Genomic DNA, 55,277 nt, shown 5'->3' with positions numbered 1-55,277 from the left:
CGAGGTTCCAGTTCTGGCCCTGGAGCATGCCCATCTCGACGAGGTCGAGCGCGTGCACCGGCAGCCACAGGTCCTCGATCTCGGGCGGGAAGATCTCGAACGTCAGGGTGTCGTTGGCGACCGCGGCCACATCGCGGGCGTGGAACCACTCGGGCGTCCGCACCGAGAGGCCGGGTGACGGGTAGCCGTAGGCGTGTCTGTCGCCCGCCAGGAAGACCTGCACCTGCCCGGTCCGTACGAGCACGATGTCCCCGGCCCGGACCCGCAGGCCCGCGAACTCCTCCGCCGCGTCCAGGTCCTCGGGAGTGACGGCGTGGCCGCCGGGCAGCCGGTCGACCCCCCGGGCGCGGGCCACGTCCAGCAGGACCCCGCGTGAGACGAGGTGCGGAACGGCGGCGATCGAGCTGAACTCCGCGCCGCCGTGGGCGGTGATGGAGGCGGCGGGGCGGCCGTTGTAGATCTTTCCGCCGTGCGAGACATGGGTGAGCGCGTCCCAGTGGGTGGCCGCCTGGAGCCCCATGGTGACGGCGTCGTCGCTGGTGGCGACGGTGCCGGGGCCGAAGAGCTCCTGGTTGATCTGGACCATCGTGTGCAGCGGATTCACCCGCCCCGGGATCAGCCCGCTCTGGACGCCGTCCTGCTGGAGCGGCAGCGCGAGGGCGACGCGGCGGCCGGTACGTACGGTGGCGGCGGCCTCCCGTACGACCTCGTCGGTGATCAGGTTCAGGGTGCCGATCTCGTCGTCCGCGCCCCAGCGGCCCCAGTTGCTGACGCGCTCGGCGATCTCGTGGAACTCGGCCGGCAGGGACATGGGGACCTCCTGGGGCTTGTGCCGGAGTATCTGACTACCCGTAAAATCTAACGGTCCGTCAGAAACCGCGGGAAGGGGCCGGGCATGGGGAACTTCTTGGCAGGCAGGGTGGTGGCCGTCACCGGGGCCGGCCGGGGCATCGGGCGGGCGGTCGCACTCGCCGCCGCCGCCGAGGGCGCGAAGGTCGTCGTCAACGACTACGGCGTCTCCATCGAGGGCGGCGAGCCCAGCAGCGAGGTCGCGCGGGCCGTCGTCAAGGAGATCGAGGCGGCGGGCGGGGAGGCGGTGGCGGTCGCCGACGACATCTCCACGATGGAGGGCGGCCGGCGGATCGTGGATACGGCCCTCGCACGGTTCGGGAGGATCGACGGGGTGGTGTGCGTCGCCGGGATCCTGCGTGAGCGGATGCTTTTCAACATGTCCGAGGAGGAGTGGGACCCGGTCCTCGCCACCCATCTCAAGGGCACCTTCACGGTGTTCCGCGCCGCGTCGGCGGTGATGCGCAAGCAGGAGGGCGGCGGCACGCTGATCGGCTTCACCAGCGGCAACCACCAGGGCAGCGTGGCCCAGGCCAACTACAGCGCCGCCAAGGGCGGGATCATCTCGCTGGTCCGCAGCGCGGCGCTCGGTCTGCACAAGTACGGCGTCACGGCGAACGCGGTCGCCCCGGTGGCCCGCACCCGGATGTCCGCCAATGTGCCGATGGAACTGGCCGAGATCGGTGAGCCGGAGGATGTGGCGGCCCTCGTCGTGTACCTGCTGAGCGAACGCGCGCGGGCGGAGAGGATCACCGGCCAGGTGTACACGATCGCGGGACCGAAGATCGCGGTCTGGGCCCAGCCGAGGGAGCTGCGGGCGGGGTACGCGGAGGGCGCCTGGACCCCCGAGAGGATCGCCGACTTCCTGCCCGGGACGGTGGGGGTGGACCCGATGCCGATGCTGGCCCGGCTGGAGGAGATGGCGGCGGCGGCCAAGGCGGGCGCCCGCCCGAACGGCTGACCACGCCACTGCCCGCGCACCGGCCGGCCGCCCGTCACCCCGCTCGGACCGGGCCGGACCGGTCCGGCCGACCCGGTCCGGCAGACCCGGTCCGGCCGACCCGCCCGTCGGCCGGCCCGCCCGGCGCACCCGGGCCACCCGGCGCACCCGGGCCACCCCCGTACAGAAACAGGAGGCACGCATGGACTTCGGTTTCGGACCCGAGGACGAGGCGTTCCGCACGCGGGCCCGCGCCTGGCTGGAGGCGGGTCTCCCGGCCGACAGCCCCCGCGCCTGGGAACGCGCGCTCGGCCGGGACGGCTGGATCGGCCTCGGCTGGGACACCCCGGAGCCGGGCTACGGCAACCGCCGCGCGAGCCTGGTCCAGCAGGTCGTCTGGGCCGAGGAGTACGCCGCGGCCGGAGCCCCGGCCCGTGTCGGCCACATCGGCGAGAACCTCCTCGCCCCGACCCTGATCGCGTACGGCACCGAGGAGCAGCGGCGGCGCTTCCTGCCCGGCATCGCCCTGGGCGAGACGCTGTGGTGCCAGGGGTACAGCGAACCGGACGCCGGTTCCGACCTCGCCGGGGTGCGGACCGCCGCCGTACGGGACGGGGCGGGCGGCCATGCCGTCACCGGGCAGAAGATCTGGACCTCGCTGGCCCGGGACGCCGACTGGTGCTTCGTCCTGGCCCGCACCGAGCCCGGGTCCACCCGCCACCGGGGGCTGTCGTTCCTGCTGGTCGAGATGGACCAGCCGGGCCGTATCGAGGTGCGGCCGATCCGCCAGATGTCGGGGACCAGCGAGTTCAACGAGGTCTTCTTCGACGGGGCGCGCGCCGCGGAGGTGGTGGGCGGCGAGGGCAACGGCTGGGCCGTCGCCATGGGGCTGCTGGCCCTGGAGCGCGGGGTGTCCACGCTGGTCCAGCAGATCGGGTTCGCCGCCGAGCTGGACCGGGTGGTGCGCGCCGCCGTGGAGAGCGGCGCCGTCACCGACCCCGTACTGCGGGAGCGGCTGGTACGCCAGTGGGCCGAGCTGCGGACGATGCGCTGGAACGCCCTGCGCACCCTCGGCGCCACCGACGACCCCGGTGCACCCAGTGTGGCCAAGCTGCTGTGGGGCGGCTGGCATCAGCGGCTCGGCGAGCTGGCCGTGCTGATCAAGGGACCGGCGGGGGCCGTCGGCCCGGCCGCGTGGTCCGAGCACCACCCGTACGAACTCGACGAAGCGCAGCGCCTGTTCCTCTTCACCAGGTCCGACACCATCTACGGCGGTTCGGACGAGATCCAGCGGAACATCATCGCCGAGCGGGTGCTCGGCCTACCGAGGGAGCCGAGATGAGAGGCGTCGTTTTCGACGGCACGCGGACCGAGGTCGTCGACGACCTGGAGATACGCGACCCGGCTCCCGGCGAGGTGCTGGTCGCGGTGGTCGCGGCGGGTCTGTGCCACAGCGATCTGTCCGTGATCGACGGCACGATTCCCTTTCCCGCGCCGGTGGTCCTCGGCCACGAGGGCGCCGGGGTGGTGGAGGCCGTCGGTGCCGGGGTGACGCATGTGGCTCCCGGGGACCATGTGGCGCTGTCCACGCTGGCGAACTGCGGGGCCTGCGCGCAGTGCGACCGGGGCCGCCCCACGATGTGCCGCAAGGCGATCGGCCGGCCGGGGCGGCCGTTCTCGCGGGGCGGGAAGCCGCTGTTCCAGTTCGCCTCCAACTCGGCCTTCGCCGAACGGACCCTGGTCAAGGCCGTACAGGCGGTGAAGATCCCGGCCGGTCTGCCGCTGACCTCCGCAGCCCTGATCGGCTGCGGGGTCCTCACGGGAGTCGGCGCCGTACTCAACCGGGCGAAGGTCGACCGCGGTGAGACCGTCGTCGTCATCGGCACGGGCGGCATCGGCCTCAACGTGATCCAGGGGGCCCGGATCGCGGGTGCCCTGACCATCGTCGCCGTCGACGCGAACCCGGAGAAGGAGGCGGTGGCCCGGCAGTTCGGCGCCACGCACTTCCTGACCTCGGCCGAGGGCGTGCGGGACATCCTGCCGAACGGCGCGGACCACGCCTTCGAGTGCGTGGGCCGCACCGAACTGATCCGGCAGGCGATCGACCTGCTGGACCGGCACGGCCAGGCGATCCTGCTGGGTGTTCCGGCGGCGACGGCCGAGGCGTCGTTCCTGGTCTCGTCGATGTATCTGGACAAGTCGATCCTGGGCTGCCGGTACGGATCGTCGCGCCCGCAGCGCGATATCGCGCTCTACGCCGAGCTGTACCGGGAGGGCCGGCTGCTCCTGGACGAGCTGGTGACCAGGACGTACCCGGTGGAGGACTTCGCCAAGGCGGCCGACGACGCGCACCACGGGCGGGTGGCGCGGGGAGTGCTGGTGTTCTGAGGCCCGGGGGCCGCGTGTGCGCCGCGTACGCCGGGCCGCGTGCACGCCGGGGCGGGGCGGGCCGCGTATGTGCCGCGTACGCCGGGGGTGGGTGCGGGCCGCGTACGGCGGGGTGGGGCGGGCAGGGCTCCCGATGCCCCGCCGTACGCGGGGTCAGTGCTCCAGCCCGGCCGTCGTCCGGAAGGTGCGCCGGTACACGGTCGGCGGCACGCCCAGCGCCGCCTGGATGTGCTGGCGCAGCGAGGTCGCCGTGCCGAAACCCGCGTCCCGCGCCACCTGGTCGATCGACAGGTCCGTGGACTCCAGCAGGTGCCGGGCCCGTTCCACCCGCTGCTGGGACAGCCACTGGCCGGGGCTGACCCCGACCTCCTCGCGGAAGCGGCGGGTGAACGTCCGTACGCTCATCGCCTCCTGCTGCGCCATGTCCCGCAGCAGGATCGGCCGGTCCAGCCGCCCCAGTGCCCAGGCGCGGGCGGAGGTGGTCGTCGCGAACTGCGGTTCGGGTACGGGCCGGTGGATGTACTGCGCCTGTCCGCCGTCCCGGTGCGGGGGTACGACGGTGAGGCGGGCGATCTCGTTGGCGACGGCGGTGCCGTGGTCGCGGCGGACGATGTGCAGGCAGAGGTCGATCCCGGCGGCGACCCCGGCGGAGGTGAGGACGTCGCCGTCGTCGATGAACAGGACGTCCGGGTCGACGCGGACGTTCGGGAAGGTCCGCTGGAAGTGGTCGGCGGAGGACCAGTGCGTGGTGGCGGGCCGTCCGTCCAGATACCCGGCGGCGGCGATGACGTAACTGCCGGTGCAGATGGACACCATCCGGGTGCCCGGCCGGACGAACGCGAAGGCGGCCGCCAGCTCCTCGGTGAGCCTGCCCTCCGTGTGGACCGGGCCCAGCTCGTAGGAGGTGGGGACCACGACGGTGTCGGCGGTGGCCAGTGCCTCCGGTCCGTGTTCGACGGTGATCGTGAAGTCCGCGTCGGTGCGGACGGGGCCCGGCGGGCGTACGGAGCAGGTCATGACCTCGTACAGCTTCCGGCCCCTGTTGTGGGGCTCCACGCCCAGGGAGCGGCCGAAGATCCTTTGGGGGATGCCCAGTTCGAAGGGGAGCAGCCCATCAAGGGCCAGGACGACGACACGGTGCGGCAAGGCGGACCTCCTTATCCCACTAGCTGGTATAGACCAAAAGCTGGTACATGTCACTGCTGTGATCGAGAAGCCGAGAGACGACGCGTCCATTCCCGGTGCGGGACGCGACCTGGTTCCGCCCCCGCCGCCACCCTCGCCGCGGCTGCCCGGGGCGGTGCCGGGGACGGTGCTGGGGGCGGTGCCGGGGGCGGCGGGCGGAACCGGTTCCGGTGAGCTCTGGAACCGCAACTTCCGGTACTTCTTCGTCGCCCGCACCGTCGCCCTCTTCGGTGACGGGATGATCCCCGTGGCGCTCACGGCGGGTCTGCTCGGCGCGGGCCGTCCCACCTCGTCCGTGGGGTTCGCGCTGGCGGCCTCCCGCTCACCGCGGTCCAGGTCACCGAGGCGCACGGCTCGGGGACGTACGGCGTGATGATGGCGGTGAACGGCGCGGGCAGCGTGGTCGGTGGCCTGCTCGCCCTGCGGCTGAGACCGCGCAGACCGCTCGCGGCGGGGGCCGCGGCGCTGTCGGCCACGGTGGTGAACCTGGTGGTGCTGGGGCTCGCGATGCCGGTGTTCGCGCTGGGCGTGGGCCAGTTCGTGGCCGGCGCGGCGTTCGCGTTCTGGCTGGTGATGTGGTCGACCACGGTCCAGACCCACGTTCCGCCCCAGGCCCTGAACCGGCTGCACGCCTATGACGTGGCGGGTTCGCTCCTGATGGTGGCGGCGGGCCGCGCGCTGGCCGGACCGGTGGCGGAGGCGGTGGGCGCGCCGGAAGTGCTGCTGGCCGGGGCGGTGATCAGTGTGCTGGCGGTGGCCGTGCTGCTGATGGCCCGGCCGATCCGTAGGTTGGAGCGGAAGGGATGACGGCGGGCGTGGCCGGGGGCGCGCGGGCGGCCGTACGTACCCGGATGTGGGCGGCGGGCGCGGCGGTGCTGACCGTGACCGCCGGGCTCGGCATCCGCTCGGTGGCGGGCGGGGACGTCGCCAAGTACGCGGGGGACGCGCTGTACACGGTGCTGATCCATGCCCTGGTGGTGCTGGTCGCGCCGAGGGTGCGGCCGGGGGGCGCTGCGGGGGCGGCGCTGGCGTTCAGCTGGGCGGTGGAGTTCGCCCAGCTGACCGGCGTTCCGGCGGAACTGTCCGCGCGCAGCGCGGCGGCCCGGCTGGTGCTCGGCTCGACGTTCAACGCCCCTGACCTGTTTTGGTACGCGGTGGGGGCGGGGGCGGCGTACGGCGCGCACACGGTGTGGGCGGCGGGGGCCGCGTGGGTCCGGGGGCGGGGTGGTGCGGCCGCCGGATAGGCGGGTGATGGGGCGTGGCCGTCGTACGGCCCGATCCGTCCGGGGCGTGGGACGTGGCCGTCGTATGGCCCGATCCCTGCGAACCGTGTCCCTCCGGCCACTCGTACGCGTCCGCCCCTCGGCCGGATGCTGAACGACGTGAATCAGACAACCGAAAGCGCCGCCAGGGAAGACAGCCGGTGGACCGGCACCGGCGGCGCGGGGCCCGGCACCGGGGATGCGACGCCAGGACGCCGTTCCCGCCCGCGTGTCCACCGGGCCTGGATCGTCGCCGCCGTCACCTTCGTGACGATCATCGGCGGTGCGGCGTTCAACTCGCTTCCCGGCCTGCTCATCGACCCGCTGCACACGGAGTTCGGCTGGTCGCGAGGGGAGATCGGGCTGGCCGTCTCGATCGACATGGCGCTGTACGGGCTGACGGCGCCCTTCGCCGCGGCGCTGATGGACCGGTTCGGCATCCGTCGGGTGGTCGTCATCGCGCTGAGCATGGTGGCCGCCGGGGCGCTGGCCGGCGTCTGGATGACGGCGGCGTGGCAGCTGATGATCTATTGGGGGCTGCTCGTCGGGCTCGGTACCGGTTCGATGGCGATGGCGTTCTCCGCGACGGTCACCAACCGCTGGTTCGTCGCCCGGCGCGGGCTGGTCACCGGTGTCCTCACGGCGGCCGGCGCCTCCGGCCAGCTGGTGTTCCTGCCGCTCTGCGCCTGGATCGTCGACGAACACGGCTGGCGCCCGGCCTCGGTGACCGTGGCGCTGGCGGCCCTCGTGGTCGTCCCGTTCGTCTGGCTCCTGATGCGCGACCACCCGGCCGATGTGGGCCTCGCTCCGTACGGCGGCACGTACGTGGCGAAGCCCGCGCCGGGCAGGGGCGCGGCGGGGCGAGCGGTGCGCGTCCTGTGCGACGCGGCCCGGACGGGCCCGTTCTGGCTGCTCGCGGGCACCTTCGCGATCTGCGGGGCCTCGACCAACGGCCTGATCCGCACCCACTTCGTCCCGTCGGCCCACGACCACGGCATGCCGATCACGGCCGCGGCCTCGCTGCTCGCGGTCGTCGGGGTCTTCGACGTCATCGGCACGGTCTTCTCCGGCTGGTTCACCGACCGCTTCGACGCCCGCCGCCTGCTCGCCGTCTACTACGCGCTGCGCGGCGTCTCGCTGCTCTTCCTGCCGATGCTGATGGCGCCCTCCGTCCATCCGCCGATGATCTTCTTCATCGTCTTCTACGGCCTGGACTGGGTCGCGACGGTCCCGCCGACCATGGCGCTGTGCCGCGAACAGTACGGCGAGGACAGCACGATCGTCTTCGGCTGGGTCCTGGCCTCGCACCAGGTCGGCGCGGCGGCGGTGGCGTTCCTCGGCGGCGTGGCACGGGACACGTTCGGTTCGTACGACATGGTCTGGTACGCGGCGGGCGCGCTGTGCGCGACGGCGGCCCTGATGGCCCTGGTGATCCGGCGGAAGACGCCGTCACCTGCCTGAGACCCGCGGGCGGTTCAGCCGCTGAACCGCCCGAACGGATCAGCTCGCCCGGTCGAGCGGCTCCAGGCCGACGTTCAGGCGCATGCCGAGCGCGGCCGCGAGCCGTTCCAGCAGGGGGAGTGTCGGCATGGTCCCGCCGGCCTCGAATCGCGCGACCGCGGACTGTCGCAGTCCGGCTGCCTGCCCGAGCTGTGTCTGGGTCAGGCCGAGGGATTCCCGCCGCGCGCGCACGGCGCTGCCCAGCTCGAAGCGGATGCGGGTGGCTTCGTAGGATTCCCTGGCCTCCGGCGACGCCAGGGCCTCGTCCCGCAGGTCGCTCCAGCTTCTGCCCTCGGTCATGGCGTCACTCCTCGCTCGCCGTGTGCTGTTGGGCGACGCAGCGCACCATGGCCCGCCGGGCGCGCTCCACCTCTCCGGTCTCCCGCATGCGTTGCTTTCGGAACACGGTCAGCAGGATGATCCGACGCTCCGAAGTGATCCAGTACGTGACGCGGAGCGACCGGGAATCCAGATGGAACCGGAGTTCCCTGAGCTTGCCGTCCAGCTGCCGGGTGTACGGATCTCCGAGCAGTGCGCCGCGGGAGGCCAACAGGTCCACGTAGAAGGCGACCGTACCGCGATGGGCGTCGTTCAACCCGAGGAACCATTGTTCCACCTCCGGCTCCAGCTCTACCGTGCCCCACGTCATAACAGCAACGTTATGTACAGCGTAGCCGTCTCTTGGGGATACCGCCCAGGTGTACTCGATCGGGTGGGGGTGGCGGTGCCGTCCGTCAGCCGCTGAACCGCCCGAACGCTCCCCGGTGGAACAGCAGTGGATCCGGCCCCGCCCCGTCCCCCTCCTCCGCCGTCCCCAGCGCCTCCACCCGGCCGACCACGATCAGGTGGTCGCCGCCCGTGTGGACGGTCCGGATGCGGCAGTCGACCCAGGCCGGTACGGAGCGCAGGAGCGGTGACCCGGTCGCGGGGGCGTCCTCGTACGCCACCCCGGCGAACTTGTCGGCGCCGCTCACCGCGAACCCCCGGCACAGCGCGCCCTGGTCCGCGCCGAGGATGTTGACGCAGAAGACCCCGGCGCGGGCTATGCGCGGCCAGGTCGTCGATGTCCGGGCGACCAGGAAGACGACCAGCGGCGGATCGAGGGAGAGCGAGGCGAACGACTGGCAGGCGAAACCGGCCGGGCCGTCCGCGTCCCGTGCGGTGACGATGGTGACGCCCGTCGCGAAGTGCCCCAGCACGCGCCGGAATTCGCCCGGGTCCACCGGCGGACGCTCGTCCTCCCGGACCGCTCTGAGCTCGGGCCGCGGCAGCGGGTCCAGGGGGGCCGGGGCGGTGGTTCCGGCACCGGCGGACCTGAGGTAACGGACGGCGGTTGCGGCCATGCCTGCGTGTCCCATCACACCTCCATTAGAACTGACGAGCCGTCAGACAGGAAGGGGCGCGACCCCTACAGTCCCCGGTACTTCGGCGCACGCCGCGCCACGAAGCTCGCGACCCCCTCGTTCGCGTCCCGCGTCGTCATATTGATCTCCTGGGCCATCGCCTCGGCGGCCAGCGCCGTCGCCCGGTCGCTGTCCAGCGAGGCGTTCACCAGCTCCTTCGTCAGCGCGATGGCCCGCGTGGGCCCTTCGGCCAGCCGCCGCGCCCACTCCCCGGCGGTCTTCGCCAGCTCCGCGTCCGGCACGGTCCTGTTGACCAGCCCCATACGCTCCGCCTCCGCCGCCGGGAGCGCGTCCCCGAAGAACATCAGCTCCTTCGCGCGCTGCGGCCCGATCAGCCGCGGCAGCAGATACGCGCCCCCGCCGTCCGGCACGAGACCCCGGCGTACGAACACCTCGATGAACTTCGCCGATTCGGCGGCCAGCACCAGATCGCAGGCGAACGCGAGGTGCGCGCCGAGGCCGGCCGCGGTCCCGTTGACGGCGGCGATCACCGGCTTCTCACAGTCCAGGACGGCGGCGATCAGCCGCTGCGCGCCGAGCCGGATCGTACGGGCGACATCTCCGGGTACACGTTCGCCGCCGGTGGCCGGGGCGCCGCGCAGGTCCGCTCCCGCGCAGAAGCCGCGGCCGGTGGCGGTGAGGACGACAGCCCGCACGGTGGGGTCGGCGGAGGCTCCGGCGAGCAGGGCGATGACGCGTTCGCGCTGGTCCCAGGTGACGGCGTTCATGGCGTCGGGCCGGTTGAGAGTGATCCAGGAGACGCCGTTGTCAGTGGTGTGGAGTACCCATGACTCAACGGGTTCGACGGACTCGGTGGTGTCTTCGGGGGAGGACGGCATGGGGCAGCTCCATGGCAGGGGAGTCGCGGGCAGGGGCAGGGGCACGGGCTTCCGGGGGAGACGGGCGAGGCGTACGGGGTCAGCGGCAGACGGCCAGCGCGTCCAGGGCCACCGCGCCCTGCCCCCGCCCCAGTACCACCAGGGGGTTGATGTCCAGTTCGTCGAGGTCACCGCCCAGCTCCAGAGCCATGCGCTGTACCCGGAGCACGACCTCCACGAGTGCGTCGACATCGGCCGGCGCTCCGCCGCGTACACCCTCCAGGAGCGCCCGGCCCCGCAGCTCGCCGAGCATGTCCCGGACCTGGTCCTCGCCGAACGGCGGCACGCGGACCGCCGCGTCGTGCAGCACCTCGACCAGGACGCCGCCGAGCCCCACGGTGACGGTCGGCCCGAACAGGGCGTCCTGGGTGACGCCGACCATCATCTCGACGCCCCGCTCGATCATCTGGCAGACCAGGACCCCGTCCAGGTCGATGGACTCGAAGCGGGCGATGTCCGTGAGCTCCCGGTACGCGTCGCGGACCTGGCTGGCGGAGGTGAGCCGGACCTTCACCAGGCCCAGCTCGGTCTTGTGGGCGAGCTGGGCGCCGGACGCCTTCATGACGACGGGGTAGCCGACCAGCCCGGCCGCGCGTACGGCCGCCGCCGCGCTGGTCACCAGCTGCTCGCGCGGTACGCGAATGCCGTACGCGCGCAGCAGCTGCTTCGCCGCGTGCTCGCTCAGCTGGCGTCCCGGGCGCATCAGGGCCTGCGCCTTGCGGAACGACGGCGACGGGGTGCGCGGCGCCTCGTCGAAGGGCGAGCGGTAGCCGGAGGCGAAGCGGTGGTGGTCCAGATAGGCCTTCACGGCGGTGATGCAGTTGCCGAAGGTACGGAAGGTGGCGACCCGGGACGAGCCGAGCAGCGTCCTGCGGTAGGCGTCCTCCGTGCCGACGGGCGAGCCCCAGACCACGCACACCAGCTTGTCCGTGGTCTCCGCCGCGTCCACCAGGTCCTGCGCGAGCCGGTCGCTCATCGGGGGGAAGGGGCCGGTGATCGGACAGATCAGCACCCCGACGGCCGGGTCCGCGAGGATCGCGTCGATGATCTTGCGGCCGCGCCAGTCACCGACCGGGTGACCGCCGTTGTCGATCGGGTTGGCGACGTTCAGATAGCCGGGTATCCAGGCGTGCAGCTCGTTCTGCTTCTCCTCGGACAGGGTGGGCAGGCTGAGCCCCGCCCCGGTGGCCAGGTCGGAGAAGTGCGCGCCCGTGCCGCCCGAGATCGAATACACCGCGACCCCGTCGGCCTTCGGCGGCCTGGCTCGGGCCAGCAGCGCGGCGGTGTCCTGGAGTTCGTCGAGTCCGTTCACCCGGATCACCCCGAACTGCCGCATCGCGGCGTCCACCACCTGGTCGGCGCCGGTCAGTTTGCCGGTGTGTGACGCGGCCATCCGGGCGCCCGCCTCCGTACGCCCCACCTTGACCGCCACGACGGGGACCCCGGCACGGGCCGCCCGGTCCGCGGCGAGGAGGAAGGCGCGGCCGTCCTTGAGGCCCTCGACGTAACAGGCGATGGCCCCGACCTCGGGGCGCTCGGCGAAGTACGAGATGAAGTCGGCGGTCTCCAGATCGGCCTCGTTGCCCGTGGGTGCCCAGTGGGAGAGCCGGATGCCCAGCTCCTGGAGCGTGTAGACGGGGCGGCCCTGGTGACCGGACTGGGTGATGAGGGCGATCGCCGGTCCGTCCAGGTCCTCCCGGAATTCCTCGAAGGCGTTGAGGTTGGTGTTCGGCCCGAGCAGCCGCAGCCCGGACCGCTCCACGGCGGCCGTCAGCCGGGCCTGCGCGGCGGCGCCCGCCTCCCCGGTCTCGGCGAATCCGGAGGCGAAGGCCACGGCGAACCTCACCTTGGCCTCGGCGAGTTCCTCGATGACCGGAAGGGGGTCGCCGACCAGCAGTACCGCCAGGTCGACCTGTTCCGGCAGATCGGCCACGGAGGGGGAGCAGGCCCGCCCGAACACGGCCTCCCGCGTGGGGTGCACCGGGTACAGCCGCGCCCCCACCCGCTCGGCCCAGGCGATGAGCTGCCGGGTGATCCCGGTATTGGGCCGTCCCTCGGTGTCGGATGCCCCGACGACGGCCACGGAGCGTGGCCGGAAGAACCGGTCGAGGTCGGGCACGGCCGCGTGCAGTGGCCGTCCGCTGACGTCGAGGCCGCCCTCCGCCGAGGTGGTGGTCATGCTGACGACGGCGGCGTGCGGCTCCTCGCCGCAGGCCACCACCCGGGCGCGGAAGTCGGTGGTGAGGGTGCCGTGAGTCGATCCAAGCATCGTTCCGCCCACTTCTGCTCGATGGAGTCCGACCGGGCCCCGCGGAGTCGGCCGGGGCCCCGTTCCATAGCTGACACCTTGTCAGGTTACTGAACTGACGGCCCGTCAGGAATGGTTGGGACGTAACGCGTACGCACTGTCGCCCCGGAACCGCGGGGCCCGGGGCCGGTGCGGCCCGCTGCCGGGGCCCGGAACACGGGCGGCCGGGAGCGCACACCGCCCGGTGGCCCGGGGGCCCGGAGTGCGGACGGCCGGGGTCCGGACGCGCGGACATTCATCCCGGATTCCGGGACATGGCCGTGAGGCGTCCGCCGGGACAGGCTTCAGTCATGACAAACGAAACTGTTCTCGTGATCGGCGGCACCGGCAAGACCGGCCGCCGGGTGGCCGCACAGCTCCGTGAGCGGGGCGTGGAGCCCCGCATCGCCTCCCGGTCCGCGGAGATCCCGTTCGACTGGGCGGACCCCGGCACCTGGGCGGCGGCCCTCGACGGGGTCGCGGCCGCCTACATCGTTCCGTACGACATCTCGCCCTCGCCGACCCCCGCCCTGGTGAAGCAGGCGGTGGCGAGCGGAGTGCGGCGGCTGGTGCTGCTGTCGGCCCGGGGCGCGAACGTGCCGGGGTACTTCGGGGCCTCGTACGACGGTGAGGGGCCGCACGCCCAGGGGGAGGCCGCGGTGCGGGCCTCCGGAGTCGAGTGGACGATCCTGCGGCCGGGCTGGTTCGCCCAGAACTTCAGCGAGGGCGTCTTCGCCGACGGCGTGACCGGCGGTGAACTCATGCTGCCCACCGGGGACGGCAAGGCCGCGTTCGTCGACGCCGAGGACATCGCGGCGGTGGCCGTCGCCGCGCTCACCGAGGACGGCCACGCGGGGCAGGTGTACGAGCTGTCCGGCACCCGGGCGCTCGGTATCGACGACGTACTCGCCGAGATCGCCGTGGCCACCGGGCAGCGGGCCCGCTATGTCCCCGTCGACGAGGCGGATTTCCGGGCCGGGCTCGTCGCCCAGGGGGTCCCGGACGTCGAGGCCGCGCTCTGGACCGACGCGCTGAAGCCGGTCCGGACCAGCCAGGAGGCCCCGGTCGTCGACGGGGTACGGCGCGCGCTCGGCCGGGAGCCGCGCGACTTCGCCGAGTTCGTACGGGACGCGGCCGCGGGGGGCGCCTGGCAGGCGTGAGCGTGCGGGGAGAGGCTGGAGTGCGGCGCGCGGGGAGAGGCGGGCGCGCGGGGAGGGGCGGGCGCGCGGGTGGGGCATGGGGCCGGTGGGGCATGGGGGCGGTGGCTACCGTGTCCACCGGCCCGGCCCACCGGCCCGGCCCGGCTTCTCCCCCCGATCCGGAGCCCCCGGTCCGAAGCCGCCCGATCCCGACCTCCCACGATCCCGACCTCCCACGATCCGGATGTCCCCCGATCCGGAGCCCGCGATTCAGCCCGCCGGGGCTTCCCGTTCTTGCCGTTCTCTCCGCTCCGGGCGCGGGAGGGACCCGGCCGCCCGGCGGTACGCGCTCGGGCTCTCGCCCCGGAGCCGCTTGAATGCCGCGCTGAAGCCGAAGGCGTCCGCGTACCCCACCCGGCGGGCCACGGCCGCCACCGTCAGTTCCGGGCGGGTGAGCAGGTCGGCCGCCAGGGTCATGCGCCACTCGGTCAGATACGCCACCGGCGCCTCCCCGACGATTTCCGTGAAGCGCTTCGCCAGCGTCGTCCGCGACACCCCGGCCCGGGTCGCCAGCCCGGCCGTCGTCCACGGGTGGGCCGGGTCCTCGTGCATCGCGCGCAGGGCGGGCCCCGCCACGTCGTCGCCCAGGGCGCGGTACCACTTGGGCGGATCCGCCTCGGGGCGGTCGAACCAGTCCCGCAGCGTGCACACCAGCAGCCAGTCCAGCAGTCGGTCGAGCACGATCTGCCGACCGGGCCGTACCCCGGCGATCTGGGCCTCCAGGTAGTCGCGCATCGCCGTGCAGTCATGGTCGTCCGGCACGACGAGTACCGGGGGCAGTACCCGGAGCAGCCGCTGCGGCACCTCCGCCTGTACGTCGTAGGTGGCGGCCAGCAGGACGGTGGGGCCGGTGAGCTCGTCGTCGTCGGCCGGGCCCTCGCCCGGCCGGCCGTCGGGCCAGCGCACCTCCCGTACCGGGGTCCCCGTCCCCGGCCTCGTCCCCGCGGCCGGTTCGTCGGTGAAGAGGAACGGCGCCGGACCCCGTACGATCGCGGCCTCGCCGAGCCCCACCCGGTGCGGCGCGCCGCCGCCCTCCGGGACGATCCACCCGGCCCCCCTCAGCGGCACGCACAGGGTCAGGTACGCCCCGTCCGTGAACCGCAGGGACCACGGCGGATACAGCACCGAACGGCCGAACACCGCCCCCTTGCCCCGCACGCCCCGCAACAGTTCGTCGAACACGTCCATGGTCCAACCGTACGCAGTTCCGGTGCCGCTCCGGACGATCGCCCATGGGCCGCGGACGGGCGGCCATGGTTCCGGCCCCGGGCGGGCGCGCGGGGCCGAGGTCCCGGCGCCGGTACTGTCCCGGCCGCCCGTACGGTTCGCGCGCCCGTACGGTTCAGGCCGCGCGTGCCGTGCGCTTCGCGATGCTGTGGGCGATCTTCCCGGCGTCCCGGGCCATTTCGCGGAACATGCCGCTGATCGGGTTGGTGAATCCGGTGAAGTACAGGCCGGGTGCCTGCTTGGGCGCACGGCCGCCGTGCGTCACCGGCCTGCCCCGCGCGTCCAGTACGTCCAGGTGGCCGACCAGGTTCTCCAGGGCCCGCCGGTAGCCGGTCGCCGCGATCACCGCGTCCGGGGTGATCCGGGTGCCGTCGGCCAGCACCACCGTGTCCCCGTCGAAGGACTCCACGGTGGCCACCGGGACCACCCGGCCGCTCTTCACCGCGTCGATCAGCCCCACGTCCTGGACCGGGATCGCCCCGTCCTTGACCCGTGAGTAGAGGCCCGTGTCCGGGCGGGGGAGGCCCTGTCCGGCGAGGTCGGGCACGGCGATCCGGGACAGCAGCCGCCCGGCCCGGTCGACGAGCCGTACGGGCAGCCGGCGCACGAGGATGCCGGTCGCCTGCGCGGGCCAGCCGGCGGTGGACCGGCGCACGATGTGCGGGACGGTGCGTACCGCGATCCGTACCCGGGAAGCGCCGCCCTCCACCAGGTCCACGGCGATCTCCGCCCCGGTGTTGCCGATGCCGACGACCAGGACGTCCTTGTCCGCGTACGGGGCGGGGGCGCGGTACTCCGAGGCGTGCACCAGCTCCCCGGTGAACGTGTCGAGGCCCGGCCACGCGGGTGTGCGCGGAGTGTGGTTGTGGCCCGTGGCCACCACGACCGCCTGCCCGGTCAGCACCCGGCCGCCGCTGGCGGCGAGCTGCCAGCCGGTGCCGTCGGCGGTCCGGTCGACGCGGGACACCTCGACGCCCGTCACCACTTCCAGCTCGTGGTGATCGGTGTACTTCTCCAGGTACCGCACGACATCGTCCCGGGACACCCACCGGCCGAACCGGCGCGGCATCGCCAGCCCCGGCAGGGCCGACCAGCGGCGGGTCGTGTGCAGGCGCAGCCGGTCGTAGTGGCGGCGCCAGGACGCGCCGACGGCGTCCGACTTCTCCAGGACCACCGCCCGCAGTCCCCGCGCGCGCAGTTCGGCGGCGACGGCGAGTCCGCCCGGACCGCCGCCGATGACATAGACGGGTCTGGTGGACGGGCCGGTGAGGGACGCGCGCTCGGACATGCTTCGGAGCGTAATGGCGTGCGGTGTTGATGGGTCTCGGTCAAGGCGGAAATCGATTGCGAATTGATCACGAGTGCCTGCGCGAGGGCCTCCTCGCTCACTCCGGTCGAGCGCGCCCCTTGCGGACTCCGGTCGCCATCAGGTGAACTGACGTGCCGTCAGATTCGCGACCGGGAGGGGCCCTGATGCAGACCATCTGGCTGGGCGGAGCGGAATGGCTGGCCGTCCTCCGTATAGGACTCGGCCTGTGGTGGCTGGAGAGCTGGCGGCACAAGGACAAGAAGGGCTGGTTCGAGCGGGGCACGGGCATCGCCTGGGCGGCCGACGTGGCGGGCAAGCACCGATGGGCGGTGGTGCGCACCGGCTTCGAACGCGTCGTCGCGCCACGCCCCAAGGTCATGGCCCACCTCGTCGTGTACGCCGAACTCGCCCTGGGACTCGGCCTGGTCGCCGGATTCCTCACCCCGGTCGCCCTGGTCGCCGGGCTGCTGCTCAACCTGCTCTATCTGGTCCTGATGATCCACGACTGGGCCGAGCAGGGGCAGAACGCGATGATGGCGCTGATCTCCCTCGTCGCCCTGTTCGCCATGTCCTGGCAGACCTGGTCCCTCGACGAAGCGATCGGACTCTTCCTGTGACGGCCGCCCCCCGCTACGACCTGCCGGAGCCCGACGCCTTCACCCGCCCCTACTGGGACGCGGCCGCCGAGGGCCACCTGCTCCTGCGCCGCTGCGCGGCCTGCGGGCGCGCCCACCACTACCCCCGCGAGTTCTGCCCGCACTGCTGGAGCGAGGACGTGACCTGGGAACGGGCGTCCGGCCTCGCCACGCTCTACACCTGGTCCGTCGTCCACCGCAACGACCTGCCGCCCTTCGGCACCCGCACCCCGTACGCCGCCGCCGTCGTCGACCTGGCAGAGGGGCCCCGGATGATGACGGAGATCGTGGACTGCGCGGAGGCGGACCTGGCCATCGGGATGCCGCTCCGGGTCACGTTCCGGCAGGAGGAGGGGCGGGAGGCCGTCGCGGTCTTCCGGCCGCGAGGCTGAACCCCGGCGGCCCGTGGGCCACTCGATGGGAGGCCGGCGACCGGCCCGGCCGCGTTCCGAAGCCGTCGTGCCGAGTCGTTCCCAAGTCGTCGTTCCGAGTCGTTCCCAAGTCGTCGTTCCGAGTCGTCCCCAGGCCGTCGTGCCGAGTCGTCCCCAGGCCATGAGCGCTGAACCCGCGGCCGTGAATTCCTCCCCGGGGTCGCCGTCTCACAGCCCCGTCTCACAGCCCCGGCGCGCCCCAGACCGGGAACCAGCGGGCGAGGTCCTTCTCCACTCGCAGGTCGTCGCCGAGTGTGGCCCTGACCTGCAACTCCAGCTGGTTGTCACGCTTCTCGGTACTGCCCGGCACCGGGGCGAAGGGATAGAACGTGCCGCGCTTGTAGAGGTACACCAGCGCGAGTGGGCGCCCCTCCCGGTCCCGGAAGCCGATCAGGGAGCAGAGCAGGTGCGGGCCGAAACCGCCGTCCTGGAGCAGGGTGTTCACCGCGTGGAGGTCGTTCACCAGCGCGGCCGTGTCCTCGGGCGGCCGGCGGGTGAGCAGCCAGGTGTAGCCGTACGTGTCACGGCTGAACTCCACCGGGACGCCGCCCCGGCCCGTGTCCGCGTCCAGCAGTTCCCGTACGTCCTCCTGGACCCGGGCGAAGCCGCCGCCCTCCACCCCCGCGAAGCACACCGACCCCAGGCCCGTCGGTGCGAAGCCCGCGCCGGCCTGGAGGGTGAGCGCGGCCGAGGGGACGGCGAAGAGCTGGTCGAGGTCGGGGCGGACCGGTTTGCTCCGGCCGAGGATCGAGTCGAGCAGGCCCACGGGGCTTCTCCTTCGGGAATCGGGCGGGGCCCTGGGGCGGGTCGCCGGAAGCGGTGTTCCTACGGGCGGGACAGGTCCGCCGAGATGCGGGCCAGCTGGTCGAGGCGCTGTTCGAGGGTGGGGTGCGAGGAGAGCAGCCTGCCCAGGCTCTCCTTGGAGGAGAAGGCCGGGACGAAGTAGAAGGCGTTGTACGGCTCCGCCTTGCGCAGGTCCTCGGTGGGGATGCGGGCCATCTGGCCGCTGACCTTGGTCAGGGCCGAGGCGAGGGCCGAGGGACGGCCGGTGAGCAGGGCGGCCGTGCGGTCGGCGGACAGCTCGCGGTAGCGGGAGAGCAGCCGGGTCAGCAGGAAGCTGAGCGCGTACACGACGGCGCTGATCAGCGGGATCAGCATCACGATGATGCCCGCCGGGTCATTGCCCCGGCTGCGGGCGAAGCCGCCCCACAGGGCCACCCGGGTGATGACGCCCGCCAGCACTCCGAGGAACGACGCGATCGTCATGACGGCGACATCGCGGTGCGCGACGTGCGACATCTCGTGCGCGAGGACACCCTCCAGCTCCTCGGGTTCCAGTCTGCGGAGCAGTCCGGTGGTGGCGCAGACGAGGGCGGTCCGCTCGCTGCGGCCGGTGGCGAAGGCGTTCGGTACGTCGCTCCGCGCGATCGCCACCCGCGGTTTGGGCATGTCCGCCAGGGCGCAGATCCGGTCGATCGCACCGTGCAGCTCAGGGGCCTGCTCGGGGGTGACCTCGCGGGCCCCCATGCCGTACGCGGCGATGCGGTCGCTGAACCAGAACTGGGCGACGAAGAGGCCGCCCGTGATGATCAGGATGATCGGCCAGGACCCACGCAGCACCGCCAGGAGTACGCCGACGAGAACGACGTACAGCAGACCGATGAAGAACATGGTGCTCACCATGCGGGTGGTCAGACCGCGGTCCGGGGCGTACCGCGAACGGGCTCGTGGCATCGGTGCCTCCCAACAGCTCACCTGTCTCCCATAGTGCCCCTTTTTTGTTGAAATCGAATAAGACCGACCGGCAAATGGGGGGCGGGAGAAGGAGCGGGGCTGGGTGCGTGCGGCTGCAAGGCGGAGGATTGAGGCAGATGGGGTCTCCCCTGCTCGAGCGCAGCCGAGAGCTTGGGGAAGGAGCCATGGTGATTGACGACAACGCCGCAGATGTGCGTACCCAGCCCCGCGACGCCGCCCTCCATTTGCCGGTCGGTCTAAATGGGTGCCGTCTCAGGGCCAGAGCAGTTCCCGCACCCACGCCCCGTCCTCCAGGCGGTAGCGCAGCCGGATGTGCCGTCGCCGGGCGTCGCCCTGGAAGAACTCGGCCTCGTGCGGCTCGACCGTGTAGCGCGTCCAGGTCGGCACCTCGGCGTCCGGCTCCGCCCGTGCCCGCTCCCAGGCCGCGTCGGCGGCGCGGGCCAGCTCCTCGCCGGAGCCGAGGACGTCGCTCTGCGACCCGGTCAGGGCCGCGGCCAGTGCCCCGGTGGACCGGGCGTGCAGATCGGCGCTGCTCTCGGCCGGGGCGCACACGGTGACCGGGCCGCGGACGCGTACCTGCCGCCCCTGGGCCGGCCAGTAGAAGCCGAGCGCGGCGTACGGGCGGGCGGCGAGCTGGCGGCCCTTCGCGCTGGTGGCGTGCGTGGCGAAGTGCCAGCCCCGGTCGTCCACGTCGTGCAGCATCAGCGTCCGTACGTCGGGGTGGCCCCCCGCGTCGACGGTGGCCAGCGTCATCGTGTGCGGCTCGGGCTGCCCGGCGGCCACGGCCTCGGCGAACCAGGCGTGAAAGAGGGGTACGGGGGAGTGCGGTGCGGTGGCCGGGTCGAAGCCGGGAAGGTCGGTGTCCCAGACGCGCTGGGCGTGCAGAAGGTCGCGGAAAGCGCGCTGGGTGTCGGAGGTCGCGTCGTTCATGCGGCCTCATCATTCACGCAGCCCGTGAGTCACGGCTCACGCGGCCCGGTGAGTCGCGCGGGACCGCGCCGGTCGTGGCTGTGCGAGCGGGCCGCCCGCCCCCTCGGCCCCGACCTTCTCGACCCCGTCCCCCCGGCCCCGCCCCTCGGCCCCGTCCTCTCTCGACCCCGCCCCCCGGCCCCGCCCCCTCGGCCCGTCCTCTCTCGGTCCGCCCCCAGCTCGCTCCCCCGTTGGCCCTCAGTCCCGTTCCCCTCAGTCCCGTTCCCCTCAGCCCCGCCCCAGGACCACCGTCCCCGACGAGCAGAACCAACCGCCCGTCCCCGAGGCCACCGCCAGCTCCGGCAGCCGCCCGCCCGCGCGTCTCACCTGGCGCTCGCCCGCCTCGCCGCGCAGTTGCCGTACTGCCTCCACCAGCAGGAACAGCCCGCGCATCCCGGGGTGACAGGCGGAGAGGCCGCCGCCGTCCGTGTTCACCGGCAGCTCGCCCGTCAGGCCCGTCCGGCCCTTCTCCACGAACGCGCCGCCCTCGCCCTTGGCGCAGAACCCCAGGTCCTCCAGCGTCACCAGCGTCATATAGGTGAACGCGTCGTAGATCTCGGCGAGGTCGATGTCGGCGGGCCGCACCCCGGCCCGTTCGAAGGCCAGCCGGCCCGATACGGCGGCGGGGGAGACGGTGAAGTCCTCCCACTCGGACATGGTGGAGTGCGAGACGTGCTCCCCGGTGCCGAGGACCCACACCGGGGCCTTCGCCGTGTCCGGTACGTACTCCGCCGCCGCCAGCAGCACCGCGCAGCCACCGTCGCTGCGGACGCAGCAGTGCAGTTTGGTGAACGGGTCCGCGATCATCGGGCCGGACAGCACGTCGTCCACCGTGATGGGGTCCCGGAACATCGCGTCCGGGTTGGCCGCCGCGTTCGCCCGCGCCCGCACCGCCACCTCGGCGAGCTGTTCCAGCGTCGTGCCGTACTCGTGCATGTGGCGGCGGGCGGCCATCGCGTACTTGGCGATCAGCGAGTGCCCGTACGGCACCTCGAACTGGAGCGGGCCGCGCGCCCCGAACGACAGGTTCGACGTGCGGCGGCCCGCCTTGATGTCGGCCCTGGCCGTGGACCCGTAGACCAGGAGTACGGCGTTGGCGCGACCGGCGGCGATGGCGTCCGCCGCGTGCGCCGCCATCACCTCCCAGGTCGCGCCGCCGACCGCCGTGGAGTCCACCCAGGTGGGCTTGAGGCCCAGGTACTCGGCGACCTCGACCGGGGCGAGCGTGCCCAGACCGGCCGAGGCGAAGCCGTCGACGACCGAGCGGTCCAGGCCCGAGTCGGCCAGTGCCCGGCGGGCGGCCTGGGCGTGCAGGGCGTACGGGGTGGGCCCGTCGACGCGTCCGCAGTCCGCGAGGGATATGCCGACGACAGCGACCTTGCGCGGGGGGGAGGAGGGTGAGGAAGGCATGAATCTGACGGTACATCAGATGCGGTCGGGTGCGGCCTCCGTGGAGGCCGCGTTCTCGCGGCGTGGGTGCGCGGGGGCGGAGGTGGGCGCGGGGGTGCGGGGGTGCGCGTGGTGCGGCAGTCTGGGATTCTCGCCACTTCCCGCCTAACATGACGGACCGTCAGATCGGGGGCCGCCGGCTCCCGAGGGGAAGGAGCCCGAGATGGACGCCGCCTTCACCGCGGAGCAGCACGAGATCCGCCGCACCCTGCGCGCACTCCTGGTCACCCACTGCGGACCCGGCGAGGTCCGCGCCGCCGCGGACACCGCACCCGGCTACGACGAGGCCCTGTGGCACCGGCTCGCCCGGGAGCTGGGGCTGCCCGGGATCGCGCTGCCCGAGGCGTACGGCGGCGTCGGCTGCGGCACCGCCGAACTGGCCCTCGCCTGCGAGGAGGCGGGCCGCGCCCTGCTGCCCTCCCCCCTGCTGGCCACCTCCGTGCTCGCCGCACCCCTGATCGCCCGGCTCGGCACCGAGGCCCAGCGCACCGCCCTGCTGCCCCGCATCGCCGAGGGCGCCCTGACCGCCGCCCTCGCGGTTCCCGGCGGCTCCCTGGCCACCGCCCTGGGCCTGACCGGCGACAACGCCGGCGGGCAGTGGGCGGGCGGCGGCCGGGCCGGCGGCATCCAGGCCCGGCCGGACGACGGCGGGAGCGAGGGGGGCTGGCGGCTGTACGGGGAGGCCGCCCAGGTGCTCGACGGCCACAGCGCCGGGCTGCTGCTGGTCGCCGCCCACACCGGAGGCTTCCCCCGCAGCCGTACGCTCCTGTTCCTCGTGCCCGCCGCGTCGGCGGCCGGCCTCGTCCGCACCCGGCAGACCGCGATGGACGGCACCAGACCGCTCGCCCGGGTCGAACTGCGCGACACCTCCGCCGAACTCCTCGGCGCCGACGACACCACGGACGCCGCGGGTGCGCTGGCCGAGGCCGGCCGTACGGTCGCCGCCGTGCTGGCCGCCGAGGCGGTCGGGGCCGCGGAGAGCGCGCTGGACCGGACCGTCGCGTATGCCGGGGAACGCGAACAGTTCGGCCGGCCCATCGGCTCGTTCCAGGCGGTGAAACACCGGCTGGCCGACCTGTACGTCCAGGTGCAGGCGGCCCGCTCGGCGGCCTACTACGCGGCCTGGGACCCGGCGGCGGGCGGGCTGGCGCTCGCCCAGGCGCTGGAGGCGCTGCGGGTCACCACGTCGGAGGCCATCCAACTGCACGGCGGCATCGGCTTCACCTGGGAACACGAGGCGCACCTCTACTTCAAGCGGGCCGCCTCCGACGAACTGCTCTTCGGCCCCGTCCACCGGCTGCGCGACCACGCGGCGCGGCAGGCGGGCCTGTTCGCGCCGGACACCGCCGGGCGCGGGGTGGCGGTCTGATGGCCCGCGGCGTCCGGCTGATCCAGAAAATCTCCTCCACCCGTGCCTTCGCGCGGATCGCCCCGCACGTGGTCCCCGCGATGGACCGCGCCGTGCACCGGCTCACCCGGGGCAGGGTGCTGCTCAGCTCCCGGATGCTGCCGGGGCTGATCCTGACGGTGCCGGGGGCGCGGAGCGGGCAGCCGCGGACCACACCGCTGGCCTGCATGCCGGAGGGCGGGGCGGACCGCAGCTGGATCCTGGTCGGCAGCAACTTCGGCCGTACGGGACATCCGGCCTGGACTGCGAATCTGCTGGCCCACCCGGACGCGGCCGTCGTCAACTGGAAGGGCCGGGACGTACCGGTGCGCGCCCGGCTGCTCCAGGGCGGGGAGCGGGCCGAGGTGTGGCAGGTGGCGCTGCGGTTCTGGCCGCCCTACGCGGCGTACCAGGCACGGGTGGAGCGGGAGATCCGGCTCTTCCGGGTGGAGCGGCGGGAGGACGCGTGACGGAGCGGACCGCCGGTGGAGTGGTGGTGGAGCGGTGGTGGAGCGGTGGTGGAGCGGTGGTGGAGCGGCGGTGGGGCGGCGGTGGGGCGGTGGGAGGGTGACCGGCCGGGTGTGACGCGGGCCGCCGAGGCCTCGGTGGGCGGGTGACGGGGCCGGGCGTCACGCCGAGGTTCCTGTCCGCGGCAGGGGGAGGGCCGGCGGCCGCGGAAGTTCCCTGGACCGGCGCGCGGTTCGGGAACGCCGACGGCGGACCACATGCGTGATCCGCCGTCGGTGAGACAGGACCTGGGGCACCCGGGACTGCCGTGCGCGCCCGGTGCGAGCGAGGGTGTCCGGTGCCGGTGCCTACCTCGTCGGTTTCTTGCCGGTGATGCCCAGATGGACCAACAGGGCCAGGTTGGGCTTCAGTTCGGCCTGCTTCACACCCCAGGTGGTGAAGCCCTTCTGGTGCGAGGCGACCGAGGCCAGCATCGCGACCAGTGAGCCCGCCATCGCCGCGGGGCTGATGTCCTTGTCGACCTTGCCCTTGGCCTGGAGCTCCTTGACCGAATCGGTGAGGGAGTTGGTGACCGAGTTCAGGATCTTCATGCGGATCTTGTAGAACCGCTTGTCGCCCTCGGCCGCACCGAGGTCGACCACGCGCAGGATCGCGTCGTGGCGGCGCCAGAAGTCGAGGAATCCTTCGACCAGTTCTTCGGAGGTCTGCCAGCCGGCCTTGCCGACCCAGGAGCGGCCAGCGACCAGTTCGGTCAGTCCGGCGCCCTCCTTGGCCATTTCCTCGGCGATTTCGAGGACGGCGCCCTCGACGTCGGGGAAGTACTGGTAGAAAGTCGCGGGTGAAGTCCCGGCCTTCCGGGCGACGTCGATGACTTTGACGTCCCGGTACGGCGAGGAGCTGAGCATCTCGCTGAGGCAGTCGAGCAGCTTCTGCCGCGTCGCCTGGCCGCGTCGTCCGGCCACGCGGCCGTCGACGGTGCGTACTTGTCCTGTCATGCCGTCAGCTTACCGAGGGGTGATCGGAGCGCGATTCGGCCGACTGCAAATGGGGAACGCCGCAGGACCGGAGGGGTGCGCGGAGGCGTCCGGGACTTTCCGGAACGGCATCTTCCGGTGTGTGCCGCCCGGCGGGCATTAGTGTTATCAACAGCCTGTGGACAACTTCGGTGGACAACTTTCGTCCACAGGGGTGCTGGATCTTCACGATTCGGGCGAATGTTCTCTATGCGCGGGCCGGATGTCCGCCGCGGGTGGGCCGGAGCCCCGTCGCGACCGGCCGGGTGCGTCAGGAGTGCGCCGGGGCGCGGAGTGCGGGGTGCGACGTTACGTTGACTGTGACGGGCGTCACTGCGACGGAAGGATCCGGGCCCATGGCCGCATTCGCGCACTCCGCGCCGTGCTGGGTGGATGTGCAGCTCTCCGACCTCGAAGCGGGCAAGCGCTTCTACGGCGGGCTCTTCGGCTGGACCTTCCGGGCGGGCGACGGCATGCCCTTCGCCGACGCCTACAGCGACGGCCGTCTCGTGGCGGCCCTCGCCGCGAAGAGCGACGGCCGGATGCCCACCGCCTGGGGTGTCTACTTCTCCACCGACGACATCCGGGCGACCGTCACCGCGATCCGGGCGGCGGGCGGCCAGGTGATCACCGAGCCGGTGCACGCGGGGCGTGCCGGGATCGTGGCGCAGGCCGCCGACCCCGGCGGTGCGGTCTTCGGGCTGTGGCAGGCGGGTGACCGTGCCGGCTTCGAGGCGCAGAACGAGCCGGGCACCTTCTGCTGGACCGAGGTCTACACACGGCAGCCGGAACGTGTCGACCCCTTCTACGAGAAGGTCTTCGGCTTCCGGGGCACCGACCTGGACGAGGCGGCGGGCGGCGACGCCTCCGGCACCGCCGAATCACTCGTCGACTTCCGGCTGTGGTCCCCGGCGGGCACCGAACCCGGCCCCGACACCGCGGTCGGGGGGCGCAGTGTCATCACGGACGCCTTCCCCGCCGAGATGCCCAGCCACTTCCTCATCCACTTCGCCGTCGCCGACTGCGACCGGACCGTCGAGACCGCCGTACACCTCGGCGGCCGGGTCACCGCGCCGCCGTTCGACATCCCGTACGGGCGGATGGCCGTCCTCCACGACGACCAGGGCGCCGCCTTCGCCGTACTCCAGCCCTCCGAACTGCTCCCGTGACCACCGACGGCTTCCGTGTCCCCCGAACGGCCGCCGGAACCGATCCCGCACGGCTTCCGTGATCCGAACGGCTTCCGAAATCACTTCGACGGCCGTTGTGTGCGGATAGCGGGCGAAGTGACATGAGACACCCTGATCCGCCCCCGGGTTCGCAACCGGCACCCGAGCCAGGAAGAATCGGGGTGCGCACCGCCAGGTGGTGCCCAGTGGTGAGACGCTGCACAGGGCGGGAATACGCGGGCTTCTGTTCCTGAGGTCCGTACGGGGAGGTGGCAGGCAAGTGGTGGAGCAGCTGACGCAGCACGACCCGAGGCGGATCGGCCCGTTCGAGGTGCTGGGACGGCTCGGCGCCGGCGGCATGGGGCTGGTCTATCTCGCGCGCTCGGCATCCGGCCGACGGGTGGCGATCAAGACGGTCCGTACGGAGCTCGCCGAGGACCAGCTGTTCCGGGTCCGCTTCACGCGTGAGGTGGAGGCCGCCCGCGCCGTCAGCGGTTTCTACACGGCCGCCGTGGTCGACGCCGACCCCCGTGCCGCCGTGCCGTGGCTGGCCACCGCCTATGTGCCCGCGCCCTCCCTCGAGGAGATAGTGAACGAGTGCGGGCCCATGCCGACCCAGGCCGTGCACTGGCTGGCCGCCGGGATCGCCGAGGCCCTCCAGTCCATCCACGGCGCGGGCCTCGTCCACCGCGACCTGAAGCCGTCCAACGTCCTGGTCGTCGAGGACGGCCCCCGGGTGATCGACTTCGGTATCGCGTCCGGCGTCTCCAACACCCGGCTGACCATGACGAACGTCGCCGTGGGCACCCCCGCCTACATGTCTCCCGAGCAGGCGCGCGACTCGCGCAGCGTGACCGGTGCCAGCGACATCTTCTCGCTCGGCTCGACACTCGTCTTCGCCGCCACCGGCCATGCCCCGTTCCACGGGGCGAACCCGGTCGAAACAGTGTTCATGCTGCTCCGGGAGGGCCCGGACACCGAGGGGCTGCCGGACGACCTGCGGCCGCTGATCGAGTCCTGCATGCAGATGGACGCCTCGCTGCGGCCCAGCCCCGCCGACCTCCAGGCCAGGCTCGCCCCGCACCTGTTCGCCTCCGGGAGCGACGACAGCGGTACGGCGTCGGCCTGGCTGCCCGCGCGGGCCACCGCGATGATCGAGCAGCGCCGGGGCGGCGGCCGTACCGCCGCGCCGGTCGCCCCCGCCCCGGTGGCCGCACCCCCGCCGCCCCCGCGTCCGCCGCGCGCCCCGGACACCGGATGGCGCAGCGACGCCGATCTGCGCTCCCCCACCCCGCTCTCCTCGCCCGCCCCCATGTCGTCCCCGGCACCCGACGGCGGCCCGGTGCGGCTGGCCGGGGCGCAGGTGCCGATCGGTCCCGGTCCACGTGCCGGGGAGGGGCGCGGTGCCGCCGCCGCGCATCCGGCGGCGGCCACCGGCTGGGTCAGGGCGCCCGCCGGGCTGATCGGAGGGGCCACCGGGCAGACGGCCCCGACCGCCCCGGTGCCGCCCCCGGCCGTCGCGCCGGACGTGGTGCCGGACCGCTGGCGGCCCTGGCGTTTTCGCATGTCGAACGATGTGTGGGGGACGCCCATCGTCTCCGGCGACCTGCTGTACGTGACGTCCTTCGAGGTGCACGCGCTGGACGTGGGCAATGGCCGGCGCCAGTTCAAGACCCGGGACGTGGCCTGGGCGATGGCCGTCGACGGGGGCAGGATCCACGCCTCGGACGGCCCGTCGCTGTACGCGCTGGACGCGGCGAGCGGTGCCGAACAGTGGCGGCTGCGGACCGACGCCTGGGTGTACTGCCTGAAGGCCGACCGGGGCACCGTCCTGACGGCCACCCGGGGCGGCGGCGTCCAGGCGTGGGAGGCGTCCAGCGGCGAGAAGCTGTGGGAGGTCACGGGCGTCCAGGCGGACTTCGAGACGCCGGAGTCCGGGCCCGTGATACACGACGGCACGGTGTATCTGTGGCAGGACGCCCGGCTGCGGGCCGTGGACGCCCGCAGCGGCCTGGAGCGCTGGTCGTACCCCATCGGCGACGCGGCCTCCTGCGGCGGTGTCCCGGTCCGGGTGACCCCGGCCCCCGACGGATACGTCTACATCGCGGCGGGGACACGGGTGCTGGCCGTCGACACGGACTCGGGCCGGGTGAGCTGGCACTTCGAGTCGCCCGCCGTCTTCCTGTCGCCGCCCGCGTTCGCGCCCGGCCCCGCGGTCACCGGGGGCGGGGTGTACCTCGCCGACTACCTCGGCACGGTGTACGCGCTCGACGCGTCGACCGGCAAGGACCGCTGGCGGATCGCCACGGAGGCCCGGCAGTCCATCGAACCCGTGCTGGTCACGGCCGGGAACGTGCATGTGGGCAGCGGCAGCGCGCTGTACACCCTGGACGCGGTGACGGGCACCCCGAAGTGGCGGTTCGCCGCGGGCGGCGATGTCGTGGGCGCCCCGGTCGTCGCCGACGGCCGTGTGCACTTCGGCTCCGCCGACCATGTGCTGTACACCCTGGACGCGGCGGGCGGCCAGCTCCGCTGGAAGCTCGCCACGGGCGGCGAGATCACGGGCTCACCGGTCGCGCGGGCGGGTGTCGTGTACGCCTGCAGCAAGGACCGGTGCGTGTACGCGCTGGACGCGCTCAAGGGCACCGGCACGGGGAACAAGGCCCGCGCGTAGTCCGGCTCCGCGGAGGCTGTGCGGTCAGCTCTGAGGCGGCTGCGGCGGCTGTTGCGGCGGCTGCTGCGGAGGCCGGTTCGCGTCCCCGGAGCCCTGAACGTCCCCGGAGCCCTGAACGTCGCCGGGGTCCCGGGAGTGGCTGGGGTCCCTGGGGTCCCTGGGGTCCGGCCCGGTGTACGGCTCCGGCTCCGGTTCCGGCCAGGGCGACGTCTGCGCGGACATCCCCGGCTCCTGCGTGGGCGGCCAGGTGTCCGGGTGCTCCTGGCCGGGCGCGGGATAGGGCTCCGTACGCCGCGCCACCCGCTTCGGCCGCCCCGACATCAGCAGCGCCCCCAGCAGGATCAGCACCCCGCCGGCCAGCGCGCCCGCCACCCCCCACTGCAGCCCGGACCCGTCCGAGGCCACCGCCAGGCTGCCCGCCGCCTGGCCCTGGCGGACCATCCACAGCACGGTGAAGCCGAGCACCACCACGCCCGCGAACGCCACCAGCGGCCGCGACCGGAGGATCACTCCGACCACCACCACCAGTGCGGCGAACAGGAACGGCAGCAGGATCGAGGACATGACCGCGGACGAGGTGGCGGTGATTCCGCCGAAGAGGTCCTGGATGCGGTAGTCGTGGCCGAGCCGGCTGTCGTACCAGCGTCTGAACGGGCTCTGGACGGCGCCCGCCGCTCCGATGAGGGCGACGACGGAGCCGAGGACGTTGCGGATCATCATCAGCCTCCTGCGGCGCTCGCCGTATGTGCCTGCGGCGCGCGGCGCCCGTCGGCGTCCACGCCCGGCCCCCGGACGACGCTACGCCCGGCAGGTCACCCCCGCCACACGGACCATGACGGGACCGTGACAGGGTCATGACTTGGTCTTGGGTCTTCGGCCGCCATGCTGTGGGCGGGAGAAGACGGCGGAGCAGCGGAAGACGACAACACAAGGGGGGCTGCATCGATGGTGCGGCGGCGTATGAGGTTCGCGGCGGTCCTGGTCGTGGTGGTGCTGGCACTCACCGGATTCTCGACCTCCAGCAGCGGGGGCAAGGGCGGCAAGAGCCGCAGCGGGAAGAGCAGCGGCTCGGGCGGTGGCGGCTGCTCCAACTCCAAGAAGAGCAACGGCGGTTACCACGACACCGACGACGACTACGACAGCTCGTCGAGCAGTTCCTCCGGCGGCACCGACTACGGGACGCCGACCCCCACCGCCACGGCGTCCGACGCCCCCGAGGTCCGGGTCGTCCGCTGCGCCCAGCCCCGCAAGGGCAAGCGCAAGGCCGTCACCTCGTCCGTCGTGGAGCTGAGGTCCACGGCGGTCGGCTCGCAGACGTACGAGGTCGAGGTGACGTTCCTCGACGCCCTCGGCAACACCGTCGACTCCGCCGGGACCACCGCGACGCTCGACCACGGCGACGTCAAGGACCTCGCCGTGCGCATGGACAGCCCCCGCAAGGTGTCCAAGGTGAAGCGCTGCCGGGTCACGGCGGAGCCGCGCCCCTGACGGCGGGGCGCCCCCGAACGACGGGGCGGGGAGCGGGCGCGCTCACCGCAGCCGGGGAGCCCCGCCCCCGCCCCGTCCCGCGAACAGCTCCGCCTGCCGCTCCGGCGCCAGATTGCCGAGCGCGATGAGGTGCGGAGCCTGTGCCATGGCCTGGGTGCGGGCCGCCTCCTTCGCGGACCACACCGCCCGTACGGTGCCCTGGACCGCGTCCGTCGGGTACGAGGCGATCGTGGCCGCCGCCCGGACCGCCGCCGCCACCGCGCCACCGGCCGGGGTGATCTCGCTGACCAGCCCGGTCTCGTACGCACGACGGGCCGTCACCCGTTCGGCCGTGCCCATCAGGGACATCCGGGCCACCTCCCCGAACGGCATCCGCTGGGCCATGGTGATCGCCTCGTAGGCGCTGACCATTCCGTACGTCGTGTGCGGGTCGAAGAAGGTCGCCTCCTCCGAGGCCACGACGAACTCGGCCTCGCCCAGCAGATAGAAGGCGCCGCCGCAGGCCATCCCCTCCACGGCCGCGATCACCGGTTTCCACAGGTCGTTCGCCTTCGGCCCGATCCTCAGCAGCGGATCGTCGAGGGAGTACGGGGACGACGGCTGCGGAACCTCGGCGCCCCGGTCGATCCCGGTGCAGAAGGCCCGGCCGCCCGCCCCGGTGAGGACGACGGCCCGCACGCTCTCGTCGAAGCGGAAGTCCCGCCAGCGGGCGGCCAGGTCACCCGCCATGGCGAGGTCGATGGCGTTCAGCTTCTCCGGCCGGTCCAGGGTGACCACGGCGACCCCGGTCTCCCGGTCCCTCTCCGTGCGCAGCGTCATCGCTCAGCGCTCCAGCAGCCAGCGGACCACGGTCATCTCCGGCGTGAGGGGGCAGAAGACGGCCCGTACCGCCGCGCCGATCCGCAGCCGCCCCGGATCCACGGAGTTCAGCGGGGCCGCCGGCCCGGACACCACATTGCCGACCAGCCGGATGTGCGGGGCGTCGGTCAGCTCCACCACGACCGCGTTGTACGGGGCCTGTTCGGCGTACGCCGGGAGCAGCGGCGGGTGCGGCAGCACATACGACCAGATGCGGCCGCGTCCGCTCATCGCCCGCCACTCGCTGTCGAAGGACTGGCAGTGCGGGCAGCAGGGCCGGGGCGGGAAGCGCAGTTCGCCGCAGGCGGGGGAGGCGCAGGCCTGGACGCGGAGCTCACCGGCGGCGGCGTACTCCCAGAAGGGCGCCCCGTCCTCGTCGACGACGGGCAGCAGCAGGGAATCGGGGGTCTGCATCTCGGCTCCTCAGCTCCTCAGCAGTACGGCGGAGGTGGGCACGCCCTCACCGGCGGTGACCAGGCAGGTGGCGGCATCGGGCACCTGGGCGGTGGAGGTCCCGCGCAGCTGCTTGACCCCCTCGGTGATCAGGTTGAAGCCGTGCACATACGCCTCGCTGAGGCCGCCGCCCCCGGTGTTGATGGGCAGCCGGCCGCCGCTCTCCAGCGCCCCGCCCTCGGTGAACGCGGCGCCCTCGCCGCGCCCGCAGAAGCCGTAGCCCTCCAGGGAGAGCGGGATCAGCGGGGTGAACGCGTCGTAGATCTGCGCGACATCGACGTCGCCCGGCCCGAAGTCGGCCTGCTTCCACAGCTGCCGGGCCGCAGTCCAGGCGGGGCCGGTGAGCGGGTCGTCGTTCCAGTAGTTGACCATGCCGTGGTGCTGGGCGGGCAGGCCCTGGGCGACGGAGTGGATGAACACGGGCCTCTGCCGGCAGTCGCGGGCGCGTTCGGCGGAGACGATGACGCAGGCCAGCGCCCCGTCGGTCTCCAGGCAGTTGTCGAAGAGGCAGAGCGGATCGCTGATCCAGCGGGAGGTCATGTACATCTCCCGGGTCAGCGGCCGTTCGTACATCATCGCGCCGGGGTTCTGGTTGGCCCGGTTGCGGCAGGCGAGCGCGACGTTGAAGAGATGGTCGCGGGTGGCCCCGTACTCGTGCATGTACCGCCGGGCCAGCATGCCGATCTCGTCGGCCGGACGCAGCAGCCCGTAGGGGCGGGTCCACTGGGCGGGGGTGGGCAGCTGTACGGCGGTGTTCTTCCAGGGCCTCGGACCCGAGCCCCGTTTCCGGGACCGCCAGGCCACTCCGACGCTCGCCTGTCCGGTGGCGACGGCGGCGGCCAGATGCGCGACGGTCGCGCAGGAACCCCCGCCCCCGTAACCGGCCTTGGAGAAGAAGGTGACATCGCCGGCCCCGATGGCCTTGGCGATCTCGACCTCGTCGGTCTCCTCCATCGTGTACGAGGCGAAGGCGTCGACCTCCGAGGCGGCGATCCCCGCGTCGTCGAGAGCCGCCACGATGGCGCGGCAGGCGAGGGTCTTCTCGGACTCGGGGAGCCGTTTCGCGAAGGCCGTCTGTCCGATTCCGGCTATCGCCGTCATGTCCTTGAGCGTCGCCATCCGTGCACCTCCCGGAACGTCCTGACTGCTGACAGCGCCAGAGGCTACAGCTAATCTGACGGATAGTCAGCTAGTGCGGTTCGGTTCGGCGGGAGGACGTGCGATGCGTGGCGACGAGGAGTGGGGCAGCATCCCGGGGCTGGTACGGGACGCGGCCGGGCGGTACGGCGACCGGGAGGCGGTGGCCGAGGGCCGCACCCGTCTCTCGTACACCGAACTGGGCGAGCAGGTGGAACGGGCCGCCGCCGCGTGCCTGGCCTCGGGCGTGGAGCCGGGGGACCGGGTCGCGATCTGGGCCCCGAACACCCTGGACTGGATCGTCTCCGCGCTGGGGGCGGTGACGGCGGGGGCGGTGCTGGTCCCGCTGAACACCCGGTTCAAGGGCACGGAAGCGGCGTACATACTCCAGCGGAGCCGCGCGAAACTGCTGTTCGTCACGGGCACGTTCCTCGGTACGTCGTACGTCGCCTCGCTGCGCCGCTCGGACGTGGAACTCCCGCACCTGGAAACCGTGGTGGTCCTCGCCGACAGCGCTCCGCAGGACTACGTCACCTGGAAGGAATTCCTGGTGCGGGGCGAGCGGATCCCCCGCGTGGAGGTCCGTGCCCGCGCCGACGCGATCGCCCCCGAAGATCCGTCCGACATCATCTACACCTCGGGCACCACGGGCCGCCCCAAGGGCGCGGTGATCACACACGCCCAGACGCTGCGCTGCTACGCGATCTGGAGCGAGCTGGCCGGTCTGCGCGAGGGCGACCGCTATCTGATCGTGAACCCGTTCTTCCACACCTTCGGCTACAAGGCGGGCATCATCGCCTGTCTGATGCGGGGCGCGACGATGGTGCCGCAGCCGGTGTTCAACGTGGACACGGCCCTGGCCAATATCGCCGCCGAGCGCATCTCGGTCCTGCCGGGCCCGCCCACCCTGCACCAGTCCCTGCTGGACCATCCCTCCCGCGCGGCGCACGATCTCTCCGCCCTGCGCCTGGTGGTCACCGGCGCGGCGGTCGTCCCCCTCCGGCTGGTGGAGCGGCTGCGCACCGAACTGCACATCTCCACCGTCCTGACGGCGTACGGCCTCTCCGAGGCGAGCGGCATCGTCACCATGTGCCGGCGGGGCGACCCGGCGGAGGTCATCGCCACCACCTCCGGCCGGGCGATCCCCGGTACGGAGATCCGGGTCCTGGCCGAACCCGGCAGCCCCGGCGAGGTCCTGGTGCGCGGCTTCCACGTCATGCGGGGCTACTTCGAGGACCCGGACACCACGTCCGCCACGCTCACCCCCGACGGCTGGCTCCGCACCGGCGACGTGGGGGTGCTCGACGGGGCGGGCAACCTCCGCATCACGGACCGGATCAAGGACATGTTCATCGTCGGCGGCTTCAACGCCTACCCCGCCGAGATAGAGCAGCTCCTCGGCCTCCACCCGGACGTGGCGGACGTGGCGGTGATCGGCGTCCCGGACCCCCGGCTGGGCGAGGTCGGCAAGGCGTACGCGGTACGGCGCCCGGGGACGACGGTCACCGCGGACGACCTGATCGCCTGGGCACGCCGCGAGATGGCGAACTTCAAGGTGCCCCGGTCGGTGGAGTTCGTCACCGAACTGCCGCGCAACGCCGGGGGAAAAGTGCTGAAGGGCGAGCTGCGGGGCATGTAGCGGCGCGCGCACGCGAGCGGGGCCCGGACCGTTTCGGTCCGGGCCCCGCTCTCCGTACCCGCGTCCCCCGTGTGCGGATGTACGGCGGCCGCGACGGCTCCCCCTCCGCGCCGCCGCGGCCGTTCCCCGTGTGGTGAAGGTCTACTTGGCCGGCTTGAACGGCTCCGACGTGGCGTGCTGGTCCAGCGTGGTCACTTCTTCACCCGTCGCGTGCTGGTCCTGAGTCGTGACCGGCGTCGTGGGTTCGCCCGTGGCGTGCTGGTCCGCCGGCTTGAAGATCGGGTCCTGCTTCTTGGCGTCGGCCATGATGGTCAACTCCTTCTCTGCGTGCACTGCGCAATGGGTGGCGAGGCCCGCCCGGCTGTTCCCCCGAACACTGCCGGACGGGCCTCTTCGGGCCGCTCACCTTAATCGGTGTGGCCGCTGTCGCCCCGTCTGCCCCCCGACGCGACGGATCGACAGGTACGAGAATGTCCGGTGGCGATAAACGAACGATGAACGCCCTCGTTCGTCAGGACGCGGAGGCCGGTGAGAGCAGCGCCCGCACCGCGTCCGCCTCCGGGGAGCCGAGCTCCTCGTAGATGGAGAGCGCCTCGCGCCAGCAGACCTGGGCGCGTCCGGTCTGCCCGATTCCGGACAGCGCGCGCCCCAGCACGGTCAGGACGTTTCCCCGCCGCCACTCCCCGCCGATGCCGCGCAGGACGGTCAGCGCCAGCTCCGAGTACTGGGCGGCCTGTGCGGGGCGGCCGGAGGCGATGTCGACCTCGGCCAGCCGGAACATGGCCATGCCCTCCCACAGCCGCTGACGGCTGTCGCGGAAGATCTCCAGGGCCTCGGTCAGCTGGTCGGTCGCCTCCTTGAACCGTCCGCTCTGGGTCAGCGCCATGCCCAGCGCGTAGCGGCCGTTGGCGCCCCGCAGCGCGTGGCCGAGGGAGTCGTAGATCTCTATGCCCGACCGGGCCAGCGTGATGGCGCTGCCGGTCCGTCCCGTGGCCAGGTGTATGCGGGAGAGGTTGCACAGGGCGCTCGCCTCGCCCGGCCGGTTGCCGTCGCTGCGGAAGGCGTCTATGGCCTGGTTCAGGAACGCCTCGCCGTCCGTGTGGCGGTTCTGGTAGAGGGCGATGATGCCGCGGGCGTTCGCCGCCCAGCTGGCCGGCAGCAGGTCCTGGACGGTGTCCGCCAGCCGCATCGCCTCCTGCGCCTCGCGGTCGGCGTGGTCGAACCGGCCCGCCAGCTGGTGCGCGTTGGCCAGCGACATCACGGCGCGGCCCTCCGCCCGCGGGTCGTCGCACTTCCTGGCCGCTTCCCGCACGGTCATGGCCGCAGCCTCGTACTGCTTAGCGTTCGCGCCCGACTCGCCCAGGTCCAGGGCGGCGTAGAGCAGGTCCACGGCGCGCCGGAGCGTCGGCGGGGCGCACGCCTGGGTGACACAGGCGAGCAGGTTCGTGGCCTCCGTGTAGAGCCAGTCCAGGGCCGAGTGGCGGTCGGGGAGGGCCAGTCCCGCGTGCCCGGTCGGCTCCAGATGGTCCACCAGCCGGTCGCCCGGCCGCTCCAGCGCGTAGACCCGGGCGGTCGTCGCCAGATAGAAGTCCAGCAGCCGTGACAGCGCCAGCTCCCGCTCCACCGGCGGCTGTTCGTCGCGCTCGGCGCAGGCACGCGCGTAGAGGCGTACGAGGTCGTGGTAGCGGTAGCGGCCCGGGGCCGCCGACTCCAGGAGGCTCGTGTCGACCAGCGCCTCCAGCAGGTCCTCCGCCACGTGCGGTTCCAGGTTCAGCAGCGCGGCGGCCGCCGCCAGCGAGATGTCCGGGCCGTCCGCGAGGCCCAGCAGGCGGAAGGCGCGGGCCTGGGCGGGCTCCAGCTGGCCGTAGCCGAGCTCGAAGGTGGCCTTGACCGCGAGGTCGCCCGCCTGGAGTTCGTCCAGCCGACGGCGCTCGTCGGCCAGTTTGGCGGCGAGGACGGAGACGGTCCAGGTGCGGCGGGCGGCCAGGCGGGAGGCGGCGATACGGATGGCCAGGGGCAGGAAGCCGCAGGAGGCCACCACGTCCAGCGCCGCCTCGCGCTCGGCGCCGACCCGCTCCGTGCCCACGATCCGGGTGAAGAGCTGGAGCGCTTCCTCCGGGGACATCACATCGAGGTCCACCAGATGCGCGCCGGCCAGGTCGACCATGCGGACCCGGCTGGTGACCAGGGCCGCGCAGCCCGCCGTACCGGGGAGCAGGGGGCGGATCTGGGCCGCGTCATGGGCGTTGTCCAGCACGACCAGGATGCGGCGGCCGTCCAGGGTCGAGCGGTACAGGGCCGCCCGTTCGTCCAGGGTGTCCGGTATCGCCGAGTCGGCGGTGCCGAGCGCGCGCAGGAACGAGCCGAGCACCGTCTCCGGCTCCGCCGCCCGGGAGCCCGCCCCCTGGAGGTCGACGTACAGCTGGCCGTCCGGGAAGTGCGGGCGGGCCTGGTGGGCGACATGGACGGCGAGGGTCGTCTTGCCGACGCCCCCGATGCCGGCCAGCGCGGACACCGCCATCACCGAGCCCTCGGCGGTGGCGAGCCGGGCCCCCAGCTCCATCACGAACGAGGTGCGGCCGGTGAAGTCGGGGACCGTGGCCGGGAGCTGGGCCGGGCGGACCGGGGCGGGCGGCGGGGCCGGCTCGTCGGCCGGGCGGGCCAGCTCCTCGTCGGCCTGGAGGATGCGCTGCTGGAGCTGGGCCAGCTCCGGGCGCGGGTCGACGCCCAGTTCCTCGGCGAGCAGCCGGCGGGTGTCGGCGTACACCGCGAGGGCCTCGGCCTGGCGTCCGCTGCGGTACAGGGCGACCATCAGCAGTTCGCGCAGCCGCTCGCGCAGCGGGTGCGTGGCGGTGAGCGCGGTCAGTTCGGAGACCGCCTCCGCGTGGCAGCCGACCTCCAGGTCCAGATCGAGCCGGGTCTCGGTGAGCTGGAGGCGCCATTCCTCCAGCCGGGTGCGCTGGTTCTCCGCGTACGGGCCCGGTACGGAGGCGAGCGCCTCGCCGTCCCACAGGCCCAGCACCTTGTTGATCAGGGTGCGGGCCTGGCAGCGGTCGCCGCTCGCCCGGACCTTCTCCGCCTCGCCGGCCAGCTCCTGGGCGAGGTTGAGGTCCAGCGCGTCCTGCGGTGTCCGGATCGCGTAGCCGCCCGACTCGCTGTCCAGGGTGTCCGGGCCGAGCGCCTTGCGCAGCCGCGAGGCGTACGTCCGTACCGCCGCCAGCGCCTGGAGCGGCGGCTCCTCGCCCCAGATCGCGTCGATGAGTTCGGCCGCGGTGGCCGTCCGGCCGTCCCGCAGGAGCAGTGCGGTGAGCAGGGCCCGCTGCTGCGGGGAACCGGGGGGCAGCAGTTCGCCACCGCGCCAGGCGCGTACGGGACCGAGTACGGCGAACCGCAGTGCGCCACCGGCCGCGGGTTCTTCCGGAGCACGCTGCTCCGGCACACGCACGCGTGGCCCGTGGTGACGGTCCATTGATGCCCCCTGTCCTGCTCGCCTGCCGGTCCTGCCGGTGGTGCCCGTGCCGGATTGCCCGCCTGTGCGTCGATGTAGGGCGGGTATCCGGATTGCTCCGTACCGCTGGTATCGCGCTCAACAGTCTGCCTTGTTTTAGGCCGACTCGTCAGCAGTGGGTGACGCTCTGCACAAGCCCTCGACAACGATTCGGGAACCGGGCGCCCTTCTCCGGTACCCGCGGGAGCCGGTCCGATCGCGACAAGATAGCTGACGGTTCGTCAGATCGGCGCTACCGTGGTACGCATGGAGACCTTCCCGAAGATCATCTCGGTGGACGACCACACGGTGGAGCCCGCTCATGTCTGGCGGGACCGGCTCCCGTCCAAGTACGCGGACTCCGGTCCGCGCATCGTCCGGGCACCCCTCAAGGAAATGACCTTCATGGGCGGAAAGTTCGCGCCGGTGATGGGGGCGAAGGGCGACGAGGGGCCGGTCGGCGACTGGTGGGTGTACGAGGATCTGCACCGTCCGCTCACCCGGCTGGACACCGCCGTCGGCTACGACAGGGACGAGATCAAGCTCGAAGTCATCACCTATGAACAGATGCGCCCGGGTTCGTTCTCGGTGCCCGAGCGGCTCGCCGACATGGACGTCAACCACGTCCAGTCCGCGCTCTGCTTCCCCACCTTCCCGCGGTTCTGCGGGCAGACGTTCACCGAAGCGAAGGACCGCGAGCTGGGCCTGCTCGGCGTCCGCGCGTACAACGACTGGATGGTGGAGGAGTGGTGCGGCCCCGAGGCGCACGGCCGGCTCATCCCGCTCACCCTCGTCCCGCTGTGGGACGCGGAGCTGGCGGCGGCCGAGGTCCGGCGCAACGCCGCCCGGGGTGTGCGCGCGGTGGCGTTCTCCGAGATACCTCCCCATCTCGGGCTCCCTTCCATACATACGGACGAATGGGATCCGTTCCTGCGGGCCTGTGACGAGACGGGGACCGTGATCGCCATGCACATCGGCTCGTCCTCGAAGATGCCGTCCACCTCGGCCGACGCCCCGCCCGCCGTCGGCTCCACCATCACCTTCGCCAACTGCTGCTTCTCGATGGTCGACTGGCTGATGAGCGGCAAGTTCGAGCGCTTCCCGAATCTGCGGATCATGTACGCGGAGGGGCAGATCGGCTGGATTCCGTACATCCTGGAACGCGCCGACGTGGTCTGGGAGGAGAACCGGGGCTGGGGCGGGGTCGCCGACAAGGTCCACCGGCCGCCGTCGGAGCTGTTCACGGACCATGTGTACGGCTGCTTCTTCGACGACGCCTTCGGGCTGAAGAACCTCGACGCGATCGGTGTGGGGAACGTCCTGTACGAGACCGACTACCCGCACTCCGACTCCACCTGGCCCCGGTCCCGCGAGGTCGGCGAGGAGCAGATGGGCCACCTGGACGCGGATGTCGTGGACCGCATCGTGCGCCGCAACGCGATCGACCTGCTGGGGCTGACGGACGACGGGCTGTGGCCGGGGCGGTGAGCGAAGGGCGGTGAGCGAAGGGGGAGCGAAGGACGGTGAGCGAAGAGAGCGAGCGAAGGGGGGTGAGGGGGAGCGAGGGCAGCGCGGGGGCGGGAGGCGTATGGCCCTCCTTGCTCCCTCCCTTTCACCCCCCCCTGCTCCCGGCCCCTCGCCCCACCGGCCCCTCGCCCTCCGGCGCGTCCTGCCCGGCGGCCCCTCGCCCTCCGGCGCGTCCTGCCCGGCGGTCAGACCGCGGTGACCGGCTCCTGGAGTTCCGTCACCCACTTCTCCCGGTCCTCGGGGCACTCCAGGCTGATCTCCCGGGCGTACCCCGCCGACCGGTATCCGCCCGCGTCGATCCAGCGGGCCAGGGTCTGGGCCGTCGGCAGGACGACCTCCATCGGCCCCCGGTGCACGATCGTCGCCGCCTCGAACGGGGGCAGCTCCACGACCGTGATCCCCGTGTCACCCGCCGGGCCCACCGGTCCGGTGACCGTCACCCCGGCGTGCACGACGATCGCGCCGCCGCCGGCCGGGTCGTCCTCGTAGTACGCGACGCCCGGCCCGGACGGGGTGAGCCCCGCCGTGCCCAGCAGCGCGAACAGCCGGTCGTACAGCGGCACGATCACCGCCGTGATGTCCTCCGGCCCGAAACTCGCCGCGGTCCCGGTCAGCTCCGCCACCCGTACCGCCGGAACGGTCTTCAGCACGACATCGTCCGTGGGCATGTGTCCCTCGCTCTCGATCGACCGGAGCCTCGCCTCGACCTGCGCCAGCCGTGCCTCGGCCGCCGACCTGGCCGCCTCCAGTTCCGCCCGCCGCAGCCGCAGCATCCCGCGCAGCTCCTCCGGTCCCACCCGTTCGTCGAGGACGGCGTGCACCTGCTGGAGCGTGAAGCCGAGGTCCTTGAGGGCGATGACGCGGTTGAGGCGGGCGAGCTGAGCGGCACCGTAGAAGCGGTATCCCGTGGCGGGGTCGGTGCGGTCGGGGTGCAGCAGTCCGATGGCGTCGTAGTGACGCAGCATGCGGGGCGACACCCGCCCGTACCTGGCGAAGTCTCCGATGGTGAACATGATGGCTCCCACTGCACGGCTTCACACGGTGTCAAGGTCAAGGCCGGGGCGGCGCCGGGGCCGGGGACGCCCGCGCCCCGGGACCGGCGGTCCGCTCAGTCGCGGCGCTTGCGGTCCAGCAGCTGTTCCCGCAGCGCCGTCAGCTGGTGGGAGGACTCCACGGCCCGGGTCTCGTCCAGGGTGGCCAGCGCCAGCAGCAGCGCGTCGGCGACCAGCAGCCCCGTCAGCGATTCGGCCGTGATCCCGGTCGGGGTGTGCGGCGCGGTCAGGACCGCCTCGACCCGGTCCGCGTACGCCTCGCCCAGCTCGTCCGTGACCAGGACGACCTTGGCGCCGACCGCGCGGGCGCGGTCCATCATGACCGACAGTTCCACCAGCCGGCGGCCCGGCTGGAAGATCACCACCGCGTCGCCCTGGCCGAGCGCGAGCAGCTGGTCGGCGAGCGCGAAGCCCGTCTCGGAGACGAACCGGGCCCGGCGGCCGATCCGGCCGAGCGCCAGCGCCAGATGCCGGGCGCCCGCCTCGGAGGCGGCGATCCCGTAGCAGAACACCTCGCGCGCCTCGGCGAGAGCGGCCACCGAGCGCTTCAGTGCCTCCGGTTCGGTGAGCCGTCTGGCCTGGTCGATGCGCTCATGGGCCTCGTCGAAGACATCGGCCCAGATGGAGTCCAGATCCTGGCCCACATAGGCGATCCGCTGCTTGAGGCGCACCTCGGGAGCGACCGCCGCGGTGAAGTCATTGGCCAGCTCCCGCTTCAGCGCGGGCAGTCCGGCGTAACCGAGCCGCTGGAGGGCGCGTACGACGGTGGCGTTGCTGGTGGAGCTGGCGACGCCCAGCTCCTGGGCGCTGGCGAAGAGCAACTGCTCGACGGGTGCGCTGACCAGATACTGCGCCACAGCACGCTCAGAAGTGGACAGTTCCTCCCATTGATCGCGAATCGCGGCCCGAAGACGCGTCACTCCGGTCTCGTTCTCTGGAATTTCCATTACAAGCATTGACTTCCGTGTGACCGGCGTTACTGTCCTGGGCAGTACGTTCCAAAGGGAACGCTTTCTGAAATCGACGTTACAGGATCGTGGTGGTCCCGCGACGCCGGTTCGGAGCGTTCCGTCGCGAGGAGAAGAATGGCACCCCGTCCCACGGAACCCGCCCCCGCCCGGGTCCTCCCGGTCATCGAGATCTCCGGCAGCCCCCTCGACCGGGGCCGCCAGTACGGCGAGGCCGTACGGCCCCAACTGCACGCCGCCCTCGGCTACTACGAGGAGGCATTCGGCCAGTCCGCCGGTCTGACCTGGGACCGGGTCACCGCCCGCGCCGCCCGCTGGCTGGAACCCGTCACCGCCTACGCACCCCACCTCGTCGAGGAGATGCGGGGCATCGCGGACGGTGCCGGGGTCGGTCTGCTGGACGTCCTCGCCCTGAACGCCCGGGGCGAGGTCATCTACGACAAGTCGTTCGCCCGGATGGAGGCCGGGGAACGGACGGGCGCGGCACTTCCCGCCGGGGGGACCGCCGGGGAGCCCGCCGGTGAGAAGACCGAGGAGGAGCCCGCCGAGGGATGCACCTCCTTCGCCGCCTACGGCGAGGCCAGCGGCGACGGCCATGTCTACGCCGGGCAGAACTGGGACTGGCGGGCCGGAGTCGCCGACACCGTCGTGATGATCCGGATCGTCCAGCCGCCGAAGCCGACCCTGATCATGCAGGTCGAGGCCGGACAGATCGGCCGCCAGGGCGCCAACTCCGCCGGGATCGCCTTCAACGCCAACGGACTCGGCGGCCGTTTCGACGACACGATCGGGCTGCCCCAGACCGTCGTACGCCGCAGCGTCCTGGACCAGAGCAACATCACCGACGCCCTCGACGTGCTCTGCCGCACCCGGGCCCACATCGCCAGCAACGCCCTGCTCACCTGCCGCGAGGGTTTCGCCATCGACCTGGAGACCACCCCGGCGGGGCACGGCTGGATGTACCCGACCGACGGGCTGCTGGTGCACGGCAACCACTACCAGGCCGGCATCCCCGCCCCCCTGGCCGCCGCCGGATACCGCCCCATGTCCTCCGATTCCCTGGTCCGTGTCCCACGCGCCGAACAGGGCCTCAGGGCACTGCGCGGCTCCACCGGGCCCGAGGAGTCGCGGGGGATCGTCCGCCGCGCGATGTCGGACCACCTCGGTCACCCCGAGTCGCTGTGCACCCACCCGGACCCGCGGCAGCCGGTCATCAAGCACTGGACGACCCTCGTCTCCTCGCTGGCCGACCTCACCACCGGCGACTACCACGTCACCGCCGGCACCCCCTGCGACCGCGAGTACCAGCACCTCCCCTGGAACCTCTACGACGGCCCGTACGGCCAGAACTGACAGGACGCACGTGATGACCCACACCACTTCACGCAGGACGGCACTCGCCGCGGGCCTCGTCGCCGCGACGCTCGCCGCGGCCGCGGGCTGCAGCGGCGCCACCCGGAACACCGCGGGCAGCGGCAGCGCCACCGACGCCGGCGCACGGGAACTCACCCCGGTCACCGCCCCGGCCAAGGGCGAACTCGCGGGCGCCGACTGGCTCCTGGAGGACGAACCGGACTCCCTCGACCTGGACACCCAGGGCTCCAGCGCGGGCCGCGTCGTCCTCACCAACGTCTGCGAGCGGCTCTACCAGCTCCAGCCGGACATGTCGACGAAGCCCTTCCTCGCCGAGAAGGCCGAGACGCCCGACGACAAGACCCTCGTCCTGACCCTGCGCGACGGCGTCACCTTCCACGACGGCACCCCGATGACCGCCGACGACGTGCTGTGGAGCCTTGAGCGGCACGCCGACCCGGACATGGAACAGGGCGACGAGTTCGGCAATGTCGCCGCGATGAAGAAGACCGGCGACCGTCGGATCACCATCACCTTCAAGGCGCCGGACGCCATGTTCTTCAAGGCGCTCGCCGGGGACGCGGGCATCGTCTGGAACAAGGAGCAGGTCGAGAAGGCGGGCAAGGACTTCGGCACCCCGGGACAGCCCGACGCGTGTACCGGCCCGTACGCCCTCGGCGGCTGGAAGTCCGGGGACTCGATCACCATCGAGCGCTACGACGCGTACTGGGGCGAGAAGCCCCTGACCAAGAAGGTCACCTTCCGCTGGGCCACCGACAGCGCCCTCGTCAACGCGCTGACGACCGGCGCCGCCGACGGCGCGTACGCCGAATCGCCCAACACCGCCTCCGCGCTCGACGGCAAGAAGGGCATCGAGCAGCACTACGGCCCGTCCACCGCCTCCCTCGTCCTCATCCCGACCGAGCGCGGCGGGTTGAAGGATCCCAAGGTCCGCCGGGCCCTCTCGCTCGCCCTGGACCGCAAGGGCATCGCCGCCTCCGGCTACGGAGGCATGGTCCAGCCCTGGGGCACCCCCGTCGGCTCCGGCGCGTGGGGCTACGAGAAGCCCGTCTTCGAGGCCGCCCAGAAGGACATCGCGTACGCCCCCGCCGGCCCCACCGCCGACGATCTCGCCGCCGCCGAGGAACTGGTGAAGGACGCGGGAGCCGATGCGGCCACCCCCATCGTGATCGGCACGGACGCCAGCCAGGGCCGTACCGTCGTCGCCAACGCCGTGCGCGCGGCGCTCCAGCGGATCGGCCTCAAGGGGCAGATCAAGACGGTGCCGACCGCGCAGTTCGAGCAGTTCTACAGCGACCCGGAGATCCGCGGCGAGATCGATGTCCTGGTCGGCGACTGGTACATCTCCAAGGCCGACCCGATGGGCTTCTACGACAACGCCCTCTCCGACTCCTCCAACAACTGGGTCGGCTTCAAGGACGAGGCGTACGACGCCAAGGTGAAGCAGGCGCTCGGCACCCTCGACGACGCCGCCCGCGCGAAGCTCGCCGTCGAGGTCCAGAAGACGTTCACCGACGCCGCGGTCTGGATCTCGGTCGCCCAGGTCCCGTCCGTCCTCGTCCTGAACGAGAAGCTGACCGGTCCACCCGCCTCCATGGCCTACCTCTACTACCCGTGGGCCGCCGAACTCGGCGCGAAGAAGGGCTGATTCCGCGATGCTCGCCCGGACCTCCCGGCGGCTGGCCGGACTGCTGGCCACCCTCCTCGCCGCCTCGTTCGTCATCTTCGCCGCCGTCTACGCGGCACCCGGCGACCCCGCCGTCTTCCTGGCCGGCGGCCGCGACAAGCTCACCCCGGAGAAGCTGGAACTGGTCCGGGCGCAGTACCACCTCGACGAGCCCCTCGTCGTGCAGTACGGGCGCTGGCTCGGGGACTGCCTCCAGTTCGACCTCGGCCGCTCCTTCAAGTACAGCGACCAGGTGGCCGATCTGCTCACCGCCCGCTTCCCGACGACGCTCGCCCTGGTGGCGTACGCGACCGTGCTCTTCGTCGTCCTCGGCGTCGGCGCGGGCGTCCTCGCGGCCGTCCGCCGCGGCACCTGGATCGACTCCGCCGTCGTCGGCGGCACGACCCTGGCCGCCTCGGTCCCCTCGTTCGTCTCGGCCATCGCGCTGGTCGCCCTGTTCGGCGTGCAGCTGGGCTGGTTCCCGGTGACGGGCAGCGGCGAGGGCTTCACCGGCACCCTGCACCATCTGACGCTGCCCGCCCTGGCCCTGGCGCTGGGCGCACTCGCGCTGATCAGCCGGGTGACCCGGCAGGCCATGGCCGACGCGGGCGCCGCCGACCATGTGGAGGTCGCCCGCGCCTCCGGTATCCCGGAGCGCGAGATCGTGCTCCGCCACGTCCTGCGCAACGCGCTGGGCCCCATCGTCACCATGTGCGGCCTCGTCATGGCGGGCATGCTGGCCGGCACGGTCGTCGTGGAGACCGCCTTCGGGATCAGCGGCATCGGCTCGCTGCTCGTCGGCGCCATCAACACGCACGACTTCCCGGTCGCCCAGGCCGTACTCCTGCTCATGGTCACCGGCTACATCGTGGTGACCACCCTCGTCGACCTGGTGCACCCGCTGCTCGACCCCCGGGTGAAGGAGGCCGCCGCATGAGCGCGACCCTGTCCACTCCCCTCACCCTGAAACAGCCGGGGAACCGGCGTCCGGCGGGCGTCGTCATCGCGGGAGCGGCCCTCGCCCTGGTGGCGCTCGCCGCCGTGTCCGCCCCGCTGCTCGCCCCGTACGCCCCCGACGCCATCGACCTGTCCGCGTCGCTGAACGGCACCTCCGCCGCACACCTCCTGGGCACCGACTCCTCCGGTCAGGACCTGCTCTCACGGGTGCTGTACGGAGCCCGCACCAGCCTGATCGCCCCGGTGCTCCTGCTCGCCATCGCCGCCGTCCTCGGGGTCGCCCTGGGCACCCTCGCGGCCTGGCGCGGCGGCTGGGCCGACACCGTGATCTCCCGGCTCACCGACGTCATGTACGCGTTCCCCGGGCTGCTGTTCACCGTGCTGATCATCGCGGTCTTCGGTGCCGGAATGACGACCTCCGTACTCGCGCTCGGACTCGCCTACACCCCGACCGTCGCCAAGTACACCCGCTCCGTGGCGCTCGCCGAACGCCGCAAGCCCTACATCGACGCGTACCGCGTCCAGGGCATGGGCGGCGCCCGGATCTGTGCCCGCCATCTCGTCCCCAACCTCGGCCGGTCGATCACCGGCTATCTGGTGGTGCTGTTCGGCGAGGCCCTGATGTCGCTGGCCACCCTCTCCTACCTGGGCTTCGGAGCCCAGCCGCCCAGCTCCGACTGGGGGCTGATGGTGCAGGAGGGACAGGCCGCCGTCGTCCAGGGCGCGCTCCTGCCGGCCATGGTGCCCGGCGTCGCCATCGCGCTCGTCGTGGTGTCCTTCAACGTCGTCGGGGTCTGGGCCGCCGACCGACTCGACAGCGGGAGGTAGCCGCATGCTCCTCGACATCGACAACCTCACCCTCGAACTCCCCGGCGCCGCCCGGCCCCTGCTGACCCAGGTCTCCCTGCGGGTGGCGAGCGGGGAAGTGGTCGGGCTGGTCGGCGAGTCCGGCTCCGGCAAGTCCACGACCGCCAAGGCAGCACTGCGTACGCTCCCCGACGGCACCGCCGCCTCCGGTTCGGTACGCGTCGACGGCACCGACGTCCTCGCGCTGAGCGGGGAGGCGCTGCGCGAACACCGCGCCCGTACGGTCGCGATGGTCCACCAGGACCCGCGCTCGGCCCTCAACCCGGTCCGCCGCATCGGCGACTTCCTGGTCGAGCGGCTCGCCGGTACCGGCCTGGACAAGCGGGCGGCCCGTGCCCGCGCGGTCGAACTGCTGGACACGGTGGGCCTCTCCGATCCGGAGCGCCGGGTCCGCCAGCGCCCGCACGAACTCTCCGGCGGCATGCTCCAGCGGGTCGTCATCGCCGGTGCGCTGGCCGCCGAACCCCGGCTGCTGCTCGCCGACGAGGCGACCAGCGCCCTGGACGTCACCACCCAGGCGGAGATCCTGGCCCTGCTGCGCACCCTGCGCGCCGAACGGAGCCTGGGCCTGCTGTTCATCACGCACGACCTGCACCTGGCCGCCGCCTACTGCGACCGCGTGTACGTGATGTACGCGGGCCGGGTCGTCGAGGAACAGCCCGCCGGGGCCCTCTTCGACCGGCCCCGGCACCCCTACACCCGGGGGCTGCTGGCCTGCTCGCCCACCCTGGGGGAGGGGGAGCGGGAGATCCGGCCGATCCCGGGGCGTCCGCCGTCGCTGGCGGACGCGTTCGGCGGCTGCGAGTTCGCGGACCGCTGCCCGGAGGCCGAACCGGAGTGCTCGGCCCGGCGGCCCGAGCCGGTCCCGCTGGACGGCGGGGGCACCGCGTCCTGCCGCCGCCTGCCCGCGCCCGCGCCTGCGGGCACGGCCCCGACGGCCCCGACGGTCCCGCTCGCGGACTCGGCCGCGGAGAAGAGGAGTGCGCGATGACGCTGCTGGCCGTGGAAGGGCTGCGGAAGACCTACGCGCTGCCCGGCAAGGGGCGCCTCACCGCCGCCGACTCGATCACCTTCACCGTCCCGGCGGGCGGCTCGCTGGGGATCGTCGGGGAGTCCGGTTCGGGGAAGACGACCGTGGCCCGGATGCTGGTGGGCCTGGTCCGGCCCGACGAGGGCACCGTCACCGTGGACGGGCGGCCCCGTGACCGGCGGACGCCGCGCGGGCGGGCGGCCAGGCTGGCGCGCGCCCGGGAGATCCAGATGGTGTTCCAGGACCCGTACGTCTCGCTGGACCCCCGGCTCACCGCCCGGCAGTGCCTGGCCACGGCGCTGCGGCTGCACGGCCGGGAGGAGTCCCTCGCCGAGGGGCTGCTGGACCGGGTGGGCCTCGGCGCCCGGGAGGCGGAGGCCCGGCCGCACGGCCTGTCCGGCGGCCAGCGCCAGCGCCTGGCCATCGCCCGCGCCCTGGCCGTCGACCCCAAGGTGCTGGTCCTCGACGAGGCGGTGGCCGCGCTCGACGTCTCGATCCAGGCGCAGATCCTCCAACTGCTCGGCGAGATCCGCCGGGACACCGGGGTCGCCCTGGTCTTCGTCAGCCACGATCTGGCGGTCGTCCAGCACATCACCGACGAGGTCGTGGTGATGCGCCGGGGCACGACGGTGGAGCAGGGGCCGACGTCCGCGGTGCTGGCCGACCCGCGCGACCCGTACACCCGGCTGCTGCTGGCCTCGGTGCCCCGGGTGGGCTGGGACCCGGCGGACGCGGTCGGAGCGCGTGCCGCCACGGACGCCGGCGCGGAACCGGCCGGGGCGGTGGGGGCGGTACGGGGCACGGGACCGGCCGCCCCGTAATTCAGGAAAAAGGGCAGGAGCCCCGCTCCTCCGCCGAAGCGGGGGAGCGAGGCTCCTTGGGTACTGCAAAACGGCCGCGATCGGCCGACCCGGGCAACTAGGCCGGGGTGACGTTCTCAGCCTGCGGACCCTTGGGACCCTGAGTGACGTCGAAGTTCACGACCTGGTTCTCCTCGAGGGAGCGGAACCCGGCCGCGTTGATCGCGGAGTAGTGGACGAAGACATCCGGGCCGCCGCCGTCCTGGGCGATGAAGCCGAAGCCCTTTTCAGCGTTGAACCACTTGACGGTTCCGGTAGCCATAAGCCCTCCTTGGGCCAAAGGGTTGCCCTGCTCCAGAACCTGCAAACAAGTCTGAAAACTACAAAAGCCTGCGGGTTACATGCTCCGCAGGCTCTGTACTGCAAGGGAAACCAAACTGCAACTTGCGGCGAGCCTAGCACGCAGCCTCTGGGGAGCGGTAGAGGGAAAGATCACTTCACTCGAATGTTTGATAGCCGTGCCGATCGCGTGACGCCGGAGGCGGTCCGGGAGGGTGTCGCGTCGCCCCGGTGGCGCACTCGGCCGGGCACGGGTCTAGCCTCAGGATGTGGACAATTCAACCGCCTCTCCCGTCGATGGCGACGACCGCCGCAGCCGGCCGCGCGTCGGCCACATCCAGTTCCTGAACTGCCTCCCCCTCTACTGGGGCCTGGCGCGGACGGGGACCCTGCTCGACCTGGAGCTCTCGAAGGACACCCCGGAGAGGCTCAGTGAACAGCTGGTCAGGGGCGACCTGGACATCGGCCCCGTCACGCTGGTGGAGTTCCTGCGCAACGCCGACGACCTCGTCGCCTTCCCCGACATCGCGGTCGGCTGCGACGGGCCCGTCATGTCGTGCGTCATCGTCTCCCAGCTGCCGCTGGAGCAGCTCGACCGGGCCCGGGTGGCGCTCGGTTCGACCTCCCGCACCTCCGTGCGGCTGGCCCAGCTGCTGCTCGCCGAGCGCTACGGAGTGCGGCCGGACTACTACACCTGCCCGCCCGACCTCGGGCTGATGATGCAGGAGGCGGACGCCGCGGTCCTGATCGGTGACGCCGCACTGCGCGCCAACCTGCACGACGCGCCCCGGCTCGGTCTCCAGGTCCATGACCTGGGCCGGATGTGGAAGGAATGGACGGGTCTGCCGTTCGTCTTCGCGGTCTGGGCCGCCCGCAAGGACTATCTGGCCGCCCAGCCCGAGCAGGCCGCCAAGGTGCACGAGGCGTTCCTCGCCTCCCGTGACCTCTCCCTGGAGGAGGTCACCAAGGTGGCGGAGCAGGCCGCGCGCTGGGAGTCCTTCGACGCGGAGGTGCTGGAGCGGTACTTCACGACACTGGACTTCCGTTTCGGCCCCGATCAGCTGGCGGGAGTACGGGAGTTCGCGCGCCGGACCGGATCGGACACCGGCTATCCCGTGGACGTGAACGTGGAGCTGCTCGGCGGCTGACGGCGGCGGACCGGCGGGAAACATACGGGAGTCGTACGGGGCGTCCGGGAGTGGCTGACGGCCGTCCCGGGAAGAGATACCGGGAATGGATGAATCCCGTACCGTCGTGCCGTTTATCGGTGCGGCGGTGAATGGAGCGAATGGAACGAATGGGCCGGGCATACGTCCGGTGCGGGATGCCGAATAGTGGATGTCGTCCGGGGTGAGTCTCGTTTGCATCCCGGTATCGATCGGATGAACGACACATTCGCGCCTTTTACTGTGGCGAAAACCTCCCTTCGTGCCCTTAGGGGGGAAATCGGTAACACGTTTCCCTGTGACCTCATGACCACCGCCCCCTAGGCTTCGGTCGGAGGTCCGGACGGTCCACAGGGGGAGTCCTTATGCAGCCGCTGGAAGCCGGCGAACCGCACACCATCGGTGCCTACCGGCTGCTCGGCAGGCTCGGGGCGGGCGGCATGGGCCGGGTCTATCTGGGGCGCAGCGCGGGAGGACGTACCGTCGCGGTCAAGGTCGTCCACCCCCACTTCGCCCTCGACGAGCAGTTCCGGGCCAGGTTCCGGCGCGAGGTGGAGGCCGCCCGGCGCATCGGCGCCCAGTGGACGGCCCCGGTCCTGGACGCCGACCCGAACGCGCCCGTGCCCTGGGTCGCGACGGGTTACGTGGCCGGGCCCCCGCTGTCGGAGGCGGTCACCGCGCACGGCCCGCTGCCGGAGCACGCGGTACGCACCCTGGGCGCGAGCCTCGCCGAAGCGCTCGCCGTCGTCCACGGACAGGGCATCGTCCACCGGGACGTGAAGCCGTCCAATGTGCTGCTCGCCCTCGACGGCCCCCGGCTGATCGACTTCGGCATCGCCAGGGCGCTGGGCGCCACCGTCTCGCTCACCTCCACCGGGGTCTCCGTCGGCTCGCCCGGCTATATGGCACCCGAGCAGATCCGGGGCCACGATGTCTCTGGCGCGGCCGATGTCTTCTCGCTGGGCGCGGTCCTCGCGTACGCGGCCACCGGCGTCGCCCCCTTCGTCGGCGACTCGTCCGCCGTGCTCCTCTACAAGGTGGTGCACGAGGAACCCGAACTCGGCGAGCTGGAGGGCGAGCTGCGGCAGGTGGTCGCCGGGTGCCTGGCCAAGGAGCCTGCCGACCGGCCCGCCCCGGCCGACCTCGCCCGCACGCTCGCGCCCGGCGGGGCCGCCGCGATGGTGGCGGGCGGCTGGCTGCCGGGGCCGCTGGTGCGTGAGGTCAGCCGGGCCGCGGTGGCGCTGCTGGACCTGGAGCCGCAGGACATACCGGTGCAGACGGGGCCGGTCCCGTTCAGCAACGCGTCGCTGGAGGTCCAGGACGTGGGGGCGGACGGCCGGGGCGGGCAGGAGGCCGAGGGGGCAGCCGCCGGGCGAGGGGTGTTCGGTCCGCCGGTCCCCCCGCCGCCGGCCCCTCCGGGACCCCCCGCCCCGCCCGCCTTCCCCTCGGCGCCTCCCTCGGCGTCCGCCTCTTCCGCCTCTTCCGCCTCGTCTCCCTCGTTCTCCTCGCCCCTCTCACCCTTCCCGTCCTCTTCCTCTTCCTCCGTCTCCGCCGCGGAGGCGGAGAGCGGGGCGGGCGGGCTGCCGGGGCAGCGCACGCCCGACCCCCGGTTCTCCGTCACGGTGAACGCCGAGACCCACCCGGCGGACGCGCGCCGGGGCCGCAGGGTGAGCTGCACGGTCGCCCTGGCCGTGGCGAGCGCGCTCGCCGTGGTGATGGTGGGCACCGGCCTGCTCGGCAATGTGCTGCCGGGTGGAGGGACGGACGCCCAGAAGGGCAACGACGCCGCGGCCACCCCGCCGTCCACGACAGGGAAGCCGTCCACGACAGGGAAGCCGTCCCCCGGCGGCTCCGCCTCCGAACCGTCCGACTCCGGCGGCCGTCAGGTGAGCGAGCTGCCGAAGGAGTTCATCGGCACCTGGAAGGGCGAGCTGACGGAGAGGACGACCGGGCAGCCGCACGGCGTCCTCACCGCGGTGTTCACGGAGGGGAAGCGCGGCAGCGATGTGGTCCGGATGACCACGACGGTCTCCAGCCTCGGCATCAGCGTCAGCTGCCACAGCGTCGGCACCCTCGCCTCCGGCACCGCGGAGGAGCTGACCTTCGACGAGCGCACCGATCCCGACCGCCCCGGCACGGCGGGTCTGTGCACCACGACCACCGCCGAAGTCGTCTTCGCCAGGAGCGGCGGCGACAAGCTGTTCTTCCGGTCCAAGGAGCGCGGCGCCGGTCTGCCGTACGGGACGCTGGCCCGGTCCGGCCGCTGATGGCACCACGGGCTGGCGTACGCTGGATCGGTCCGTGGATCCGTAGAAAAACCGCCGAAAGGTGACAGCCCGGTGACCGAGAAGGCCGACCTTCAGCCCGTCCTCGACCGAGCCGCCGAAGGCGGTCGGATCACCCCTCAGGAAGCGCTCGACCTCTACCGGTCGGCGCCCCTGCACGCGCTGGGAGCGGCCGCCGACGCCGTACGCCGACGCCGTTACGCGGGTACGGAGCACATCGCGACGTACATCATCGAGCGCAACATCAACTACACCAACGTGTGCGTCACGGCCTGCAAGTTCTGCGCCTTCTACGCCGCGCCCAAGGACACCGCCAAGGGCTGGTCCCGCGACCTCGACGACATCCTGCGCCGCTGCGCGGAGACCGTGGAGCTGGGCGGCACGCAGATCATGTTCCAGGGCGGCCACCACCCGGACTACGGCGTCGAGTACTACGAGGAGCACTTCTCCGCGATCAAGAAGGCGTTCCCGCAGCTGGTCATCCACTCGCTGGGCGCCTCCGAGATCGAGCACATGGCCCGGATCTCCAAGGTGTCGGCGAAGGAGGCCATCCAGCGGATCCACGCCGCCGGTCTCGACTCCTTCGCGGGCGCGGGCGCCGAGCTGCTGCCCGCCAGGCCGCGCACCGCGATCGCCCCGCTCAAGGAGTCCGGCGAGCGCTGGCTGGAGATCATGGAGATCGCCCACGGCCTCGGGGTCGAGTCCACCTCCACCATGCTGATGGGCACCGGCGAGACCAACGCCGAGCGCATCGAGCACCTGCGCATGATCCGCGACGTCCAGGACCGTACGGGCGGCTTCCGCGCCTTCATCCCGTACACGTACCAGCCCGAGAACAACAAGCTGAAGGGCCGCACGCAGGCCACGCTCTTCGAGTACCTGCGGATGATCGCCATCGCCCGGCTCTTCCTGGACAACGTCGCCCACATCCAGGGCTCCTGGCTGACCACCGGCAAGGAGGTCGGCCAGCTGTCGCTGCACTACGGCGCCGACGACCTCGGCTCGATCATGCTGGAGGAGAACGTCGTCTCCTCGGCCGGTGCCAAGCACCGCTCCAACCGCATGGAGATCATCGACCTGATCCGCAAGGCGGACCGCGTCCCGGCCCAGCGCGCCACGACGTACGAGCACCTCGTCGTGCACGACGACCCGGCGATGGACCCGGTCGACGAGCGCGTCGTCTCGCACATCTCGTCCACCGCGATCGAGGGCGGCACGGCCCACCCGGAGCTGAAGCTCCTCAGCACCAACTAGGCCCCGGGGCGCTTCCTTGCTGACGATCCACACCGCGGACCTGCTGCTGCCGGGCCCCGGGCGCGAGCCCGTGCCCGGCGGTGCCGTCCTCGTGGAGGGGCGCCTGATCGTGGCCGCCGGTCCGTACGAGGAGCTGGCCGCCGGCCGGCCGGCCGCCAGGGTCCGCCGCTGGCCGGGTCTGCTGACGCCCGGACTGTTCAACCCGTACGGTCCCGAACTGCTGGAGCGGACCTACCACCCCGACCCGCGCGAGGCCGACGCCCTGGGCACCGAGCCGCTCACCGGCGCCGCGCTGGACGCCCTCGGCATGACGGACACCCGCTGGGGCGCGAGCGCCCGGCGCGGGGTACAGCGGATGCTGGCCCACGGCACCGTCGCCGTCGCGGGCCCGCTGACCCGGGACACGGTGGCGGACGCCGTGCACCGGGCGGGCCTGGCGGTGCGGACGCGCTCCGGAGGGGGCGGGGCCCCGGGCCGGGCGTCCCTGGACCCGCTGGACCCACGGGCGGGGCAGCCGCTGGACGAGGCGCTGTCGGCGCCGCACCTGGACTCCCCGGGCCGCGGGGCGGACTTCGCGGTCTTCGACGTACCGGACGCGGCGGGCCTCGCCGAGGTGGGCGCCGCGTCCTGCGTGGTCACGGTGCTCGCCGGGCGGATGGTCCACCGGCGGCGCTGACGGCCCGCTCCGGCCGGACTGCTTGAATGGGAGGGTGACCCGAGCCTCCCTGGAAAAGCAGCCGCACGAAGTCGCCTCGATGTTCGACGACGTGGCCAGACGCTATGACCTGACCAACGATGTGATCTCACTCGGACAGGCCAGGCTCTGGCGCAAGGAGGTCGCCAAGGCGGTGGACGCCCGGCCGGCCCAGAAGATCCTGGACCTGGCCGCCGGTACCGCCACCTCCTCGCAGCCCTTCGCACAGGCGGGCGCCTATGTGGTGCCCTGCGACTTCTCGCTCGGCATGCTCAGGGTCGGCAAGGAACGGCACCCGTGGATGCCGTTCACCGCCGGGGACGGGACGAAGCTTCCGTTCAAGGACGAGACGTTCGACGCCGTCACGATCTCCTTCGGGCTGCGCAACATCCAGGACACCGATGCCGCGCTGCGCGAGCTGTACCGGGTGACCAAGCCCGGCGGCCGGGTCGTCATCTGCGAGTTCTCCCAGCCGACCTGGACGCCGTTCCGCACGGTCTACATCGAATACCTGATGCGGGCGCTGCCGTCCGCCGCCCGCGCGGTGTCCTCCAACCCCGACGCGTACGTCTACCTCGCCGAGTCGATCCGCGCCTGGCCCGATCAGGCCGGTCTCGCCTCCCGGCTCCAGGACGCCGGCTGGTCGAAGGTGGCCTGGCGCAATCTCACCGGCGGAGTGGTGGCCCTGCACCGGGGCGTACGCGCCTGAGGCGGCAACCGCCCCCGGCTCGCGCCTGAGGCGGCAACCGCCCCCGGCTCACAGCTCCAGCCGGAAGCACCACCCCACCTGTCCCGCCCGAGGGGTCGTGTAGGTCTCGGCCCGGCGCATCCCGAGCCGTTCGGCCACCGCGACCGACCGGGCGTTACGGGAGTCGACCATCGCGACCACCTCCCGCACCCCGGCCGCCCGCACCCGCTCCAGCGCGGTGCGGGCGGCGGCGGTGGCGTACCCCCGGCCCCAGGCCGCACGGGCCAGCCGCCAGCCGATCTCTATCTCGCCCACCGGGCCGTACGTGGTGTGCGGCCACGGCTGCGCGCCGGTGAACCCGAGGACGCTGTCCTCCTGATCGGTCACGGTCCACAGGCAGTAGCCCAGCTCCGCGTCGTGCCGCCGCTGCCGCGCGGTCAGCTCCTCGTACACCGAGAACTCCGCCGTGCGGCCCCCGAAGAACTTCATCACTTCGGGATCGTCGAACACCCGGTGCCAGGTCAGGGCGTCCTCGTCGGTCGGTACTCGCAGGTGTACGGCGGGGTGCGGAACAGGCGCGTTCGACATCGGGGAGCCCTTCGGGAGGTTGATCAGCAGGCCCCCATAGACTGCACGGGACATGTGCCGCGCGGCACGCGATTTCGAGTCTTCGGGAGATCCGACCGTGACCGAGCCCCTCTCCGAGCACAGCGCGGACGTGATCGTCGTCGGAGCGGGCCCAGCCGGCTCCACGACCGCCTACCACCTCGCCAGGTCCGGACTGGACGTCCTGCTCCTGGAGAAGACGGCCTTCCCCCGGGAGAAGGTCTGCGGCGACGGCCTCACGCCGCGCGCGACCAAGCAGCTCGTCTCCATGGGCATCGACATCTCCGAAGAGGCCGGCTGGCTGCGCAACAAGGGCCTGCGCATCATCGGCGGCGGCGTCCGGCTCCAGCTGGACTGGCCCGACCTCGCCTCGTACCCGGACTACGGCCTGGTCCGCAAGCGCGACGACTTCGACGAGCAGCTGGCCCGTCAGGCGCAGAAGGCGGGCGCCCGGCTGTACGAGCGCTGCAACGTCGGCGCGCCCGTCATCGACGAGCGCACCGGCCGCATCACCGGAGTCAACGCCAAGCTCGGCGAGGAGAAGACACCGGTCACCTTCCACGCC

Annotated in this window: 51 protein-coding genes and 1 pseudogene (2 of these 52 cut by a window edge); 28 read left to right on the top strand and 24 right to left on the bottom strand. The window is 72.5% G+C overall.

The features are described 5' to 3' along the window. Nucleotides 1–811, bottom strand: partial view of a cyclase family protein gene (locus OHA98_RS35975; protein ID WP_266931925.1) — the 5' portion only. Its footprint begins 116 nt before the window's first position; the window shows 811 of its 927 coding nt (coding positions 1–811); the start codon lies at nucleotides 809–811; the stop codon falls past the left edge of the window. Between the two features lie 84 nt (nucleotides 812–895). Between OHA98_RS35975 and OHA98_RS35970 the strand changes: the two genes are divergently transcribed. The 3 genes from OHA98_RS35970 (at nucleotide 896) to OHA98_RS35960 (ending at nucleotide 4,177) form a co-directional block, all read left to right on the top strand. Then, the gene (locus tag OHA98_RS35970) at nucleotides 896–1,810 is read left to right on the top strand and encodes an SDR family oxidoreductase (protein WP_266931924.1); all 915 of its coding nucleotides are present in this window, start codon (nucleotides 896–898) and stop codon (nucleotides 1,808–1,810) included. Nucleotides 1,811–1,991: 181 nt separating this feature from the next. Then, nucleotides 1,992–3,131, top strand: coding sequence for an acyl-CoA dehydrogenase family protein (locus tag OHA98_RS35965; protein WP_266931922.1), 1,140 nt, complete (start codon nucleotides 1,992–1,994; stop codon nucleotides 3,129–3,131). Beyond that, a complete protein-coding gene (locus OHA98_RS35960) occupies nucleotides 3,128–4,177 on the top strand; it encodes a Zn-dependent alcohol dehydrogenase (RefSeq protein WP_266931920.1) in 1,050 nt (349 codons plus the stop codon). The genes OHA98_RS35965 and OHA98_RS35960 overlap by 4 nt, the downstream gene beginning before the upstream one ends. A 153-nt stretch (nucleotides 4,178–4,330) precedes the next feature. On the opposite strand, the gene OHA98_RS35955 is transcribed toward OHA98_RS35960, so the two are convergent. Next, complete coding sequence (locus OHA98_RS35955) at nucleotides 4,331–5,323, bottom strand: GlxA family transcriptional regulator (protein WP_266931919.1); 993 nt, start codon at nucleotides 5,321–5,323, stop codon at nucleotides 4,331–4,333. A 154-nt stretch (nucleotides 5,324–5,477) separates the two neighbouring features. On the opposite strand from OHA98_RS35955, the pseudogene OHA98_RS35950 reads away from it, so the two are divergent. The 3 genes and pseudogenes from OHA98_RS35950 (at nucleotide 5,478) to OHA98_RS35940 (ending at nucleotide 8,085) form a co-directional block, all read left to right on the top strand. Further along, a pseudogene (locus OHA98_RS35950) lies at nucleotides 5,478–6,169 on the top strand (MFS transporter). Nucleotides 6,170–6,213: 44 nt separating this feature from the next. Continuing rightward, nucleotides 6,214–6,606 carry a DUF2809 domain-containing protein gene (locus OHA98_RS35945; protein ID WP_266932562.1) on the top strand — a complete coding sequence of 131 codons (393 nt, stop codon included), beginning with the start codon at nucleotides 6,214–6,216 and terminating at the stop codon, nucleotides 6,604–6,606. Nucleotides 6,607–6,732: 126 nt separating this feature from the next. Continuing rightward, nucleotides 6,733–8,085, top strand: a complete 1,353-nt coding sequence (locus OHA98_RS35940) for an MFS transporter (RefSeq protein WP_266931918.1) — start codon at nucleotides 6,733–6,735, stop codon at nucleotides 8,083–8,085. A gap of 39 nt (nucleotides 8,086–8,124) precedes the next feature. Here the strand turns inward: OHA98_RS35940 and OHA98_RS35935 are convergent, their stop codons facing one another. The 5 genes from OHA98_RS35935 to OHA98_RS35915 all read right to left on the bottom strand — a co-directional run bounded on the left by OHA98_RS35935 (nucleotide 8,125) and on the right by OHA98_RS35915 (nucleotide 12,674). Next, nucleotides 8,125–8,424, bottom strand: coding sequence for a helix-turn-helix domain-containing protein (locus tag OHA98_RS35935; protein WP_266931916.1), 300 nt, complete (start codon nucleotides 8,422–8,424; stop codon nucleotides 8,125–8,127). A gap of 4 nt (nucleotides 8,425–8,428) precedes the next feature. Further along, on the bottom strand, nucleotides 8,429–8,773 hold the full coding sequence (locus OHA98_RS35930) for a type II toxin-antitoxin system RelE/ParE family toxin (protein WP_266931915.1): 345 nt from the start codon (nucleotides 8,771–8,773) through the stop codon (nucleotides 8,429–8,431). A gap of 85 nt (nucleotides 8,774–8,858) precedes the next feature. Next, on the bottom strand, nucleotides 8,859–9,467 hold the full coding sequence (locus OHA98_RS35925) for a flavin reductase family protein (RefSeq protein WP_266932560.1): 609 nt from the start codon (nucleotides 9,465–9,467) through the stop codon (nucleotides 8,859–8,861). Between the two features lie 65 nt (nucleotides 9,468–9,532). Then, nucleotides 9,533–10,366, bottom strand: a complete 834-nt coding sequence (locus OHA98_RS35920; RefSeq protein WP_266931914.1) for an enoyl-CoA hydratase/isomerase family protein — start codon at nucleotides 10,364–10,366, stop codon at nucleotides 9,533–9,535. Between the two features lie 79 nt (nucleotides 10,367–10,445). Next, nucleotides 10,446–12,674, bottom strand: a complete 2,229-nt coding sequence (locus OHA98_RS35915) for an acetate--CoA ligase family protein (protein WP_266931912.1) — start codon at nucleotides 12,672–12,674, stop codon at nucleotides 10,446–10,448. 329 nt (nucleotides 12,675–13,003) lie between these two features. On the opposite strand from OHA98_RS35915, the gene OHA98_RS35910 reads away from it, so the two are divergent. After that, nucleotides 13,004–13,852, top strand: a complete 849-nt coding sequence (locus OHA98_RS35910; RefSeq protein ID WP_266931911.1) for an NAD(P)H-binding protein — start codon at nucleotides 13,004–13,006, stop codon at nucleotides 13,850–13,852. A 249-nt stretch (nucleotides 13,853–14,101) separates the two neighbouring features. Here the strand turns inward: OHA98_RS35910 and OHA98_RS35905 are convergent, their stop codons facing one another. Together OHA98_RS35905 and OHA98_RS35900 are read right to left on the bottom strand one after the other, a co-directional pair. Next, nucleotides 14,102–15,079 (bottom strand): AraC family transcriptional regulator, encoded by a 978-nt coding sequence (locus OHA98_RS35905; protein WP_266931910.1) that lies wholly within the window; start codon nucleotides 15,077–15,079, stop codon nucleotides 14,102–14,104. 154 nt (nucleotides 15,080–15,233) lie between these two features. Further along, nucleotides 15,234–16,406 (bottom strand): NAD(P)/FAD-dependent oxidoreductase, encoded by a 1,173-nt coding sequence (locus OHA98_RS35900; protein WP_266931908.1) that lies wholly within the window; start codon nucleotides 16,404–16,406, stop codon nucleotides 15,234–15,236. 185 nt (nucleotides 16,407–16,591) lie between these two features. On the opposite strand from OHA98_RS35900, the gene OHA98_RS35895 reads away from it, so the two are divergent. Together OHA98_RS35895 and OHA98_RS35890 are read left to right on the top strand one after the other, a co-directional pair. Then, on the top strand, nucleotides 16,592–17,044 hold the full coding sequence (locus OHA98_RS35895; RefSeq protein WP_266931907.1) for a DoxX family protein: 453 nt from the start codon (nucleotides 16,592–16,594) through the stop codon (nucleotides 17,042–17,044). Then, on the top strand, nucleotides 17,041–17,454 hold the full coding sequence (locus OHA98_RS35890) for a Zn-ribbon domain-containing OB-fold protein (protein WP_266931906.1): 414 nt from the start codon (nucleotides 17,041–17,043) through the stop codon (nucleotides 17,452–17,454). Before OHA98_RS35895 ends, OHA98_RS35890 begins: the two co-directional genes overlap by 4 nt. Nucleotides 17,455–17,674: 220 nt before the next feature. Here OHA98_RS35890 and OHA98_RS35885 read toward each other — a convergent pair whose 3' ends face one another. The 4 genes from OHA98_RS35885 to OHA98_RS35870 all read right to left on the bottom strand — a co-directional run bounded on the left by OHA98_RS35885 (nucleotide 17,675) and on the right by OHA98_RS35870 (nucleotide 21,627). Beyond that, nucleotides 17,675–18,259, bottom strand: coding sequence for a hypothetical protein (locus tag OHA98_RS35885; RefSeq protein ID WP_266931904.1), 585 nt, complete (start codon nucleotides 18,257–18,259; stop codon nucleotides 17,675–17,677). 59 nt (nucleotides 18,260–18,318) lie between these two features. Continuing rightward, the gene (gene htpX, locus OHA98_RS35880; RefSeq protein ID WP_266931903.1) at nucleotides 18,319–19,227 is read right to left on the bottom strand and encodes a zinc metalloprotease HtpX; all 909 of its coding nucleotides are present in this window, start codon (nucleotides 19,225–19,227) and stop codon (nucleotides 18,319–18,321) included. Between the two features lie 273 nt (nucleotides 19,228–19,500). Then, nucleotides 19,501–20,178, bottom strand: coding sequence for a pyridoxal 5'-phosphate synthase (locus tag OHA98_RS35875; protein ID WP_266931902.1), 678 nt, complete (start codon nucleotides 20,176–20,178; stop codon nucleotides 19,501–19,503). 267 nt (nucleotides 20,179–20,445) lie between these two features. Continuing rightward, nucleotides 20,446–21,627: an acetyl-CoA acetyltransferase gene (locus tag OHA98_RS35870; protein ID WP_266931900.1), complete on the bottom strand. Its 1,182-nt coding sequence runs from the start codon at nucleotides 21,625–21,627 to the stop codon at nucleotides 20,446–20,448. A 202-nt stretch (nucleotides 21,628–21,829) separates the two neighbouring features. On the opposite strand from OHA98_RS35870, the gene OHA98_RS35865 reads away from it, so the two are divergent. Next, nucleotides 21,830–23,035, top strand: coding sequence for an acyl-CoA dehydrogenase family protein (locus OHA98_RS35865; RefSeq protein ID WP_266931898.1), 1,206 nt, complete (start codon nucleotides 21,830–21,832; stop codon nucleotides 23,033–23,035). Beyond that, entirely contained in the window at nucleotides 23,035–23,523 is a 489-nt protein-coding gene (locus OHA98_RS35860) for a nitroreductase family deazaflavin-dependent oxidoreductase (RefSeq protein ID WP_266931897.1), read from the top strand. The genes OHA98_RS35865 and OHA98_RS35860 overlap by 1 nt, the downstream gene beginning before the upstream one ends. Nucleotides 23,524–23,868: 345 nt before the next feature. Here the strand turns inward: OHA98_RS35860 and OHA98_RS35855 are convergent, their stop codons facing one another. Continuing rightward, the gene (locus tag OHA98_RS35855; protein ID WP_266931895.1) at nucleotides 23,869–24,516 is read right to left on the bottom strand and encodes a TetR family transcriptional regulator; all 648 of its coding nucleotides are present in this window, start codon (nucleotides 24,514–24,516) and stop codon (nucleotides 23,869–23,871) included. Between the two features lie 374 nt (nucleotides 24,517–24,890). On the opposite strand from OHA98_RS35855, the gene OHA98_RS35850 reads away from it, so the two are divergent. Both OHA98_RS35850 and OHA98_RS35845 read left to right on the top strand, forming a co-directional pair. Continuing rightward, on the top strand, nucleotides 24,891–25,703 hold the full coding sequence (locus OHA98_RS35850; RefSeq protein WP_266931893.1) for a VOC family protein: 813 nt from the start codon (nucleotides 24,891–24,893) through the stop codon (nucleotides 25,701–25,703). Between the two features lie 280 nt (nucleotides 25,704–25,983). Continuing rightward, a complete protein-coding gene (locus OHA98_RS35845; RefSeq protein WP_266931891.1) occupies nucleotides 25,984–28,377 on the top strand; it encodes a serine/threonine-protein kinase in 2,394 nt (797 codons plus the stop codon). Between the two features lie 24 nt (nucleotides 28,378–28,401). Here the strand turns inward: OHA98_RS35845 and OHA98_RS35840 are convergent, their stop codons facing one another. Next, entirely contained in the window at nucleotides 28,402–29,094 is a 693-nt protein-coding gene (locus OHA98_RS35840; RefSeq protein ID WP_266931889.1) for a hypothetical protein, read from the bottom strand. Nucleotides 29,095–29,322: 228 nt separating this feature from the next. Here OHA98_RS35840 and OHA98_RS35835 point away from each other — a divergent pair, with 228 nt between their 5' ends. After that, a complete protein-coding gene (locus OHA98_RS35835) occupies nucleotides 29,323–29,865 on the top strand; it encodes a hypothetical protein (protein WP_266931888.1) in 543 nt (180 codons plus the stop codon). A 42-nt stretch (nucleotides 29,866–29,907) separates the two neighbouring features. Here OHA98_RS35835 and OHA98_RS35830 read toward each other — a convergent pair whose 3' ends face one another. The 3 genes from OHA98_RS35830 to OHA98_RS35820 are packed head-to-tail and all read right to left on the bottom strand — an operon-like array spanning nucleotide 29,908 to nucleotide 32,295. After that, complete coding sequence (locus tag OHA98_RS35830) at nucleotides 29,908–30,684, bottom strand: enoyl-CoA hydratase/isomerase family protein (protein ID WP_266931886.1); 777 nt, start codon at nucleotides 30,682–30,684, stop codon at nucleotides 29,908–29,910. A 3-nt stretch (nucleotides 30,685–30,687) separates the two neighbouring features. Next, nucleotides 30,688–31,137: a Zn-ribbon domain-containing OB-fold protein gene (locus tag OHA98_RS35825; protein WP_266931884.1), complete on the bottom strand. Its 450-nt coding sequence runs from the start codon at nucleotides 31,135–31,137 to the stop codon at nucleotides 30,688–30,690. 9 nt (nucleotides 31,138–31,146) lie between these two features. Further along, on the bottom strand, nucleotides 31,147–32,295 hold the full coding sequence (locus OHA98_RS35820; RefSeq protein WP_266931883.1) for a lipid-transfer protein: 1,149 nt from the start codon (nucleotides 32,293–32,295) through the stop codon (nucleotides 31,147–31,149). Nucleotides 32,296–32,398: 103 nt separating this feature from the next. Here OHA98_RS35820 and OHA98_RS35815 point away from each other — a divergent pair, with 103 nt between their 5' ends. Further along, nucleotides 32,399–33,952, top strand: coding sequence for a FadD3 family acyl-CoA ligase (locus OHA98_RS35815; RefSeq protein ID WP_266931881.1), 1,554 nt, complete (start codon nucleotides 32,399–32,401; stop codon nucleotides 33,950–33,952). 141 nt (nucleotides 33,953–34,093) lie between these two features. On the opposite strand, the gene OHA98_RS35810 is transcribed toward OHA98_RS35815, so the two are convergent. After that, nucleotides 34,094–34,258, bottom strand: a complete 165-nt coding sequence (locus OHA98_RS35810) for a hypothetical protein (protein ID WP_266931879.1) — start codon at nucleotides 34,256–34,258, stop codon at nucleotides 34,094–34,096. A gap of 205 nt (nucleotides 34,259–34,463) precedes the next feature. After that, complete coding sequence (locus OHA98_RS35805) at nucleotides 34,464–37,421, bottom strand: BTAD domain-containing putative transcriptional regulator (RefSeq protein ID WP_266931878.1); 2,958 nt, start codon at nucleotides 37,419–37,421, stop codon at nucleotides 34,464–34,466. A gap of 285 nt (nucleotides 37,422–37,706) precedes the next feature. Here OHA98_RS35805 and OHA98_RS35800 point away from each other — a divergent pair, with 285 nt between their 5' ends. Then, on the top strand, nucleotides 37,707–38,927 hold the full coding sequence (locus OHA98_RS35800; protein WP_266931876.1) for an amidohydrolase family protein: 1,221 nt from the start codon (nucleotides 37,707–37,709) through the stop codon (nucleotides 38,925–38,927). 224 nt (nucleotides 38,928–39,151) lie between these two features. Here OHA98_RS35800 and OHA98_RS35795 read toward each other — a convergent pair whose 3' ends face one another. Next, nucleotides 39,152–39,979: a MerR family transcriptional regulator gene (locus OHA98_RS35795; protein ID WP_266931874.1), complete on the bottom strand. Its 828-nt coding sequence runs from the start codon at nucleotides 39,977–39,979 to the stop codon at nucleotides 39,152–39,154. A gap of 95 nt (nucleotides 39,980–40,074) precedes the next feature. Then, on the bottom strand, nucleotides 40,075–40,965 hold the full coding sequence (locus OHA98_RS35790; protein ID WP_266931873.1) for a MurR/RpiR family transcriptional regulator: 891 nt from the start codon (nucleotides 40,963–40,965) through the stop codon (nucleotides 40,075–40,077). A 138-nt stretch (nucleotides 40,966–41,103) separates the two neighbouring features. Between OHA98_RS35790 and OHA98_RS35785 the strand changes: the two genes are divergently transcribed. From OHA98_RS35785 to OHA98_RS35760, 6 genes are read left to right on the top strand one after another with little or no spacing between them, the layout of a single operon-like run. After that, the gene (locus OHA98_RS35785) at nucleotides 41,104–42,339 is read left to right on the top strand and encodes a C45 family peptidase (protein ID WP_266931871.1); all 1,236 of its coding nucleotides are present in this window, start codon (nucleotides 41,104–41,106) and stop codon (nucleotides 42,337–42,339) included. A gap of 13 nt (nucleotides 42,340–42,352) precedes the next feature. After that, nucleotides 42,353–44,008: an ABC transporter substrate-binding protein gene (locus tag OHA98_RS35780; protein WP_266931869.1), complete on the top strand. Its 1,656-nt coding sequence runs from the start codon at nucleotides 42,353–42,355 to the stop codon at nucleotides 44,006–44,008. A gap of 7 nt (nucleotides 44,009–44,015) precedes the next feature. Then, nucleotides 44,016–44,963 (top strand): ABC transporter permease, encoded by a 948-nt coding sequence (locus tag OHA98_RS35775; protein WP_266931867.1) that lies wholly within the window; start codon nucleotides 44,016–44,018, stop codon nucleotides 44,961–44,963. Further along, nucleotides 44,960–45,811 (top strand): ABC transporter permease, encoded by an 852-nt coding sequence (locus tag OHA98_RS35770; protein WP_266931865.1) that lies wholly within the window; start codon nucleotides 44,960–44,962, stop codon nucleotides 45,809–45,811. Before OHA98_RS35775 ends, OHA98_RS35770 begins: the two co-directional genes overlap by 4 nt. Nucleotides 45,812–45,815: 4 nt before the next feature. Then, on the top strand, nucleotides 45,816–46,841 hold the full coding sequence (locus OHA98_RS35765) for an ABC transporter ATP-binding protein (protein WP_266931863.1): 1,026 nt from the start codon (nucleotides 45,816–45,818) through the stop codon (nucleotides 46,839–46,841). Next, nucleotides 46,838–47,701 (top strand): ABC transporter ATP-binding protein, encoded by an 864-nt coding sequence (locus OHA98_RS35760; protein WP_266931861.1) that lies wholly within the window; start codon nucleotides 46,838–46,840, stop codon nucleotides 47,699–47,701. The genes OHA98_RS35765 and OHA98_RS35760 overlap by 4 nt, the downstream gene beginning before the upstream one ends. Nucleotides 47,702–47,798: 97 nt before the next feature. On the opposite strand, the gene OHA98_RS35755 is transcribed toward OHA98_RS35760, so the two are convergent. Then, complete coding sequence (locus tag OHA98_RS35755) at nucleotides 47,799–48,002, bottom strand: cold-shock protein (RefSeq protein WP_006347360.1); 204 nt, start codon at nucleotides 48,000–48,002, stop codon at nucleotides 47,799–47,801. 286 nt (nucleotides 48,003–48,288) lie between these two features. Here OHA98_RS35755 and OHA98_RS35750 point away from each other — a divergent pair, with 286 nt between their 5' ends. The 5 genes from OHA98_RS35750 (at nucleotide 48,289) to OHA98_RS35730 (ending at nucleotide 54,127) form a co-directional block, all read left to right on the top strand. Then, on the top strand, nucleotides 48,289–49,167 hold the full coding sequence (locus OHA98_RS35750; RefSeq protein ID WP_266931859.1) for a menaquinone biosynthetic enzyme MqnA/MqnD family protein: 879 nt from the start codon (nucleotides 48,289–48,291) through the stop codon (nucleotides 49,165–49,167). A 383-nt stretch (nucleotides 49,168–49,550) separates the two neighbouring features. Then, the gene (locus tag OHA98_RS35745; protein WP_266931857.1) at nucleotides 49,551–51,452 is read left to right on the top strand and encodes a serine/threonine-protein kinase; all 1,902 of its coding nucleotides are present in this window, start codon (nucleotides 49,551–49,553) and stop codon (nucleotides 51,450–51,452) included. Nucleotides 51,453–51,524: 72 nt separating this feature from the next. Continuing rightward, nucleotides 51,525–52,724, top strand: a complete 1,200-nt coding sequence (gene mqnC, locus OHA98_RS35740; RefSeq protein ID WP_266931855.1) for a cyclic dehypoxanthinyl futalosine synthase — start codon at nucleotides 51,525–51,527, stop codon at nucleotides 52,722–52,724. 16 nt (nucleotides 52,725–52,740) lie between these two features. Beyond that, a complete protein-coding gene (locus tag OHA98_RS35735; RefSeq protein ID WP_266931853.1) occupies nucleotides 52,741–53,400 on the top strand; it encodes a hypothetical protein in 660 nt (219 codons plus the stop codon). A gap of 34 nt (nucleotides 53,401–53,434) precedes the next feature. Beyond that, nucleotides 53,435–54,127 (top strand): demethylmenaquinone methyltransferase, encoded by a 693-nt coding sequence (locus OHA98_RS35730; protein ID WP_266931851.1) that lies wholly within the window; start codon nucleotides 53,435–53,437, stop codon nucleotides 54,125–54,127. A gap of 48 nt (nucleotides 54,128–54,175) precedes the next feature. On the opposite strand, the gene OHA98_RS35725 is transcribed toward OHA98_RS35730, so the two are convergent. After that, complete coding sequence (locus tag OHA98_RS35725; protein ID WP_266931850.1) at nucleotides 54,176–54,694, bottom strand: GNAT family N-acetyltransferase; 519 nt, start codon at nucleotides 54,692–54,694, stop codon at nucleotides 54,176–54,178. 97 nt (nucleotides 54,695–54,791) lie between these two features. Between OHA98_RS35725 and OHA98_RS35720 the strand changes: the two genes are divergently transcribed. Continuing rightward, nucleotides 54,792–55,277 carry the beginning of a geranylgeranyl reductase family protein gene (locus OHA98_RS35720; RefSeq protein WP_266931848.1) on the top strand. Its footprint extends 798 nt past the window's final position, so 486 of the gene's 1,284 nt are visible here — the first part of the coding sequence; the start codon lies at nucleotides 54,792–54,794; the stop codon falls past the right edge of the window.

It is taken from the genome of Streptomyces sp. NBC_00654, from assembly GCF_026341775.1.
GTDB lineage: Bacteria > Actinomycetota > Actinomycetes > Streptomycetales > Streptomycetaceae > Streptomyces.
Note: the sequence above shows the minus strand (reverse complement) of the source record. Positions and strands in the feature narration are given on the sequence as shown.

Excerpts from the sequence above, each read along its gene's own strand:
- OHA98_RS35970 (WP_266931924.1), top strand. The coding sequence starts at position 896 with ATGGGGAACTTCTTGGCAGGCAGGGTGGTGGCCGTCACCGGGGCCGGC.
- OHA98_RS35965 (WP_266931922.1), top strand. The coding sequence starts at position 1,992 with ATGGACTTCGGTTTCGGACCCGAGGACGAGGCGTTCCGCACGCGGGCC.
- OHA98_RS35960 (WP_266931920.1), top strand. The coding sequence starts at position 3,128 with ATGAGAGGCGTCGTTTTCGACGGCACGCGGACCGAGGTCGTCGACGAC.
- OHA98_RS35945 (WP_266932562.1), top strand. The coding sequence starts at position 6,214 with ATGTGGGCGGCGGGCGCGGCGGTGCTGACCGTGACCGCCGGGCTCGGC.
- OHA98_RS35940 (WP_266931918.1), top strand. The coding sequence starts at position 6,733 with ATGCTGAACGACGTGAATCAGACAACCGAAAGCGCCGCCAGGGAAGAC.
- OHA98_RS35935 (WP_266931916.1), bottom strand. The coding sequence starts at position 8,424 with ATGACCGAGGGCAGAAGCTGGAGCGACCTGCGGGACGAGGCCCTGGCG.
- OHA98_RS35930 (WP_266931915.1), bottom strand. The coding sequence starts at position 8,773 with ATGACGTGGGGCACGGTAGAGCTGGAGCCGGAGGTGGAACAATGGTTC.
- OHA98_RS35925 (WP_266932560.1), bottom strand. The coding sequence starts at position 9,467 with ATGGCCGCAACCGCCGTCCGTTACCTCAGGTCCGCCGGTGCCGGAACC.
- OHA98_RS35920 (WP_266931914.1), bottom strand. The coding sequence starts at position 10,366 with ATGCCGTCCTCCCCCGAAGACACCACCGAGTCCGTCGAACCCGTTGAG.
- OHA98_RS35915 (WP_266931912.1), bottom strand. The coding sequence starts at position 12,674 with ATGCTTGGATCGACTCACGGCACCCTCACCACCGACTTCCGCGCCCGG.
- OHA98_RS35910 (WP_266931911.1), top strand. The coding sequence starts at position 13,004 with ATGACAAACGAAACTGTTCTCGTGATCGGCGGCACCGGCAAGACCGGC.
- OHA98_RS35905 (WP_266931910.1), bottom strand. The coding sequence starts at position 15,079 with ATGGACGTGTTCGACGAACTGTTGCGGGGCGTGCGGGGCAAGGGGGCG.
- OHA98_RS35900 (WP_266931908.1), bottom strand. The coding sequence starts at position 16,406 with ATGTCCGAGCGCGCGTCCCTCACCGGCCCGTCCACCAGACCCGTCTAT.
- OHA98_RS35895 (WP_266931907.1), top strand. The coding sequence starts at position 16,592 with ATGCAGACCATCTGGCTGGGCGGAGCGGAATGGCTGGCCGTCCTCCGT.
- htpX (WP_266931903.1), bottom strand. The coding sequence starts at position 19,227 with ATGCCACGAGCCCGTTCGCGGTACGCCCCGGACCGCGGTCTGACCACC.
- OHA98_RS35875 (WP_266931902.1), bottom strand. The coding sequence starts at position 20,178 with ATGAACGACGCGACCTCCGACACCCAGCGCGCTTTCCGCGACCTTCTG.
- OHA98_RS35870 (WP_266931900.1), bottom strand. The coding sequence starts at position 21,627 with ATGCCTTCCTCACCCTCCTCCCCCCCGCGCAAGGTCGCTGTCGTCGGC.
- OHA98_RS35865 (WP_266931898.1), top strand. The coding sequence starts at position 21,830 with ATGGACGCCGCCTTCACCGCGGAGCAGCACGAGATCCGCCGCACCCTG.
- OHA98_RS35860 (WP_266931897.1), top strand. The coding sequence starts at position 23,035 with ATGGCCCGCGGCGTCCGGCTGATCCAGAAAATCTCCTCCACCCGTGCC.
- OHA98_RS35855 (WP_266931895.1), bottom strand. The coding sequence starts at position 24,516 with ATGACAGGACAAGTACGCACCGTCGACGGCCGCGTGGCCGGACGACGC.
- OHA98_RS35850 (WP_266931893.1), top strand. The coding sequence starts at position 24,891 with ATGGCCGCATTCGCGCACTCCGCGCCGTGCTGGGTGGATGTGCAGCTC.
- OHA98_RS35840 (WP_266931889.1), bottom strand. The coding sequence starts at position 29,094 with ATGATCCGCAACGTCCTCGGCTCCGTCGTCGCCCTCATCGGAGCGGCG.
- OHA98_RS35835 (WP_266931888.1), top strand. The coding sequence starts at position 29,323 with ATGGTGCGGCGGCGTATGAGGTTCGCGGCGGTCCTGGTCGTGGTGGTG.
- OHA98_RS35830 (WP_266931886.1), bottom strand. The coding sequence starts at position 30,684 with ATGACGCTGCGCACGGAGAGGGACCGGGAGACCGGGGTCGCCGTGGTC.
- OHA98_RS35825 (WP_266931884.1), bottom strand. The coding sequence starts at position 31,137 with ATGCAGACCCCCGATTCCCTGCTGCTGCCCGTCGTCGACGAGGACGGG.
- OHA98_RS35820 (WP_266931883.1), bottom strand. The coding sequence starts at position 32,295 with ATGGCGACGCTCAAGGACATGACGGCGATAGCCGGAATCGGACAGACG.
- OHA98_RS35815 (WP_266931881.1), top strand. The coding sequence starts at position 32,399 with ATGCGTGGCGACGAGGAGTGGGGCAGCATCCCGGGGCTGGTACGGGAC.
- OHA98_RS35810 (WP_266931879.1), bottom strand. The coding sequence starts at position 34,258 with ATGGCCGACGCCAAGAAGCAGGACCCGATCTTCAAGCCGGCGGACCAG.
- OHA98_RS35805 (WP_266931878.1), bottom strand. The coding sequence starts at position 37,421 with ATGGACCGTCACCACGGGCCACGCGTGCGTGTGCCGGAGCAGCGTGCT.
- OHA98_RS35800 (WP_266931876.1), top strand. The coding sequence starts at position 37,707 with ATGGAGACCTTCCCGAAGATCATCTCGGTGGACGACCACACGGTGGAG.
- OHA98_RS35795 (WP_266931874.1), bottom strand. The coding sequence starts at position 39,979 with ATGTTCACCATCGGAGACTTCGCCAGGTACGGGCGGGTGTCGCCCCGC.
- OHA98_RS35790 (WP_266931873.1), bottom strand. The coding sequence starts at position 40,965 with ATGGAAATTCCAGAGAACGAGACCGGAGTGACGCGTCTTCGGGCCGCG.
- OHA98_RS35785 (WP_266931871.1), top strand. The coding sequence starts at position 41,104 with ATGGCACCCCGTCCCACGGAACCCGCCCCCGCCCGGGTCCTCCCGGTC.
- OHA98_RS35780 (WP_266931869.1), top strand. The coding sequence starts at position 42,353 with ATGACCCACACCACTTCACGCAGGACGGCACTCGCCGCGGGCCTCGTC.
- OHA98_RS35775 (WP_266931867.1), top strand. The coding sequence starts at position 44,016 with ATGCTCGCCCGGACCTCCCGGCGGCTGGCCGGACTGCTGGCCACCCTC.
- OHA98_RS35770 (WP_266931865.1), top strand. The coding sequence starts at position 44,960 with ATGAGCGCGACCCTGTCCACTCCCCTCACCCTGAAACAGCCGGGGAAC.
- OHA98_RS35765 (WP_266931863.1), top strand. The coding sequence starts at position 45,816 with ATGCTCCTCGACATCGACAACCTCACCCTCGAACTCCCCGGCGCCGCC.
- OHA98_RS35760 (WP_266931861.1), top strand. The coding sequence starts at position 46,838 with ATGACGCTGCTGGCCGTGGAAGGGCTGCGGAAGACCTACGCGCTGCCC.
- OHA98_RS35755 (WP_006347360.1), bottom strand. The coding sequence starts at position 48,002 with ATGGCTACCGGAACCGTCAAGTGGTTCAACGCTGAAAAGGGCTTCGGC.
- OHA98_RS35745 (WP_266931857.1), top strand. The coding sequence starts at position 49,551 with ATGCAGCCGCTGGAAGCCGGCGAACCGCACACCATCGGTGCCTACCGG.
- OHA98_RS35725 (WP_266931850.1), bottom strand. The coding sequence starts at position 54,694 with ATGTCGAACGCGCCTGTTCCGCACCCCGCCGTACACCTGCGAGTACCG.